The organism is Streptomyces sp. NPDC102278 (assembly GCF_044766345.1).
Taxonomy (GTDB): Bacteria; Actinomycetota; Actinomycetes; order Streptomycetales; family Streptomycetaceae; genus Streptomyces.
In genome coordinates, this window is record NZ_JBIWLV010000028.1 from 1 (window position 1) to 56683 (window position 56683).

The 56683-nt window shown below is 69.9% G+C and carries 48 protein-coding genes and 3 pseudogenes (1 of these 51 cut by a window edge); 28 read left to right on the forward strand and 23 right to left on the reverse strand.

Features of this window, described 5'->3' with window-relative positions; translation table 11 throughout:
- The first annotated feature begins 881 nt into the window (after positions 1–881).
- Both ACIRO3_RS35115 and ACIRO3_RS35120 read left to right on the forward strand, forming a co-directional pair.
- Positions 882–1175: a hypothetical protein gene (locus tag ACIRO3_RS35115; RefSeq protein WP_366001109.1), complete on the forward strand. Its 294-nt coding sequence runs from the start codon at positions 882–884 to the stop codon at positions 1173–1175.
- Between the two features lie 98 nt (positions 1176–1273).
- A complete protein-coding gene (locus ACIRO3_RS35120) occupies positions 1274–2206 on the forward strand; it encodes a Crystal protein ET79 (protein ID WP_404143611.1) in 933 nt (310 codons plus the stop codon).
- A gap of 146 nt (positions 2207–2352) precedes the next feature.
- On the opposite strand, the gene ACIRO3_RS35125 is transcribed toward ACIRO3_RS35120, so the two are convergent.
- Both ACIRO3_RS35125 and ACIRO3_RS35130 read right to left on the reverse strand, forming a co-directional pair.
- Positions 2353–5124, reverse strand: a complete 2772-nt coding sequence (locus ACIRO3_RS35125) for a LuxR C-terminal-related transcriptional regulator (RefSeq protein WP_404143613.1) — start codon at positions 5122–5124, stop codon at positions 2353–2355.
- Between the two features lie 335 nt (positions 5125–5459).
- The gene (locus ACIRO3_RS35130; protein ID WP_404143709.1) at positions 5460–6251 is read right to left on the reverse strand and encodes a DUF1648 domain-containing protein; all 792 of its coding nucleotides are present in this window, start codon (positions 6249–6251) and stop codon (positions 5460–5462) included.
- Between the two features lie 27 nt (positions 6252–6278).
- On the opposite strand from ACIRO3_RS35130, the gene ACIRO3_RS35135 reads away from it, so the two are divergent.
- The 3 genes from ACIRO3_RS35135 to ACIRO3_RS35145 all read left to right on the forward strand — a co-directional run bounded on the left by ACIRO3_RS35135 (position 6279) and on the right by ACIRO3_RS35145 (position 8608).
- Positions 6279–7895: a hypothetical protein gene (locus ACIRO3_RS35135; RefSeq protein WP_404143717.1), complete on the forward strand. Its 1617-nt coding sequence runs from the start codon at positions 6279–6281 to the stop codon at positions 7893–7895.
- Complete coding sequence (locus ACIRO3_RS35140) at positions 7796–8029, forward strand: hypothetical protein (RefSeq protein WP_361779514.1); 234 nt, start codon at positions 7796–7798, stop codon at positions 8027–8029. The genes ACIRO3_RS35135 and ACIRO3_RS35140 overlap by 100 nt, the downstream gene beginning before the upstream one ends.
- Positions 8030–8194: 165 nt before the next feature.
- A complete protein-coding gene (locus ACIRO3_RS35145) occupies positions 8195–8608 on the forward strand; it encodes a hypothetical protein (protein WP_404143615.1) in 414 nt (137 codons plus the stop codon).
- A gap of 176 nt (positions 8609–8784) precedes the next feature.
- Here ACIRO3_RS35145 and ACIRO3_RS35150 read toward each other — a convergent pair whose 3' ends face one another.
- The 4 genes from ACIRO3_RS35150 to ACIRO3_RS35165 all read right to left on the reverse strand — a co-directional run bounded on the left by ACIRO3_RS35150 (position 8785) and on the right by ACIRO3_RS35165 (position 18784).
- Positions 8785–10128, reverse strand: a complete 1344-nt coding sequence (locus tag ACIRO3_RS35150; protein ID WP_404143617.1) for a contact-dependent growth inhibition system immunity protein — start codon at positions 10126–10128, stop codon at positions 8785–8787.
- Positions 10125–14930 (reverse strand): ricin-type beta-trefoil lectin domain protein, encoded by a 4806-nt coding sequence (locus tag ACIRO3_RS35155; protein WP_404143711.1) that lies wholly within the window; start codon positions 14928–14930, stop codon positions 10125–10127. Before ACIRO3_RS35155 ends, ACIRO3_RS35150 begins: the two co-directional genes overlap by 4 nt.
- A 742-nt stretch (positions 14931–15672) precedes the next feature.
- A complete protein-coding gene (locus ACIRO3_RS35160; protein WP_404143619.1) occupies positions 15673–17355 on the reverse strand; it encodes a SpoIIE family protein phosphatase in 1683 nt (560 codons plus the stop codon).
- A 622-nt stretch (positions 17356–17977) separates the two neighbouring features.
- Entirely contained in the window at positions 17978–18784 is an 807-nt protein-coding gene (locus tag ACIRO3_RS35165; RefSeq protein ID WP_404143621.1) for a hypothetical protein, read from the reverse strand.
- A 402-nt stretch (positions 18785–19186) separates the two neighbouring features.
- On the opposite strand from ACIRO3_RS35165, the gene ACIRO3_RS35170 reads away from it, so the two are divergent.
- The gene (locus ACIRO3_RS35170; protein ID WP_404143623.1) at positions 19187–19576 is read left to right on the forward strand and encodes a hypothetical protein; all 390 of its coding nucleotides are present in this window, start codon (positions 19187–19189) and stop codon (positions 19574–19576) included.
- 368 nt (positions 19577–19944) lie between these two features.
- Positions 19945–20292, forward strand: a complete 348-nt coding sequence (locus tag ACIRO3_RS35175) for a hypothetical protein (protein WP_404143625.1) — start codon at positions 19945–19947, stop codon at positions 20290–20292.
- A gap of 144 nt (positions 20293–20436) precedes the next feature.
- On the opposite strand, the gene ACIRO3_RS35180 is transcribed toward ACIRO3_RS35175, so the two are convergent.
- Both ACIRO3_RS35180 and ACIRO3_RS35185 read right to left on the reverse strand, forming a co-directional pair.
- Complete coding sequence (locus ACIRO3_RS35180) at positions 20437–21255, reverse strand: DUF6042 family protein (protein ID WP_404143627.1); 819 nt, start codon at positions 21253–21255, stop codon at positions 20437–20439.
- An 8-nt stretch (positions 21256–21263) separates the two neighbouring features.
- Positions 21264–21605, reverse strand: a complete 342-nt coding sequence (locus tag ACIRO3_RS35185; RefSeq protein ID WP_404143629.1) for a hypothetical protein — start codon at positions 21603–21605, stop codon at positions 21264–21266.
- A gap of 1031 nt (positions 21606–22636) precedes the next feature.
- Here ACIRO3_RS35185 and ACIRO3_RS35190 point away from each other — a divergent pair.
- Together ACIRO3_RS35190 and ACIRO3_RS35195 are read left to right on the forward strand one after the other, a co-directional pair.
- The gene (locus tag ACIRO3_RS35190) at positions 22637–22819 is read left to right on the forward strand and encodes a hypothetical protein (protein WP_404143631.1); all 183 of its coding nucleotides are present in this window, start codon (positions 22637–22639) and stop codon (positions 22817–22819) included.
- A gap of 90 nt (positions 22820–22909) precedes the next feature.
- Positions 22910–24274 (forward strand): glutamate decarboxylase, encoded by a 1365-nt coding sequence (locus ACIRO3_RS35195; RefSeq protein ID WP_404143632.1) that lies wholly within the window; start codon positions 22910–22912, stop codon positions 24272–24274.
- A gap of 282 nt (positions 24275–24556) precedes the next feature.
- Here ACIRO3_RS35195 and ACIRO3_RS35200 read toward each other — a convergent pair.
- The 3 genes and pseudogenes from ACIRO3_RS35200 to ACIRO3_RS35210 all read right to left on the reverse strand — a co-directional run.
- Positions 24557–25208, reverse strand: a pseudogene (locus ACIRO3_RS35200) (HNH endonuclease).
- Positions 25209–25676: 468 nt separating this feature from the next.
- Positions 25677–26333, reverse strand: coding sequence for a class I SAM-dependent methyltransferase (locus tag ACIRO3_RS35205; RefSeq protein WP_404143634.1), 657 nt, complete (start codon positions 26331–26333; stop codon positions 25677–25679).
- 12 nt (positions 26334–26345) lie between these two features.
- Positions 26346–26587 (reverse strand): annotated as a pseudogene (locus ACIRO3_RS35210) (cation diffusion facilitator family transporter); the annotation flags it as partial.
- Between the two features lie 107 nt (positions 26588–26694).
- Here ACIRO3_RS35210 and ACIRO3_RS35215 point away from each other — a divergent pair.
- Positions 26695–26973: a GlsB/YeaQ/YmgE family stress response membrane protein gene (locus tag ACIRO3_RS35215; protein ID WP_030713656.1), complete on the forward strand. Its 279-nt coding sequence runs from the start codon at positions 26695–26697 to the stop codon at positions 26971–26973.
- Positions 26974–27127: 154 nt separating this feature from the next.
- Entirely contained in the window at positions 27128–28450 is a 1323-nt protein-coding gene (locus ACIRO3_RS35220; RefSeq protein WP_404143637.1) for a protein kinase, read from the forward strand.
- Between the two features lie 210 nt (positions 28451–28660).
- Here ACIRO3_RS35220 and ACIRO3_RS35225 read toward each other — a convergent pair whose 3' ends face one another.
- Complete coding sequence (locus ACIRO3_RS35225) at positions 28661–28936, reverse strand: STAS domain-containing protein (protein WP_404143639.1); 276 nt, start codon at positions 28934–28936, stop codon at positions 28661–28663.
- Positions 28937–29036: 100 nt separating this feature from the next.
- A protein-coding gene (locus ACIRO3_RS35230; protein WP_404143641.1) for an IS5 family transposase occupies positions 29037–29845 on the reverse strand; the annotation gives its coding sequence in 2 pieces (ribosomal slippage) (positions 29037–29506 and positions 29506–29845; 810 coding nt in all).
- A 396-nt stretch (positions 29846–30241) separates the two neighbouring features.
- Here ACIRO3_RS35230 and ACIRO3_RS35235 point away from each other — a divergent pair.
- Both ACIRO3_RS35235 and ACIRO3_RS35240 read left to right on the forward strand, forming a co-directional pair.
- Entirely contained in the window at positions 30242–30490 is a 249-nt protein-coding gene (locus tag ACIRO3_RS35235; protein ID WP_404143643.1) for an AAA family ATPase, read from the forward strand.
- Positions 30448–31014, forward strand: coding sequence for a restriction endonuclease (locus tag ACIRO3_RS35240; RefSeq protein ID WP_404143645.1), 567 nt, complete (start codon positions 30448–30450; stop codon positions 31012–31014). Before ACIRO3_RS35235 ends, ACIRO3_RS35240 begins: the two co-directional genes overlap by 43 nt.
- 1083 nt (positions 31015–32097) lie before the next feature.
- On the opposite strand, the gene ACIRO3_RS35245 is transcribed toward ACIRO3_RS35240, so the two are convergent.
- Entirely contained in the window at positions 32098–32319 is a 222-nt protein-coding gene (locus ACIRO3_RS35245; RefSeq protein WP_404143647.1) for a hypothetical protein, read from the reverse strand.
- 535 nt (positions 32320–32854) lie between these two features.
- Here ACIRO3_RS35245 and ACIRO3_RS35250 point away from each other — a divergent pair.
- The 3 genes from ACIRO3_RS35250 (at position 32855) to ACIRO3_RS35260 (ending at position 34615) form a co-directional block, all read left to right on the forward strand.
- Entirely contained in the window at positions 32855–32989 is a 135-nt protein-coding gene (locus ACIRO3_RS35250; protein ID WP_404143649.1) for a hypothetical protein, read from the forward strand.
- A 337-nt stretch (positions 32990–33326) separates the two neighbouring features.
- Positions 33327–33848 carry a SigE family RNA polymerase sigma factor gene (locus ACIRO3_RS35255; RefSeq protein ID WP_404143651.1) on the forward strand — a complete coding sequence of 174 codons (522 nt, stop codon included), beginning with the start codon at positions 33327–33329 and terminating at the stop codon, positions 33846–33848.
- A complete protein-coding gene (locus ACIRO3_RS35260; RefSeq protein WP_404143653.1) occupies positions 33845–34615 on the forward strand; it encodes a hypothetical protein in 771 nt (256 codons plus the stop codon). The genes ACIRO3_RS35255 and ACIRO3_RS35260 overlap by 4 nt, the downstream gene beginning before the upstream one ends.
- 48 nt (positions 34616–34663) lie before the next feature.
- Here the strand turns inward: ACIRO3_RS35260 and ACIRO3_RS35265 are convergent, their stop codons facing one another.
- Positions 34664–35977 carry a hypothetical protein gene (locus ACIRO3_RS35265; protein WP_404143655.1) on the reverse strand — a complete coding sequence of 438 codons (1314 nt, stop codon included), beginning with the start codon at positions 35975–35977 and terminating at the stop codon, positions 34664–34666.
- Between the two features lie 536 nt (positions 35978–36513).
- On the opposite strand from ACIRO3_RS35265, the gene ACIRO3_RS35270 reads away from it, so the two are divergent.
- A complete protein-coding gene (locus tag ACIRO3_RS35270) occupies positions 36514–36651 on the forward strand; it encodes a hypothetical protein (RefSeq protein WP_404143713.1) in 138 nt (45 codons plus the stop codon).
- Positions 36652–36961: 310 nt separating this feature from the next.
- Here the strand turns inward: ACIRO3_RS35270 and ACIRO3_RS35275 are convergent, their stop codons facing one another.
- On the reverse strand, positions 36962–39289 hold the full coding sequence (locus ACIRO3_RS35275; RefSeq protein WP_404143657.1) for a tetratricopeptide repeat protein: 2328 nt from the start codon (positions 39287–39289) through the stop codon (positions 36962–36964).
- A 188-nt stretch (positions 39290–39477) separates the two neighbouring features.
- Between ACIRO3_RS35275 and ACIRO3_RS35280 the strand changes: the two genes are divergently transcribed.
- On the forward strand, positions 39478–40869 hold the full coding sequence (locus tag ACIRO3_RS35280; RefSeq protein ID WP_404143659.1) for a hypothetical protein: 1392 nt from the start codon (positions 39478–39480) through the stop codon (positions 40867–40869).
- An 85-nt stretch (positions 40870–40954) separates the two neighbouring features.
- On the forward strand, positions 40955–41362 hold the full coding sequence (locus ACIRO3_RS35285) for a hypothetical protein (protein WP_404143661.1): 408 nt from the start codon (positions 40955–40957) through the stop codon (positions 41360–41362).
- 189 nt (positions 41363–41551) lie between these two features.
- On the opposite strand, the gene ACIRO3_RS35290 is transcribed toward ACIRO3_RS35285, so the two are convergent.
- Positions 41552–42088 carry a hypothetical protein gene (locus ACIRO3_RS35290; protein ID WP_404143663.1) on the reverse strand — a complete coding sequence of 179 codons (537 nt, stop codon included), beginning with the start codon at positions 42086–42088 and terminating at the stop codon, positions 41552–41554.
- A gap of 938 nt (positions 42089–43026) precedes the next feature.
- On the opposite strand from ACIRO3_RS35290, the gene ACIRO3_RS35295 reads away from it, so the two are divergent.
- The 3 genes from ACIRO3_RS35295 to ACIRO3_RS35305 all read left to right on the forward strand — a co-directional run bounded on the left by ACIRO3_RS35295 (position 43027) and on the right by ACIRO3_RS35305 (position 45161).
- The gene (locus ACIRO3_RS35295) at positions 43027–43926 is read left to right on the forward strand and encodes a hypothetical protein (RefSeq protein WP_404143665.1); all 900 of its coding nucleotides are present in this window, start codon (positions 43027–43029) and stop codon (positions 43924–43926) included.
- 65 nt (positions 43927–43991) lie between these two features.
- Positions 43992–44174, forward strand: a complete 183-nt coding sequence (locus ACIRO3_RS35300; RefSeq protein WP_404143667.1) for a hypothetical protein — start codon at positions 43992–43994, stop codon at positions 44172–44174.
- Positions 44175–44597: 423 nt separating this feature from the next.
- Entirely contained in the window at positions 44598–45161 is a 564-nt protein-coding gene (locus ACIRO3_RS35305; RefSeq protein WP_404143669.1) for a DNA-binding protein, read from the forward strand.
- A gap of 12 nt (positions 45162–45173) precedes the next feature.
- On the opposite strand, the gene ACIRO3_RS35310 is transcribed toward ACIRO3_RS35305, so the two are convergent.
- From ACIRO3_RS35310 to ACIRO3_RS35330, 5 genes are all read right to left on the reverse strand, one after another.
- Entirely contained in the window at positions 45174–46007 is an 834-nt protein-coding gene (locus ACIRO3_RS35310; RefSeq protein WP_404143671.1) for a sugar nucleotide-binding protein, read from the reverse strand.
- Positions 46008–46077: 70 nt separating this feature from the next.
- Positions 46078–46545 carry a GNAT family N-acetyltransferase gene (locus tag ACIRO3_RS35315; protein ID WP_404143673.1) on the reverse strand — a complete coding sequence of 156 codons (468 nt, stop codon included), beginning with the start codon at positions 46543–46545 and terminating at the stop codon, positions 46078–46080.
- Positions 46546–46609: 64 nt separating this feature from the next.
- On the reverse strand, positions 46610–47932 hold the full coding sequence (locus ACIRO3_RS35320; RefSeq protein ID WP_404143675.1) for a UDP-glucose dehydrogenase family protein: 1323 nt from the start codon (positions 47930–47932) through the stop codon (positions 46610–46612).
- Positions 47933–48029: 97 nt separating this feature from the next.
- A complete protein-coding gene (locus ACIRO3_RS35325; protein ID WP_404143677.1) occupies positions 48030–49262 on the reverse strand; it encodes a hypothetical protein in 1233 nt (410 codons plus the stop codon).
- A 59-nt stretch (positions 49263–49321) separates the two neighbouring features.
- The gene (locus ACIRO3_RS35330) at positions 49322–50620 is read right to left on the reverse strand and encodes an aminotransferase class III-fold pyridoxal phosphate-dependent enzyme (RefSeq protein WP_404143679.1); all 1299 of its coding nucleotides are present in this window, start codon (positions 50618–50620) and stop codon (positions 49322–49324) included.
- A gap of 212 nt (positions 50621–50832) precedes the next feature.
- Between ACIRO3_RS35330 and ACIRO3_RS35335 the strand changes: the two are divergent.
- From ACIRO3_RS35335 to ACIRO3_RS35350, 4 genes and pseudogenes are all read left to right on the forward strand, one after another.
- Positions 50833–51045: pseudogene (locus tag ACIRO3_RS35335) on the forward strand (helix-turn-helix domain-containing protein); the annotation flags it as partial.
- Between the two features lie 129 nt (positions 51046–51174).
- On the forward strand, positions 51175–52212 hold the full coding sequence (locus ACIRO3_RS35340) for an XRE family transcriptional regulator (RefSeq protein WP_404143715.1): 1038 nt from the start codon (positions 51175–51177) through the stop codon (positions 52210–52212).
- A 191-nt stretch (positions 52213–52403) separates the two neighbouring features.
- A complete protein-coding gene (locus tag ACIRO3_RS35345; protein WP_404143681.1) occupies positions 52404–53144 on the forward strand; it encodes a hypothetical protein in 741 nt (246 codons plus the stop codon).
- Between the two features lie 709 nt (positions 53145–53853).
- Complete coding sequence (locus ACIRO3_RS35350) at positions 53854–54435, forward strand: hypothetical protein (RefSeq protein ID WP_404143683.1); 582 nt, start codon at positions 53854–53856, stop codon at positions 54433–54435.
- A 398-nt stretch (positions 54436–54833) separates the two neighbouring features.
- Here ACIRO3_RS35350 and ACIRO3_RS35355 read toward each other — a convergent pair whose 3' ends face one another.
- On the reverse strand, positions 54834–55067 hold the full coding sequence (locus ACIRO3_RS35355; RefSeq protein ID WP_404143685.1) for a hypothetical protein: 234 nt from the start codon (positions 55065–55067) through the stop codon (positions 54834–54836).
- Here ACIRO3_RS35355 and ACIRO3_RS35360 point away from each other — a divergent pair.
- Together ACIRO3_RS35360 and ACIRO3_RS35365 are read left to right on the forward strand one after the other, a co-directional pair.
- Positions 55066–56307 (forward strand): helix-turn-helix domain-containing protein, encoded by a 1242-nt coding sequence (locus tag ACIRO3_RS35360; protein WP_404143687.1) that lies wholly within the window; start codon positions 55066–55068, stop codon positions 56305–56307. The two genes, ACIRO3_RS35355 and ACIRO3_RS35360, sit on opposite strands and share 2 nt — an antisense overlap.
- A gap of 79 nt (positions 56308–56386) precedes the next feature.
- A protein-coding gene (locus ACIRO3_RS35365) for a hypothetical protein (RefSeq protein WP_404143689.1) crosses the window boundary here: on the forward strand, positions 56387–56683 show its start. The gene runs 333 nt beyond the window's last position; 297 of the gene's 630 nt are visible here — the first part of the coding sequence; its start codon is at positions 56387–56389; the stop codon falls past the right edge of the window.

Genomic DNA, 56683 nt, shown 5'->3' on the forward strand with positions numbered 1-56683 from the left:
GACAGGACTTGAAGGCCCGGGGGGAAGTCCTCGACCGCGTAGGGCATGGAGTCATCCCCGGCCGTGTCCGCGGACTGGGTGGCGTAGGCGCTCGCGCCGACACCCATGAAGGCGAGCGCGGTGAGGGCGACGAGGGTTCTGCGGGCGGGATGGATCACACGTACTCCTTGAAACGGACGTGGGTGAAGGGGCGAGATGGGTGCGACCCGGCCCGCCCCCGGTCAGGGGACGAGCCGGGTCGCACCCACTGTAGAAGGGCTTGCCGTTGCTGACGATGACGGCTTCGAGTTCGCCGCGGACGCCGGCGATGGCGGCGGCGGTGATGTTGGTGCGGCCGCCCGAGACGTCACAGAAAGGCGTCCAGTTGCCGTCCTGCTTGCGGACGGTGTGGAACAGCCGCGCGTTGTTGCTCATCGCGACGACGTGGGTGTCACCGTTCATGCCCGTCGCCGCAGAAGCGCGGATCCCACCGATGGAGGAGGCCTTGCTCCCCACGTCCTGGAAGCCGGTCCAGAAACCGTCGTTGAGGCGGGTGGCCTGGTAGAGGCCCTGGGCGGCAGGGGAAGAGGGGTTCGTCAGGGTCAGGGGCAAGTCGGACTGAGGCCACCACTCCCCTCGCCACGGTCCTCACCCTGGCCGCGACCGTCACCGCGACCGTCACCGCGACCGTCAGCGCGACCTCAGCCGCGCTGCGGCGTTGAGGAGGTCCCCGCGGTCGAGGCCGGCGCCACCGGCTAAGTTCGCGGTTTTCCACGATGCCTGAGCATGGCGGCGCCGTGACAGTCTGGCGCCACGCCGAGCCCCACCGCATGGCTGCGTCGGCAGCCGACTCATCTCGGGGGAACGGTTGTTGGCGTCAGTGATACAGAAGGAGCATTGTCATGCGCAGGACAATTCGCACGGCTTCGTTGTGCGCCGTGCTCGCCGCCGCGGTCCTCGCCGGCGGGGGCGCCCAGGCGTACGCCGCCTCATCCTCCGCCGCCCAGGAACAGGCATCGGTGGCGCCCGCCGCTTCCACGGCGGCTTCGGCGTCCGGAATCTGGATATGGACCGGTGAATTCGCCTCGCACCTGGAGGCGGAATCCAACTACTGGGTGCTGTACGGCCTCGGGGCGGCCACCAAGATGCTGATCGAGTACAGCGGCCACAGCACGTGGGTCCTCTACGTCCAGTAACGCGCACGGCGCCGGTACGGCCTGTGGCACCCGTGTGTGAACCAGGCGAACAGGGCCCGTTCCCGTTCGCCGCTACCTCGAAGAGAGATGGCTGACCCATGCAGCTCAAGACCTCGACCACCCACCTCGGACGCACGGCCGCGGGTGCTCTCACCGCCGTGCTCATGGCGGCGGGCACGCTCGCCCTGGCCCCCGCCGCGCAGGCTTCGACGGCGCAGAGCGCACCGCAGGCGTCCGCGGAGCAGAGCCCGGTCACCGACAGCGGAACGAAGACCTTGCCGGGGACCACCGCAAAGCGTTCCACGAGCGTCACCCTGGTCAACAAGACCGGGCAGAACCTGATCAAGACGTGGGAGAAGCTCGATCACGGTTGCTGGACGACGGACATGCTGCCGCCCGACAACATCCCGAACGACAAGTCCCCGCGCTGGGCGAGCGAGTCCTGCGGCGCCGCCACCGGAACCGAGGGACGTGCCACGTACGCGCTCTCGAACGGCGAGGTCCAGCTGCACTGGAACAACCCCTACGTGGGCAGCAACAGTTACGAATGCCACGTCCCCTCCGGGTACAGCTGCTACAGGAGTGGCGGCGGGGGCAACAACGCCGATGTCACGTTCACGGTCCAACCCTCATGGGCGGCGAAGGCTCAGTCGCCGACGAGTGCGGTGCCCGGAGCCACCGCGGCCCGGAGCACGACCGTGACCCTGACCAACAACTCGGGCAAGCTGCTGGCCCGCGACGGTTCGCAGCTGAAGTGGGGGATCTGGTCGGACGGCATGCTGCCTCCCTCCATGGTCCAGCCCGGTATCACCGCGAAGTGGGCGAGCGAGTCGGAGGGCCTCATGACGGGCACGGAGGGCTCGGTCACCTACAGCATGACCGGTGAGAGCAACAAGGTGACGGTGTACTGGAACAACCCCTACGTGGGCAGCAACGGGTACAGCTGCTCCGTCCCGAGCGGATACACCTGCAGCCGGAGCGGAGGCGGTGGAGACAACGCCGCGGCCTCCTTCACCGTGTCGAAGTCCTGACGCTCCCCCGGCGGTGACGGGAGACCGTCACCGCCGGGCAGGACGCGTGTTACCCGGCCCCTGCCGAACCATGCCTTCCGGGTTCCGGCAGGGGCCGTCGAAGCGAACCCCGCCCCTTCGTCCGGTCTCCGGTCGGCTGTACGCTCCTACGTTCCGCCCTGGCTCCCCGGATCCCCCGCGCCGGTCCCCGGATCCCCCGCGCCGGTCCCCGGGTCCGCCGCCGGCCCCTCGCGTTCCATCGCGGAGGCCAGTTGGGCACGCCGGGCGATGCGCAGCTTCCGGTAGGCGTGGGTGAGGTGCGTCTCCACCGTGCGGCGGGTGAGGCACAGCGCCGCGGAGATCTGGACATTGGTCCGGCCCCCGGCCGCCAGCTCGGCCACCCGCCGTTCGGCGAGGGTCAATGTGTGGCCGCTGCTCCTCTTCCGCGCTCCGGCCGCGCGCAGCGCGTCGTCCACCATCACGAGGAGACGCGCGGCACCGCCCGGCTCCCCGCTCTCGGCGGCGGGCGCGGACAGCCGCAAGGCCACGGCGTGCGCCTCGCGCAGTGTCTCGCGACCCTTGCGCCGGTTGCCCGCTTCGATGTGGGCGGCTCCCAGATCGACCAGGGTCTCCACGAGTTCCACGGGTGCGGGACTCGCTCTGAGCAGCTCGGCGCCCTCGGTCAGCGAACACAGGGCCATCCTGCCGCCCACGGCAGCGGCGACCGCCCGCAGTGCCCGGCCGATGGTACGGGCGGTGCCCCAGGTCCGGGCGTGGCGCAGCTCTTCCTCGGCGAGTTCGCGGGCCGCCTCCCGCTGCCCGAGCCGCACCAGGGCGATCGCCGCTCCGGAACGCCACGGCGTGGCGACGGGGCTGACGAAGTCATGAGCGCGCTGACCCGCCCCGCAGGCCAGGTAGTCGTCGAGGGCCGCCTCCCAGTCGTGGTCCGCCGCGTGCAGCAGGGCCCGTGCGTAACGGACCTCGTCCCACTCCCAGGAACTGTCGTGCACGGGCGGCGGGCCGACCAGGTTCAGGGTCCTCCACGCCTCGCGGCGCCCGCCCGTCTCGTACCGTGCGATCGCCACCATGGCCGTCAGATGCGGCAGCCGGACCCCCTGCCCGGCGGTCGCCTCCACCAAGGGCCCGTTCTCGGCTATGACGCGGTCGAACGCTCCGGCCCAGAGGGCCGCTTCGGCTCGGACGCTGAGCAGGCACTGCGTGCCCGCGTTCGTGAGATCCGGGGGAACGGGCGTGGCCGGCAGGCACGAACCCGTCAACTCGACCGCCTCTTCCAGGCGGTCCGCCCACTGGAGCAGGGTGGCGGCGCTGCCGAGCCAGGCGGTGCGCAATTGGGGGTCCACGGGGAGGGCCAGCCTCGGGCGGACCCGGGCGACCGCATCGGCCGCCGAGCAGAGGCCCGCTCCGGCTTCGTACTCGGTGATCAGTCCGCATACGAGCGGCTCGACGGCGGGGGCCGCCGTCGGGGCGAGGGCACGCAGACCGGCGATGGCGGTGCGCCAGGCATCGTTGTCGTGCGAGGAGATGAGGGCACCGAGTGTCTGCACCATCTGGACCAGCTCGGCGTCGCCGGTGCGACCGACCTGGTGCAGGACCCGTAACGCGGAACCGGTGTCCCGCCTCGCGACGAGCGCCGCACTGAGCGCGGTCGCCGTCGTCGCCCGCTCCCGGAGGTCGGAATGCAGTTCGAGTCCGCTGCGCAGCCTGCGGATGGCGGCGGTCGCGTTGTGCGGAAGCTCCAGCGAGGCGAGACGTACCGAGAGGTCGGCGCGCCGCTCCGGATCGAGCGGACCGCTCAGCGCATGGCGCAGGTACTCGGCCGACTGGGCCACGTGCCCGGTGCGGACCGCGTCCTGCGCCGCTTCGTCCAGAGCACGGACCATCCACGTCTCGTCCGGCCGGTCCAGGCGCAGGAGCCCCGCCGCCACGGCCGCCGCGGGTGCGCCGCCCTCGTCCAGCAGTTCCGCGACCCGGATGCGGAGCGCGGTGATCTCTCCCGGCTCCGCCGCGGCGAGAACGGCCTCCCTCGCGAGGGGATGACTCAGCAACCCGCCGAGACGGCGCACCGACCGCTCGCACGACGAACGGTCGGACGCGCAGAGGTCAGAGAGCCTGCGCAGGAGCACGGGGTCGGTGTGGAACCCTCCCTCGGCCGCGACGGCGAGGGTCAGGCAGGCGTGGCGCGAACACGGATCGGCCTTCCGCCCCAGCCACTCGGCGATCGTGTCGCGGTACCGGCTGGGCGACGGGGCGGAGAGCGGGCGGGAGAGCCGACCCTCCGCGAGGTCGGAGACGAGCGCCCGCACCAGGGCCGCGTTCCCGCCACCCGCCTCGACGCAGGTCGCCGTGTCCTTGTGATCGAGGCCGGCTTCCCGGGCCATGAGGCGGACGGCGGACTCGCTGAGGGGGTGGAGGACGACGGACGTACCGGAGGAGGGTGGGAACGGCACCGCTGCCGACGGCGTGGCGCACTCGGTGACCACCAGCAGAACCGGGAGGTCGGCGATGCGGCGCGCGAGGTAGCCGATGCAGCGCCGGGAGACCTCGTCGGCGTGATGGAGGTCGTCCACCGCGACGAGTACGGGCTGCTCGGCCGCGGCTCGGCCCAGCCGTGTCACCAGCATGTGGCACAGCCGCTGTTCATCCGGTCCGCTCGGTTTCGTGAAGGGAAGTACCTCGTCGTCCGAGAGGAACTGCCGGACGAGCCCGAAGGGGAAGTCGGCCTCCTCGAGGACGCCGCGCGCACGCTTCACCTGCATGGCGCCGCCATGGGTCTGCCGCCGTATGACCTCCTCCAGCAGCGCGGTCCGCCCGCTACCGGCCACCGGTGCCGAGAGCCGGACCCAGCGGCCACTGCCCGCGCGCGCGGCCGCCGCCGCTGCCGAGACCGCGCCCAGCGCTCCATCTCGCTCCAAGAGCATGCGTCCCCACCCCTTTCGCCCCCTTCGTCCTGCCCTCCGGGGTTTCCGATCTTCACCCTTGGGCGACGCCAGTCGACTGATCACCCGGGAAACGGCGTGATCTCTGGTGTGAAAGAGCTTGATCTCGCCGGTTCCGTCACGCGACGGCGTCGTGTTGCCTCCCTGCGTGCGGTGCGCCGCAGCGCCGTCCATGGGAGTCCGTCTCCGGTAAGCGTGGGGGAGGTGATCGTGGTGGACAACGCGTCCACCGACGGCACCGCAACCGTCGCGAATGATGGTCAACCCCATCCCCGAAGCGATGCCAAACCATCACCGGGTGCGAAGCGGAAGGGCGTTCATGCCCGCCTCCGGGAGACAAGCCAGACCACAGCGCCTGCTGCTGCGCCGACTGCGATGGCTACAGGCAGTTGGTAGAGGGGCAGTTGTATGTTGTGTCCGTCGGAATCGCTGACGGCCCGCATGGCGGCAATCAAGGCGTAGGCGGTAGCGGCGGACAGGCCGGAGGCGAAGACGGCCGGTGACTTGCCCGTCGTCAGGGCAGACCTGGAGGAGAAGCCCGCGGCCATCGTGCCAACGGCTTCGATCACAAACAACAGCGCGTATTGGCCAAGTGTTGTGGTGGGTGAGCTGTAGCCGTCGGCGGCGCCGCCGAGGGTGAAGTGAGTGGCGACCTTGTCGGGGAACGAGTCTCGGAGCAGCAAGAACGCGATTGAGGTGGCCAATGCCCCGACGGGCCGCGGCAATGCACTCGGGATGCGTGCAGCCGTAGTCGGCGCACGAGGGACTGCCGTGCCGGACCCGCGACCGGATCGGCTTCGTGTGGCCCGTCCCGTAGGCCCCGGACCGGTCACCACAGTTGCTGGAGGGGATCGAATCCATACCCGGCTGATTCTGCCTGCTCCCTCGGCAGGTCCGCCACGGCGGGAATCGTTCCCCGGGTGGTTCACCTCATCGACGGCTGCCTTACCACCACCGGCCTGGTTGTCCACTGACCCACTCATCGTCTGGTTGTTCGGGCCTGCGCTTACAGCACACGCCTTCTGGCCAGGAGCCCTTATGGAATCGGACAATCTTCGGAAATTGAATACTCGTTGCCCACCCACGGTCACACTGCGTAAAGCAATCATCTGACTACAGGTTCCATGGGGGCCGCTGTGCGCAGGGACGACGTCGTAGCGATCATTTTGGACTCGAAGAACGAGGTGAACAAGGCGGTCGAGGCTCTGGGACACCGCGTCAACGACCTCGACCAGGAACTCCGGTCTGCGTTCACGTCCGAGTTCGCGGCTCTCCGCACGGGGGGTCTGGCCACGTTGCAGACGTTGCAGCAGGAGACGCGCAGCGGTGCCCATGCGGCGGCCAAACGGGCGGGCGACGTGGCGGGAACCGTCGGTGACCTCGGCAAGGCCGTGGACGGTCTGCGGGGTGAGCTCGACGGGCTGCGCGAGGAAGTCCGGGAGGCGTTGGCCCTGCTCCGTACCCCGGCCCTCGTCACAGAGGCGGCTGTACCGGCCCGGGTGACGAATGAGGCCGAGCTTTCGGCACAGGAGGTTCCGGGTGACGAGGAGCAGGCCGCACACGCAGAGGAGGCCGGGTACGGCAGCGGGCCGGCGGAGACCGACCCGGCGCTGGATACGGGGCCCGGTACGGTCGAGGGCGTTCTGGATCCGGATCTTGTATCCGACACCGGCGAGGGCACCCCGGCCGGCGGTACTACGACAAGCCCGGCGATGGAAACCGCTGGTGAGGATGCCGGCGAGGCGGAGGCACCTGCGGCCGCGCAATCGTTGTTGGAGAAAGAGTCGAAGACCGGCACCAGCGAAACCCGCGAGCCCTACCCGATCAGCAGCGCCGGACGTGTCTGGGCCATCATGCGTGCCGGAAGGATCGCCACGGCAACGTATGTATGCCACCGCGATGCCTGGGAATTCATCGCCGCCCAGGTAGGGACCCATCCACACTTCCGGGTTCCGGAACTCCACGAGCGTGACGGGCTGGTCTCCGCGGTCATCTCCGGCCGCTCGCTGGTAGCTGTGCTGCTGACCCTCTACCGCGTCACCGAAAGGCCTCTCGCCGGCGACGACGTGGATGAACTGGTTGCCTACGCTGACTGGGCCATGGCCTGCCAGCTCTACCAGGCGACTGCGCTTGCTCTCGCCGACACCGCAGCCGTCGAAGGGGAGCAGCTTGTGATCACCGTCGACAACCCGGGTCCCCGCTGTGCGCTAGCGCTGACGCCGGCCGCGTTTGTATTGGCCCGTGCTCCCAAAGCACGGGCCCGACAGCTCCCGCATCGCGGCACTCTGTCACTCCACCACTGCCGCGATGCCCGAATCGCTCCGGGACGGCGGCGTGGCCTGGCGGTGCGCCTCGATCGCGCGCCGGCAGCCGGCCGAGGAACGGGACACCGCGCGGGCGTAGCGGGGCCGGTCTTTCCGGGCGGGGCGCCAGGACGTGCAGAGAGCGCGTGCCGGCATCGGGTACGTGCTCGGCCGGCCGGGATCAGCATGTCGATCACAACACCCGTTCGTCGGAGGCACCGGCGACGCCAGTACGGGGCCCTCGGCGTATGGAAAGTGCTCGGCAGGTCCCCGGCGGGGCACCGAACTCTGTCGCCGCAGGCGGGGTGGCGCGGTGGTGACCGGTGGTCGCGGCCGGGCGTTGTCCCGGTATGGACATGGATGACGAGGACTTCCTCGGCGTGCTCGTGGACGCCGTCACCGACACCCGCCTCAAGCTCCTCACCGGCGACGAAGCCAGGGCGGTCATGATGCTGCTCGGCGCCCTCGAAGAAGAGACCAGCTCCGAGGAAGTCCGCCAGGCCGCGGGCGAGATGCGCTTTCGCCTCGCATCACGTCTCGCCCCGTCCGCCGATCACACTGGTTCGTCGAGTCCCGGGTTCTGACGGGGTTGCCCCGGTTCACGGAGTCGTCGGTCAGGGACGGCACGGAGATGCTGCTCAGTCCGTGCCCAAGGTGCCACCGAGGGAGACGCGATTGTTGAGCGCGTTCAAATAGGGTGCGCGGTCGCGGGGTCGGGCGTTCAAACGTGGGGGAGGGGGCCTGTGAACATGCCTGCTGGGACTTTGATGATGAGAGGGACAGGCCGACGGCGGCTCGTCGTCACACTGACGGCTGCCGCGGTACTCGTCGCAGGGTGCACGGCCTCGGTCGACCCTGACGAGCTGCCCGGCCTCTACCGCAACGAAAAGACGGGCGGGGAGATCCTGCTCGGATCCGATGGGAAGTTCTCCGCCACCGACGTATCGACCGACGGGACCTCCGACCCGGCCGACTTCCACGGCAGCCGGGAGTTCCTCGACAGCCAAGAGGCCGGCGACTTCGTCTACCTGACGGTCAAGGACGATGGACTCGGCATGACCGCCGGTATCCAGCTCTCTACGAAGAGCCAGGACACGGTCTACTTCGCATACGACCCGGACGGGCCGCCCTCCCTGGTACTCAAGAGGGTGGCCGCACCGTAGATCCGTCCGCGCCGGGTCCGGTGCCTGGTGACGGCACGCTCGACAAGGGCGACTGCCTGGGCGTCAGTCGGGAGCGCGGGCGCTGTCCGCGCTCCCGACTGACGCGAGCCCCATAAGGCGAGCGCCCCTCCGGAAGGAGGGGCGCTCTGAGTGGGTTACAGGTACAGGCAGGTGGATCAGGTGCGCTGTACCAGGTGGTCGATCGAGAAGAGGAGGTGGTCCTCGCCGTACTGGAATCGGCTGCCGAGGGTCTCGTACCGGGCGTACCGCTCCTCGGTGAGCGGCAGTTGCAGGACTTCCAGTGTCCGCAGGAACAGGCGGAACCCGAGGTCGGGGTCGACCTGGGTGACGACCTCTTCCAGTGCTGCCATCACCGCGGCGCCCTCCAGGGGACGGAATGCGGGGCTGATCGCCTTGCCCGCGCCCAGGGGTGCCATGTCCCGGATCTCGCGGAGGACCGCGTCACCGGTTTCGGTGTGGATGGCCGAGGCAACCGGGAGGTAGGCGGGAGCGACCGCGGACAGGTGCTCTTCGCACACTTCCACGACCTGCTCCAGCCACTCCCGGCCGCCGACCCCGAACTCGTCGATGTTGTAGCCCCGGTTCGTCGCCGCCAGCCACAGCACGGTGATGCTGTCGTCGGACAGCCCGGAGTCGAGCATCCGGCGCGTGTCCTCCCACAAGAGGGCCGCCTCGGAGCCCGGAGGCCGCTCGTACCCGTCGTACGTCACGGCGTTCTCGACGGCCGCGCGGGGAGTGCGGTGGTGCCACCCCGCCGTGAACAGCCCGGCGAGTCGGGAGAGTCCGAAATCCCCGGAGACGCCCTGCCGGGTGGTGCTGACCTGCGGCCAGACGATGTGCAGGCCGTCGTGGACGGCGCCCGCGGGGAAGCCGAACTGCCGGCCAAGTGCCAACAGGCGGCGGTACCGCTCATACGGGACGGGCACGGCGTGGGCTTTGAGCGCGCGGAGGAACAGCCGCGTGCCGAGGTCACCGTCGGCACCCGTCACCACCCGTTCCAGGGCGTCGACGAGGTCCGGCAGCGCCGAGGCGCCGGCAAGGGCCGGGGCCGTGGCACGGAGTTCCGCCACGACCGCCTGACACAGCCCCGCGTCCCGCACCGGCCGCACCGGTGGCGGAGTGTACGAGCGCTTGTTCTGCCGAAGCCGTGCCGTGGACACCTCCGAGATCCGCTCCAGCCATTCACGGCAGGTCATGCCGTGGTCGGCCGGGTCGAAGGCGTTGCCGGTGGAGGCCAACCACACCGTGCGGAGGGTTCGTTCCGGCAGCTCGGAAGCGAGCAGTCGGCGAGCGTCCTCACCCAGTTCGACGGCTTCCTCGCCCTCGGACCCGTCGGCGATCTCTTCCGCGCACGCCAGGGCGGCGGCCGGCCCGGCGTCGGAGCCGGGAAGGCCGAGGCGTTCGGTCAGAGCGGTCAAAGCTGTCAGAGCGGTCAGGGCTGTCAGGCCGAAGTCCTCTCCATAGCCGAGCTCGTAGTACGCCGGACGTTCCTGGATCATGGAGTTCCCGTCGGGAAGGCGGTCATGATGGCGAATCCACCACGCCCTTGGCCGCTGTGGCCCTTCACCTTCAACAGTTTCAGCGAGACGCTGTTACCGGCGTTGGTTATCGTGACGCCGTCCGGGTGGTACGCCTTCCCCAGGGACGGATAGGCATTCCACGTCCCTGTGATGTCCAGGACCACTTCGCCCTCCCTCGCTCCGGCGACCTTCTGCTCGAACCTCTTCCACTTGGCCTTGTCCAGGACCCTCTGGCCGCTCTTCACGGTGGTGAAGTAATCCGAGACGATGCGGTCGATGGCCTGCTGGGCGATTTCCGGGCTGGTGAACACCGAGTTCGGCACGCCCTTCCTCCTGGCCAGAGCGAACGCTTCGGCCGGAGTCGGGGCCACGTGCTCCGCGACCGCGTGCATCTCGCCCGAGTCCTTGTACTTCCTCAGACTCGGCAGGAGTTCGTCGCCGAGGTTGATGCAGTTGTGCACGAGCACGTCCGACGCCCGTGATCCTTCAGCGCGGACGTAGAAGGTGTGCAGGCCGCTGACCGTGAGGTCGTAGACCTGCTGGGATGCCGCGTCGCTCTCGCCACCCACGCCTGCCACCGTGATCAGCTCCCCGTTGGGGCGGAGCAGCCCGTCTCCCGTCCGCAGTTCCGAGGCGAGGATCCAACCGCGCTTCGCCGCGTAGATCTTGTGTCCGGGCGTGGTCTCCAGGCTGGTGCCGTCGGAAAGACTGATGGTGACCAGGCTGTCGGCCGCGTGCTGGAAGGTGTCGGTGACCGGCTCGGAGCGGACCGTCCCGGTGGCCGGGTCGCCGGCCAGCACCGCGTCGCCCACTCGAAGTGAGCTGATCGGACGACGCGACCCGTCTGCCATGAGCACACGCGTGGCGGCCGGGAAGCTGTTGACCTTGCACGAGGTGAGAGCCGCTTCGGCCATGTTGGCCTCGTACTCGATGGCTGCCAGAGCCTGCGGATTGATCCTCAGCCCCTTCAGCCCCCGCAGGGCGTCGGCGATGCCGATTCCGGTACGCATGGCGGCGTCGAGAGCGGTGATGCCCTCGGCGATGGGCCTGAGGATCTTCCCGGAGAACAGCAGGGCGACGTCCACGGCTGCCCAGGCACATCCGCCCAGGCTTCCGCTCTCACCGCCGGGCCACATCTGACCGCACTTGATCCAGTGCCCGAAGAGGATGTCGATCGGGTCGACGTTCGACTGGTACTCGCCGATCGTGATGGTGTGCGTGAACTCCTGGGTCAGCTCGTCCGTCGGGTACTCGCCCAGATACACCGTCTCGCTCGCGGGGCAGGTGGCCTTCGACGGGTCCAGGACGTCTGCGGTGCACAGGTACAGATCGATGTAGTCCTTGTAGCGGATCTTCACCGTCATCGTGCAGTCGCCCTTGTAGAAGAGCGCGTCGATCCAGCCTTCGCAGCCGGCCGTCTTCTTCAGGGTCTGGGGTTCGCCGATCTGCTCGGTGCGGTCCTTCAGGTAGAACATGTTGCCGATGGACCCACCGGCCAGGTCGGGGACCGTTCCGGTGTTGATCTGCTTCGCCTTCTCGGCCTTCTCGGCCCTGTCAGCGGCTTCCTGGGCCTCCTTGGCGTACTTGTCCGCGTCCTTCGCGGCCTGTTCGGCCTCGGTCGCGGCGATGGCGGCGCGGTCGGCGGCCGCCCGGGCGCTCTTCGCGTCCTCTTCGGCTCGGGTCGCCGCGGCGCGGGCCGCTGCCGCGTCGAGGGCCGCCTGGTCGGCGGAGTCCCGGGCTGCCTTGGCGTAGCCCTCGGAGCGTCCGGCTGCCTGGTCCGCGGCCACGGCGTCCGCCGCGGCCTGACTGGCGAATTCGGTGCTGCGAGCCAGCGACGCGGCGGCCAGCGATGCCGACTTCGCGGCGTCGGCCGAGTAGCCGAGAGCCTCCTTGGCGTAGGTACGGGCGTCCGAGGCGTGCTTGGCGGCATTCGCCGCGTGCGCGTACGCGGCCTTCGCGTCGCCCTGCGCCTGGTCGGCGATGACCTTGGCCGAGGCGGCCTCCTCCTGCGCGTTCTTGGCGTGGGCGTCGGCGATGGCCCTCTGCTGTTCGGCGATGGTCTTCGACGCCTGCCCGGTCAGAACGACCAGGCCGGCGGCCGAGTCGCTGGTGACGTAGGGCGAGCCGAGCTGGATGGCGTCGTTCGCGGGCTTGGCGACCTGTGCGGCTGCCTTGCCCGCGTCCACCGCGGCCTGGGCGGTCACGTAGGCGTAACCCGCCGCCTTGGCCGCTGCGGCCCGGGCCTTGCCGGCCTCCACACTCGCCAGGTCCGCCTGGGTCTTGGCCGTCTTGGCCTGCGCTTGCGCCTCGTTGGCCTGTGAGACGGCGGCCCGTGCGGAGAACGCGGCGCGCTCGGAAGCGGCGATCGCATCGGCGGTGGCGCTGGTCGCGGTCCTCACCGCGGCATCCGCCTTCAGCTTCTCGGCCTGGGCGGCGTCGGCGTCGGCGCGCGAACGCTTGGCCGCCGCCTCGGCGCGGGTGGCGGCCGCATCGGCCTCGGAGGCGGCCTTCGTCGCCGCGTCGGCCTCGCCCCGCGCCCTGCCGGCCGCCGTCTCCGCGTCGGTGGCGTACTTGTTCGCCTGATCGGCCGCCGCGCGTGCGGCGGTGGCCTCCGGGCCGGCCTCGACGGCAGCGGCGTAGGCGGCCTTGGCGTCCGCCTTGGCACGTGCGGCGTCGGCCTTCTGTTCCGCTTCCCAGGCGTCGTCGCGCTTGGCCTTGGCGGTGTCGCGGGCCTTGACGGCGCCGTTCTTGTGCTCGACCGCGGACGCCTCGGCGGCCTCGGCCTTGGTCTTGGCGTTCCTGGCCTTGGTCGCCTCCGCTTCCGCGTTCTTCTTGTGCTGGGCGGCTTCGCCCTGCTTGACGGCCGCGGTTTCCTTCTCCTTCTTCGCCGTGGCCTCCTCGGCCTCGGCCGCGAGCCGCTTGGCGTGGGCGTTGGCGGCCGCCGCCTTGGCGTCGGCCTCCGCCTTCAGCGCCTCACCGAGCTTCGCCTTGGCGGTATCGGCTTCCTTCTTGGCGTTGTCCCGGTGCGTCTTGGCGGAATCCGCGGCGGCCTTCGCCTGGAGCTCGGCCGTGTGTGCGGCCTCCCGGCGGAACTCCGCCTTCGACTGCGCGGCCTGGGCCAGAGCGCGCTGCGCGATGGTGTCGCTGTCCGCGCCGGAGGCACGGGTGGCCGCCTCCGCGGTCTCACCCGCCTTCACCATCGCGTCCAGTGCCGCCACCGAACCCTTGGTGACCTGGGCCTTCTGCTGACCGACCAGCAGACCGCGGCCCCGCGGCGCACCGGCCGAGTCCGCGACGGCGTAGGCGGCCTGCTCGGCGGTGTCACTGGCGGTGGAGGCCTTCTTCGCCGCGGCGGCCTGCGCCTTCAGGACGTCGAGCTGCTTCTTGGCGCCCGCCTGGGCGTCCGTGACGGCCTTCTTGGCCTTGTCGAACTCCGCCTTGGCCGGCACGGAGCCGGTGTTGCCGGACGGCTTCACGTCGAACTGCTGCGGACCCGCCGCGTTGCAGTCCCACAGCCGTGCGTCCTTGCTGTTGTCGTACGTCGGCAGGTCCACGCACTTGCCGGTGCCGACGTTCTTCAGCGCGGTGGTGGCGCGGAGGTTGAAATCCCACGTCTGCGCCGGCGAGCTGTTGCACGTCGCGATCTGGATCTTGGTGCCGTTGGCTGCCTTGTTCCCCGCCACTTCAAGACACTTGAAGGACTTGGTGTTCCGCACGTGCAGCCCGCGGTCGTCGCCGAAGAGCTGCCACGTCTGGGCCCCGGAGCCCGCGGTGCAGGTGTACACCTGCACGGGCGTGCCGTCGGCCGTGCCGCCGCCCTGTACGTCGAGGCACTTGCCGGCGGCGCCGTGCACCTTGATCGTCGTCGGACTGTCGCCGACCGCCCCGACACCGCCGGGGGACCAGAAGTCCTGGAAGCGGGCGGCGTGGTCGGCCACCCACGAGTGACCCAGCAGTTCACCCAGCGCCTTGGCGCCCGTGGTCAGGGACGTGGTGGCGTTCTTGTTCGCCGCCAGGATCTGGTTCCGCTGCGTCTGCTGGGAGGCGATCTCCTGCTGCCACTCGGCGCCGGCGGCGGTGGTGATCGCGCCCAGCACCTTGGCCGGGTCCATCGGATCACGCCAGGCACAGGAGGCGAACCGGGTCTTGAGGTCCTCGACCGCGATGCGGTACTCCGCCGTGCCCGCCTCCGGCGCAGTACGGGGGAACCCGCCGGAAGCGAGGAAGATACGGGCGTTGTCCGCGCCCGTGGGCTCCAGCGACCAGTCGGTGAGGTGCTCGTACGCGTCGCGTTCCGCGATCGCGCGGATCCAGGCGTCCCCGGTGACCTGCTGGGGGTCGGGGTCCTTGCCGTAGAGGGGTGCGCCCGAGGACTTCACGGCCGAGACGGCCGCCTCGGACGCCTGGGGCGTGGGGTCCTCGTAGAAGTCACTCTCGGACGCCCAGAACCGGTCGGAGGTCCACTTGCTGAGCCCGGTCTGGGCGTAGAAGTCCTGCTTGCCGTCGCCGGGAGAGCCCGGAGGCCAGTGGAAATCGGCTTCGTTGATGCCGCCCGGGGTGGTCAGCCCCTCCAGGGGCTTCTTCCACGTGTCCCGGAGGGAGTGGAGCGCCGTCAGGGCGCTGCTCGCCGCGTCCTGGTCCTTCTGGTACGCGGTCGCGAGCGGAGTCTCCTGCCAGTGCTTCCGGTCGGCCAGGACGTGGAGCTTGTCCTGCGGTTGGTTGAGGCCGTCCTGGGCGACCTGCGCCATGGCCGGACCGCCCAGGCGCAGGACATCGGCCATCAGGCACTGGTCCTGCCGCCACTGCTCGGCAACCGTGTCTTCGAGCCAGTCCTCGGAGCTGCCGGCCGCGGCGGCTCGCAGGGCGTTGGAGCGGTCGAGCAGCGCGGGCTGGACGGCCAGGCTGCTCAAGACGGCCAGGGTGAGGACTGATACGGCGGCCGGTGGCAGAAGTGCGGACCTTCTCGGTCTGCGGGAGAAAAGCCCTGGTCTTGCGCTCAAGAGACCATTCCTTCGTGGTGAACGAAGGCGGCTGGAGGTTCCCGTCCGAGGAGGCGAAGGCGGTGCAGCCCGAATTCGGCCCACTGCCCCGATGCCAGGACAGCGGGAAGCGGACGCTGCGGACCTATGCGGTGTTTCCGGTGAGCCGATGTCGTGGCATGCCGGAACCACCCTCCCCCGTGGGCGGCATTGTTCCCCCGACCGCCGGCTGGTGTGCGCGGCATGGCTGACTGGTCATGTCCGCCGGTCGCGCGGCGCTCACTATAGACACAGGTCGAGGCACGGGAGCAAGGAAGTTGGAGCCGCACTCCGATGCGACACGGGGGCCAAGTGCCGTTCGGAGCACCGGCGATGATTTCCGCCCCCACGCCTGGTCGGGGGTCTCGCCTTCGACCGCGGCGTCGCGTGCGACCAAGGCGGCAAGGAGCGCCTCACGGGAGAACAGCCTCGTGCGTCGGTCGGTTCGCTTTCCATCACGGGAGGGCGACCTGACGTGTTCAACCGGCTTGTCTTCTGTGGACGCTCAGAACTTCACTGGTGTTGCTGCCGGCACGCGGACGGCGAGGAGGGCGACGTCGTCGTCGTTGTCCGCGGGCCGGACTTCTTCGATGAGCCGTTTGCAGAGGAGGCCGAGACTGTGGTGGGCCGTAGCGGCGGCGTAGCGCCGGAGCCGGGCGAGGCCGGGGTCGGTGCCGTGTGCCCGGGACTCGATGAGTCCGTCGGTGTACAGGAGCAGGGTCGAGCCGGGCGGCAAAGGGACGCGTCCCCGTCCTCGGGTGACGTCGGTGCCGGTGCCGAGAAGCACACTGTCGGTGGTGGGCAGGTATTCGGCGCGGCCATCGTGGGTGATCAGCAGGGGCGGTGGATGGCCGGCGTTGGTCCACTCCCAGGTCCAGCCCGCTTGTGGGGCGCGGGCGAGGCGGCCCAGGACGAGGGTGGCCGTGGACAGGTCGGTGGCGCGCGCGATCACGCGGTCGAGCTGGCGGACCGCGCTGGGCGGGTGCGGCTCGGACCATGCCAGGGCGCGGAGCATGTTGCGCAGCTGCGCCATGCGGGCGGCTGCCTCCAGGTCGTGGCCGGCGACATCGCCGATGACCAGGCCGGTCACGTCGTCGGGGAGCGTGAACGCGTCGTACCAGTCGCCTCCGACCTGGGAGGCGTCGGGCGCGGGCAGGTAGCTGGCGTGAAGTTCGATCCCCGGCACCTCCGGCAGGCGCGGCAACAGGTGGCGTTGCATGGTTTCGGCAATCCGGCGCTGGCGCTGGTAGAGGCGTGAGTTGGAGATGGCCAGTCCGGCGCGGCGTGTGATGTCCTCCAGCAGCGACAGGTCGCGGGTCGTGAACGGCACCGGGTTGTCGCCGCGTCCCAGGGTGAGGGCACCGAGGACTTCGCGGGGGCCGCGGATCGGGGCGATGGCGGCCGAGTGTATGCGGGTGGCGTCGAACAGCTCGTGCTGGACAACGGCGATACCGGAGTCGGGTTCGCCTTGGTAGACCTCCGGCCCGGCCAGCGAGGCGCCGCTGCCGCGCAGGGCCCGTGACAGAGGCAACTGGGACTGCGCGGTGACGGCGGGGATCGGCCCCTCCAGCTCCGGGCGCCTGGAGAGGCGGCCGTCGTGGTGCTCGACCACGTGGGTGCGTCGGATGTCACCACCGTCGTCCATGAGGTCGACGATCATCCAGTCGGCGAGCCGGGGAAGCGCCAGGTGCGCCAGCCGGTCGACGGTCTCCTGCTCGTTCAGCGTCGAGGTCAGCGAGGTGGTGGTCTCGGCCAGGAGCGCGAGCCGGTCGAGTTCCGGCAGCGTGCCCTGGGCGGCGGCCGGCACCTCGACGGGGCCGGGGTGAAAGAGCACCAGGGTGCCGGAACTGTTCTCGGCGGGGTAGGGGGTGGCAGTCCAGCGGACCGGCAGCAGCAGGCCGTCTCCGCGCAGGAAGCACAGGCTCTCGCCGCTGCCCGCGGCGCGGGACAGGACCGCCTCCATGACCGGGCACAGCGCCCGCGGGCCCATGTTGCCGCCGGCGTCGCGGTGCAGCAGCTCGTGGTGATCGCGCCCCAGCGCGTCCTCGGCAGTCAGTCCCAGCAGCTTCAGGCCGCAGTCGTTGACCGAGACGATCCGTCCGGTCTCGTCCACCACGTAGCCGCCGAGCTCACCGACAGCGGGAGCCACGTCCGGCGGCATGGCCGTCGCCGGGTCCTGCCTTCCCATAGGGTTGCACCCTTCGCGCGTCAGTCCGGTTCCACAAGCCGTCCCAGTAGATCACGCGGTCTTGGGCCGGGGCCGCCCCGCATCTGGAGTGGACGATCTGATATCCGGGCAGGGCCGCGCTGTGGACGCCGGCGGCAAGGCCCCTCTGAGCGGGTCGCTGCGCAGCAGCTGGCAGCCGGGCAGAGCCGCCGCGGCCTGCCGGCCTGGGCGGCCACGGGTTGCGCCTGCACCGGCGACCTCGCCGCCCGCGAGGCCGGACTCCCGCAACCAGCCGCCGTGGTCACCTTCTCCCCGTGGGCCGACCTCACCCTCACCGGGGAGAGCGCTGGGCTACACCGGGGAAAGCTGCGTGCACCCGACCCACCTCGATGTACTGACCCAAATATTCCGGCCGACGGACGACGAGCTCGACGCGGCGCGTGCCGTGGTGGCCGCCGCCGAGAACGCCGGCGGCCGCATCATCCGGATAGGCGATCAGATGGTCGGGCTGCCCGCTCGCTGCTCGTCCGCAAGGACGCCGCATCGACCGTGGGGCAGACGCGTGACCGCCGGGAAGTGGTCGGCCTCGGCTACCACGACCTCCGCGAAGGCCTGGTCATGGAACACCGACCCGGCCGCACCATCACCGAGACCGACAACATTCTGACGACCATGCTCGGCGGCAACGACGCCCCGATCCACACCGACACCCACTACAGCAGCCTCGCTCGCCGGCCGCGCCGTTCGTCTTGAGGAACCAACCGCTGCCGTTGTAGATCAGTGTCTTGGTTCCATCGGGGCCGGTCGCCTGCCCGCCCCGCTCCGGGTGCACAGGGGCGGGCCGCTTGGTGACCTTGCCGTCGGCTGTGAGCTCCCAGAGGAGTTCGCTTCGGCCGCCGAAGAAACTTCCCTGCTCCAGCGTCGCTTCCTCGGTGAGCTGGTCGGGGGACGTCGGGTCGGCGGAGTACACCTTCTCGTCATTGGCCAGGGCGAAGATTTTCTTGCCGTCCGGGCTGAAGCGGGGCCGGCGGTAGGCGCGCTTACCGCCGTTGAAGGTGGGCTTGCCGCCGATCTTCATGCCTGGCGTCTCGTCGTACGTCGAGTACACCGACGAGCCGGTGAACTTGCCCACGAAGAGGTCGCCGTCCTTGACCCAGGCGTGCCGCTTCCAGTCCGGCGAGAAGCTGTAACGCTTCCACGGGTTCTTCTCGGAGTACTGCGGCGGCGCCGTACTGAAGGCCTCCTTGCCCGTCGACGGATCGTAGAAGGCCAGCTGGGTGAGGTTGCCGCTGGTGAGCGAAGCCAGTCCCTTGGCGACTGGCGCGTTCAGCTTCTTCTCTCCGCTCGGCGCCGAAGGCGCTTGGGTGGGAGACTGCGCCGATGGTCCGGCTTGGGGCTTGTCCGCTGATCCTGCGCAGGCGGCAGCACCCGTGGCGAGCAGAGACAGCACGGCGGCGTTCCGTAGACCCGTTCGCGACGGTACGCCCGGACCATTCGCTGAGAACAACACCGGTTACCACCTTCATTTCGGGACCACGTTTCGCGGCTTCAGTCCTCATCGGGGCCTTGAGGTTGTCGGTTTCTTCTTCGTCCGCGGAGCGGCGTGATGTCGACGGGGCGGACTGATTCAGGGCGCAGCGCGTGATTGTGGTGCCATGCCAGAGGGGCGCGGGGACGCTTGCGGTGTCTGGCGGTGTGGTCACGGGCCCGGGGGGTAGCTCGGCGGGGCCGTCGTTGACGGGCGCGTTGCAAGCCAGAGCAGACAAGGTCCAGATGTGGGCCGGGCGGGACGGTGGCTGCGGGCCACCGGATTTCCAGGCGATCAGGCCGTCATGCCAACTAGGATTGACCCATGACCAGTCGACGTCAGCTGATACTTCGCCTGTCAGGGCCCCTGCCCCTGCTGTTGGCGTCCACGCTCTCCCTGGCGGCCTGCAGCTCGACGCCCTCCAAGGCCACGGTGGCGGCGCGCGAGTTTGCCAAGTCCGCCTGCGCCTCCCTGCAGCAGCTGACCGACCAACTCGCCCGCCCCCGGCCGTCAAATCTGACCGACCCCTACTACCAGACCGCCCAGCAGTACCTGAACACGGCGACCAACCGGGCCGCCGACGCGGCTCAACAGGACCACGGCTACCGGGAGTTCGCCGACACCCTGCACCGGGCGGCCGAGACCTGGCAGGTCACCTTCACGCTGGACAAGGCCGAGCCGCTGATCCGGCAGGCGCGGAAGGAGAAGTGCTGACGCTCTCGACGTGAACCTGGTCGGGTGCAGGTCTTCCGGGTGCCCCTGTTCGTCCTGGCTGACCTGCCGTTTGAATCGGTCACGCGGACCCCGTGACCGGTGACCGTGACCGATGACCGGTCACGGTCACCGGGCAAGCCGAAGGCTTCCCTGGGCAAGCCCACCGCCGAGCAGGCTTGCCCACCCTCCTGCCCGGGTCGGTCCGAGGCTCCCGCCGTGTCGGTGGCCTTGGGCATACTGCCGGCCATGACGCCGCCGCTGCCTGTCCGCCTGCACCTCATGATCACCTTCATGGTGTCGTTGTCGGCCCGCACGGACGGATCTGGCGCCGCTACGGCCGCAAGAGCCGCGAGACCCTCACGGACGCCTTGGCCAACCCTGACGAGTACAGCGCCTACTCCGAGCGCGAGGACCGGCGCCGGTCGGCCGAGGAAGCGGAGCGCTGGCGGGAGGAGCAGGAGCACCAGGAGGAGCGCCGGCGCAGGGAGGCTGCGGCGTGGCGCTGCCCGGAGTGCGGCGGCAAGGTCTACCCCGACGGCGAATGGGGCACGGCAGCCGCATCCGGCAGTCCGTGCGACATCTGCCAACACCGGGCCGACCAGGACGCTGAACAGGCTCGCGAACGGGCCAAGAAGCAGGCCGCTGTCGACGAAGCCGCGACGCTGGACGGGCCGTTCGGATGGATCCGCGCCCTGCGCTCCGGAGGGTCGCACTAGAGTCGGATCCAGTCCGCGCCGACATGGGTGCGCAGGTCAGGACCGGTACCCAGAGCGCTCTGGGGCAGTACGACCGGACCGACCTCGGCCCCGGCGCACCGGCGAGGGTGTACCGGGGCGTCCGGGCCCGCCCCAGCGACGGAGTCAGCCTCGCCTGGCGATGATGCGGTTGTCGTTGAAGTGCTGCCAGTCCGCCACGAGGTGGAACCGTTCGTGGTTCTTCAGATCATCGAGGTTCACCTGCGAGCGGGGGGCGCCGCGTTCGAGTCGGGCTTCGTTCTCCTGGATCATCCGTCCGAGCGTGTAGCGGACGTCGTCCTCACTGACCTTCGACGCCCCGGCCAGCCGGTCGACAGACGTGAAGACCTCGTCCGGCTGGCCCAGGTCATCCGTGAGGTGGTTGAGCAGAGCGCTCTCTGCCGGACCGCGTTCCCAGATGCGACGCGTGTTGGCGATCCCGTCCCGCTCGGCGTTCGTCAGGTCGAGGAGCGCCTCGGGGCCCGGGAGGGGGTCCTGCATGGACCACACGCCGTCCTGCACTGTGGCGATGCCCAGCGCGAGCATGGTGTCCGCGAGCTCACGGATGGTCGTTGGAACCTCCACACCAGCGGCGCGGAGCAGTCCCTCGCACCTGGCTTGATGTTCTGCGGCATCTGCGCAGAACTGCTCCTTCTCCTCGTCGGTCTCCAGGTACTCCAGTTCGTCGTCGTCCATCCAAACGACGGGGGAATCGAGAGTGCCTCCGCGCCGGCCGAAGAAGGTGCCGGGCTCGCCGTTGAAGAGCTGCTGGACAACCTCGTCCAGGCTCCCGCGCAGTCCGCGGACTGCGGCTGTGCCGAAGAGCATGCAGAGCGTCATCGCCTGGTGCTGGGGCAGGTAGCTTGGCCATCCACTGGAGAACCAGCCGTTGTGCATGAGGTAGCCGTCGCCGCTGTCGTGATTCGTGTCCTGGTCGACAGACATGGATCTCCTTACGAAAGCTGCTGGGAAGGTGGCGAGTACGGCGGGAGGTTCTTGATTCGCTCGGTCAGGAGATGGGCGAGCGGGCCGTCCTCGTGGTCGTCGAGGTCAAGGAGCCCGGCGTCCGCAAGGCGATGGAGCCCGGCACGGAGCTCGGCCTTGCTGTTCGCCTCGCCGAAGGCCCCGTATCGAAGCTGCGTAATGAAGTCGTCGACACTGACGTCGTCTTCGAGATCTGGGAGCCACTGGCTGACCTTCGCGTACAAGCCGAGGTCGTGCAGAGACAGGCCCGCCTCGAGGGCTTCAGGCTCGACGATCACGGGCTGCGTGCGTGGGCTGCGTCTCTTCAGCATGCAGGCATCCTGGCGGTTGCAAGGGCACCGAGGGCGCGATCCGCGTGAATCGCACCCTCAGGTTCCGAATGGCCCTCGGCCTTGGAAGAGGCAAGCTTCCGATTCTGAGCGGCGGAATTCTGCGTACAGCCCGGTGTCCTGCGCAGCGGCATCGTCGCTGTGACGCCCCTCGTCTAAAACGGCGCGCGGCCTCTGCGCGAGCGCCGGCCCTTCCAGGTCACGCGGGTCATCCCAGGATCGTCCGCAATCTCATGGTGCACGAGCCCGCGCTGCGGGACGGGCTCAAGTCCGAGCAGGACGGACGCTCCGACGGCGGCGAAAAGGTTTTCGCCTACCTCGAAACGCCACGGAATCAGCCGGGAAGAAGCCGTCACCCCCCCGCAAGGACCGGGAAGAGCGCGCCGGGGACAAGCAGCAACTGGTCCTCGCGTTCTTCCCCGACGAGGACCTCGCCGACGAGGCGGCGAAGGTGTTCAGGAACTGGGACAACGCCACCGACTACATGAAGGTCGACGGTGTCGGCGTGCTCGTCAAGGACGGCAACGGTGGGGTCAAGGAACACAAGCTCGGGAAGCGGGCCGGGAAGAGGGGCATGGGCGTCGGCGTCGCCCTGGGCGTGGTCGCCGCGATCCCGACAGGCGGCCTCTCCCTGGCCGGATCTGCCAGGCCAGGAGCAGCGTCACCGCGGCGATGCCGCCGACGAGCCCGAGGGCCGTTTCCGTGGTGAACGCCGAATCGAGCGGCAACAGGTAGTAGGCGGCGAGCAGGATGGCCGTGGTCAGGAGCGACCGCAGGACGGCGCGCCGCGACTCCCGGCGGCTCCTGCTCGCTGTCTTGTCCACGGCCCCTCCGACGCACCCGCTCCCGCCGCCGCCGGGCTGCCGTTCCCGCTCGTGGACCAGCCTCCCCACTGCCCCGGGCGGGGTACGGCAAGCGCACCATGCGGTTCACCGGGATGGCGGCCCGCGCGTAGAGGTCACGAGAGCGGAGGATGGGGCGGTGACCGCTTCTGGCTCCCGTCGTGAAACGACGTGGACGCCGTCATCTGCCTGCTCTCACACCTGTTCAGAAACCTCATCGCCGTCACCGGCGACGGATCGATCACCGAGATCTACCTCGCCCTGATCGCCACCACCCCACTGACCGGCCGAGCCCTGCTGTGGGTCCTCGCCCCCACCGCCCTCACCACCGCGGACAAACCGAAAACACCGTGACCACCCGAACCGTGACGCTACCGCCGTCCGCGCCGCGGCCACGCGGTGTGTCCCTCATCCGCGGCAGACTCCGGACTGTTGAATCAGGGCATGACGAAGCGCGATGATTCGGCTCTTTTCGGTAACCGGTTTCTGACGGTGCCCGCTCCCTCGGAGACCTTCCCCGAGGAAGGCATGGCCGCCACCGACGCGATGCGGCTGGTGGATGTGGATCTCGCCATGGAGGGCGACCCGCAGCGCAACCTCGCCACGTTCGTCACCACGTGGATGGAGCCGGAGGCCCAACGGCTGATCGCCGAGAACCTCCACCGCAACTTCATCGACCACGCGGAATACCCGATCTCCGCCGAGATCGAGCAGCGCTGCGTACGCATGCTCGCCGACCTCTTCCACGCACCGGGCAGGACGACCGGATGCCGGACCCAGGGCTCATCCGAAGCGATCATGCTCGGGGCGCTGTCGCTGAAGTGGAAGTGGCGCGAGCGCCGCCAGGCGGCGGGCCTGTCGACCGACCGGCCCAACCTGATCTTCGGGGGCGACGTCCACGTCGTGTGGGAGAAGTTCTGCCGCTACTTCGACGTCGAGCCGCGGATCGTGCCGCTCGCGGAGGGCAAGTACACGATCGGCCCGGAGGACGTGGAGCCCCACCTCGACGAGAACACGATCGGCGTCGTCGCCGTCCTCGGCACCACCTTCACCGGCCACATGGACGATGTCGTCGGGATCGACAAGCTCCTGCGGGACGTGCGCAAGAAGCGGGACCTCGACATTCCGATCCATGTCGACGGCGCCAGCGGCGCCTTCGTGTGGCCCTTCCTCTACCCGGAGTCGAAGTGGGACTTCCGGCTTGAGCAGGTCCGTTCGATCAACGTTTCGGGCCACAAGTACGGACTGGTCTACCCCGGCATCGGATGGCTGGTCTTCCGCGAGGAGGCCGACCTCGCCAAGGACCTCGTGTTCTACGAGAACTACCTGGGCAAGACCGACGCGACGTTCACCCTGAACTTCTCCACCGGCGCGTCGATGGTCCTCGCGCAGTACTACAACTTCGTGCGCCTCGGCCGCCAGGGCTACACCTACATCATGAAAATCATGCAGGAGAACGCCCGGGTGCTGGCGGACAACCTGGAGAGCAGCGGCCGCTTCGAGGTGATCGGGAGAGATCTCGAGCAGCTGCCGCTGGTCGCTTTCCGTCTGACCGGCAAGCACGCCTACGACGAGTCCGACATCGCCTGGCAGCTCTCCGCCGAACGGGGCTGGATGGTGCCCGCCTACACGCTCCCGCCCAACGCGGAGAACGTGAAGATCCTGCGCGCCCTGGTCAAGGAGACCCTGAGCCGTGAGCAGATCGACCGCCTGACCCAGGACATCGCCGACGCATGCCGCACGCTGGACGAGAAGGGCGCGGCCCACGTGATCGAGCGGGCTCAGGTCAAACGCGGCACCGGCTACTGACGCACTGGGGCCGGCGGCGGTGCCACGGCAGGAGCGCGCGGTGACCGCTTCCTGTCCCCCGGGACGGCTCCTCCGCCTTTCGACAGCGAGATCGCCGAGATCAGGGAGAGCGGCGGCATGCCCTCCGGCGTGGCCCTGCGCGACACCCTCACCGACAAGGTCCGCGGCCTTGGACGTCACTGACCCAGCCGCAGCCCGACCGGGCACCGCTCAGGGTGCAGGCCCTGTTCGCGCGGCGAAGCCACCGCATCGCCCGCGGGAACAGGGCCTGTCCGCGTGGGCCTACGGGGCGGGGGTGTAGGCAACGGTGTTGCCGCCGCAGGTGGCCGCGATGTCGTACAGGCCGTCCTGTTCGTTCTGGTCGACGGCGAGCTGCCGGCGGAGCTGGGTCGCGGTCCACTCCGAGGCGTACCGGCACAGCGCCTCGGACGCCGGCGGCAGCCACTCGAAGGGGTCCTGCTCGGCCTTCTGCCAGTTCGAGCGCGCGGTCACCGCGACGAGGCTGCTCGTCTGCCGCTGGTCGTTCGCGTGCGCCTCATGCCGCGCGGGCGTCCAAGCGGAGGCGCCCGAGTCCCAGGCCTCGGCCAGGGGCACCATGTGGTCGATGTCCAGCGGTGGAGGTGACGGTCTGCTCGTCCTGGTACGACCACCAGATGCCCCCCGTCAGCATGCACCACGGGCCGACCACCGGCAGTTCGACGGCTTCGGCGATCAGGACCTCCCTACGGATGTCGCAGCCGTCGGTGCGGTTCTCTCCGGCGTTCCAGTGCTTGAACGCGTCACGGTCGTAGCCGTCCCGGGACTCGTCCGCGATCCGCAGCGCGGAGACCGCGACCCCGATCGGCAGGACCTTTGGCACGGCGGCCGCGGCCTGGGCGGTGGTGGGTAGGGACAAGGGCAGCACGGTCAGGGCCAGGGCGGCGGCCGCGAGCATTACGGATCACGGGCAGCGAGGAGGAACTCGGCGAGCACGGGAGAAGATGGCCCCGGGCTGGTCGGCCGACCAGCTGCGCGGCGTTCTCGGCGACGACATCCTTGCCGAGCTGATGGCGGGCGCGAACTGGCCGTAGTTGGCCCGCCAGATCGTCGGTCTCCAGCAGGCCGGAGTCGACCTCGGCACGTTTCTGCCGCAGATGGGCCGCATGACCGCCGCGGTCCACCAGGCTGTCGTGGCGAACGCGGCCCGGGCGAAGGCGGAAAGCACCGACCGGTGGGCCCGACCTCCTGACGGTGTTCTCGGCGCCAACCGCTGTCCTTCGAGGCTCGACGCCCAGGCGCGCGGTCCAGGTCGCGGGACGCTCTGGTGGCCTGCGGCGTGGTGGCCGCCGCGACCCTGGTCGTCATCGGCGGCCCACCGCAGACTACGCAGACCGAGGGCGGCTGCCAGGTACGCGAGCGCGGCTCAGGTCCGCGCGATCAGGGCGTAGCGCTCGTCGGTCACCGCCTGGCCCCACAGGGCGGCGTCGGCGCTGAGGGGTTCGATGCGCAGGTCGGCGACGAGCGGGCGTACCGCGTCGGCCAACTCCTCGGCGGTGATGCCGCCGTACCAGGGCAGGGCCTCGGCCCCGGCGACGTAGGGCACGTCCTTCTGCCCGGCCTCGCGCCAGCGGCCCTCGACGAGGATCAGGGCGCCTCCGGGGCGCAGGCGCCCGGTCCACTCGCGCAGGGCGGCATCCGGGTCGGGCAGGGTCCACACCAGGTGGCGGCACAGCAGGACGTCGAACTCCTCCTGCCCGGTGGGTGGCGCGGCGGCATCCCCGACCAGGAAACGGCCCGCAAGACCAGCGGCCGTCAGCTTGGCCCGGGCGGCCTCGACCATCCGCGGCGCCAAGTCCACCCCGGTCACCCGGTGCCCGGCCGCCGCGAGCAGCTCGGAGAGCGACCCGGTGCCGCAGCCGACATCCAGCACGTCGACCGGGGCGGTGGGCAGCCAGGAGGTCAGCAGGTTCGCCCACGCGGCGCGGGTGTCAGCGGCCTTGAGGCCATGGTCGGGCTCGTCGTCGAAGCCAGGGGCGGCGGCGTCCCAGTAGGCGGTGATGGCAGCGGCGGGGTTCGTCATCCGGTGATCCTTTCAGCCGCCACTGACAACGCTCACGGGGCGATCAACGTGGTGGGCCAGGACCTGGTGCGTGTCATGGCCGGCGAGAGGGAGGTGCTCGAGGTGGACGGTCGCGGCCGTAGCCGCAGGACCGCGTGGATCAGGGAGTGTTCGGCGGCGACGGCCACCTTGTGGGCCTCGACCAGGCTCAGGCGCGCGTCGACGACGATGTCGGACTCGGCACGCGGGGCGTGGCCGATCCACCGCATCCGCACCGGCTGCTGCGGCCGCGGAGGAACCCATGGGTTCCGACGTTTGGAAGTCTCCAAGCGGTGCAGACGCTCGTTGACATCGTTCTTATTCTGCGAGGTAGGAGAAGCGCATGGGCATCATTGCCTGGATCTTGATCGGCCTGCTCGCGGGCTTCATCGCGAAGGCGCTGATGCCGGGCAGGGACCCGGGCGGCGTGATCATCACGATGCTGATCGGCATCGCCGGGGGTCTCCTCGGCGGCTGGCTCGGCAAGGTCATCTTCGGCGTCGACTCCATCGATGGCTTCTTCGACCTGTCCACCTGGATCGCCGCGATCATCGGCTCCGTCATCCTTCTCGTGATCTACCGACTGGTCACCGGCAACAAGCGCAATCACCGCCACGCTTGAGCGGTCCGGTCCTGCTGCCAGACGCAACCGGCTCCCCCTCCTTTCGAAGGGGAGCCGGTTTGCTGTCGGGAGCCCAAGGCTCCCAGAGCGCGGTGCGTAGGGCCACTTGCGAGGGGTAGGGGCGCGCCACTGTCAGCGAGTAGAGGAGGACCCCATGTCAGCCCGGTCCGTCCCAGATGACGGAGTACCACCTGAACGCGACACCGTCCTGGGCGGCCGCTACCGGCTCCAGGGACCCATAGGTTCGGGAGGTACGGCGGATGTGTTCCGAGGCGTCGACGAGGTGCTGGGCCGTGAGGTGGCCGTCAAGGTGTTCCGTGCGGGCGCGGATACGGTCACGGCCGATCGCTTCTGCGACGAGGCCCGCACACTGGCCCGCCTGTCCCATCCCGCTCTCGTCACCGTCTACGACGCCGGCCGACACGGCCAAGGCGCTTTCATGGTCACAGAGTTGATCCACGGCGTCACCTTGCGCACCCGAATGGACGCGGGCCCCCTGGGCCCTGTCCAGGTCATGCGGATCGGCGCCGACATTTCCTCAGCCCTCGACCACGTTCACGCCCGCGGCGTCATCCATCACGACGTGAAACCCTCCAACATCCTCCTGGGTGAGGAGGGCTCGCCCCGCCTGGCCGACTTCGGGCTCTCTCGGACCGTGCAGGATCACTCTCACAGCGCGCCCGACACCCTCGTCGGCACCCTCGCCTACATGGCTCCGGAACAGTTCCTGGGCCAAGGCGCGAGTATGGCCAGCGACATCTACGCCCTGGGAGTCACCCTCCTGGAGGCTCTGACCGGCCGGCGCGAGTACGAGGGAACTCCCATGGAGATCGGCACCGCCCACCTCCTGCGCCGGCCCCACATACCCGACGGACTACCGGGAGACCTCGCCCGACTGCTCGAGAAGATGACCGACCAGGCCCCGACGGCACGCCCCGACGCCGCCGCCGTCCGCCAGTGCCTGCAGGACATGGCGAAAGCACCGCGACCCCGCACCCCAGCCGGCGCCGACGCCGGCACACACCGTTCCCTGTCCCTTGCCCCTGCCGCTGACGCCCCACGAACGCCCGAACCCATGAAGGATGGGGCTGCCCGAGGGCGCCGTCCGCTCTGGTGGGGCCTCGTGGCGGCGAGCGTCGCGGGCACCTGCGCGCTGGTGATGGGCGGCATCCCAGCGGGCACGAATCCACCCGTCACCGCTCCCACGCGTGAGCAGCCCTCGGCACCAAAGAGCACCGAGGTGGCAGCCCCTGCAGGATCCCACCCAACAGTGCCAACGCCGTCGCACCCCGACGCCTCGACGCTCAGCGCGCAGCCGCCGGCCGCAGCACCTTCCACTCCCCGAGAACTCCAAGAGCCCATCGGTCACTCTTCTTCCGCGCGTCCGGTCGCAGAACGCCCGTTGAAGGTTCGCGGGACGGCTAAGACGAAGGAGATCCCCGGGAAGGCCAAGGGAAAGAAGGACAAGGGGCGATGATCGACCGCCGCTCCGGAAGCGCACCAATACCCAGGAAGTGCCTGTTGCGGTCCTGCTCCCCGAGAAGCCGATGAGTTCCTCTCAGTTGTACAGCGGGGCCCCAGCAGTCGGCTCGTCGAGCGCATACGCCCCCGAGCTCTACACCCGACGTGGCAGACATGGCGTACATGGCGGGCAGCAGCGGTCCAGGCTTCTGTCCGCGTCCGGGCTTCAGATCAAGGTGAGGGCTCGTCTGGTCAGGGAAGGGGAAGGGCCCGGGCGCTGGGCAGGCCCGTCGGCGATGGTCAGCACCGCGTCCATACCGGTGAGCCGCAGGAGCTGGGTGACCCGGCCAGGGAGGGGGCCGGCCAGGATCAGGCGTCCCGTGCGGTGAAGGAAGACGAGGAGATTGAGCAGGAAGGAGTCGGCGAAACTCACGTGCGACATGTCAAGGATGACCCGCCGGACGGACGGATCCACCGCGGCGGCCTGCGTGGCCGCAGCCAACGGAGCGGCACATGATCACCCGCGCCCCGTTCTCGTCAGGTAGTACCTCTACGTGGTCGCCTTGAATAGTCGTCTCCTCCACATAGAGCTCGTAACACGATCATGGGTGGGCCTTCTTGAGGCGTCGCCAGCAGATGAGGCTGCAGGCGAGGGAGACGAAGGCGTCGTGGAGTTCGGTGCGGCGTTCCCAGCGGACGGCGATGCGTTTGAACTGGTGGAGCAGGGCGAAGGTCTGCTCGACGACGTAGCGGAGCTTGCCTGTGCCCTTGATGTTCGGGCAGCCCTTGCGGGAGATCACGGGCAGAATCCGGCGCTGACGCAGCTCTTCGCGGTTGGGGTTGGAGTCGTAGCCCTTGTCACCGAGGAGGGCTTCGGGGCGTCGGCGGGGGCGGCCGGGCCTGCCCGCGACGGGCGGAATGCCGTCGACCAGGGCGAGGGTCTGGGTGACGTCGTTGACGTTGGCCGCGGTGGTGATGACCTTGAGCGGGGTGCCGCGTCCGTCGCAGATCAGATGGTGTTTGCTGCCTGTCTTGCGCCGGTCGACCGGCGACGGGCCGGTGTCGACACCCCATTTTTCGCCCGGATGTGGGAGCCGTCCACGCAGGCACGTGACCAGTCGATCCGGCCGGCTGCGTTCAGCTCGGCGAGAAGCACGCGGTGCAGTTGGTCGAAGACCCCGGCCTTCTGCCATCGGTCCAGACGGCGCCAGCAGGGCAGCCCCGAGCCGAACCCAAGTTCCAGTGGCAGGTGTTGCCAGGCTATGTCGTTGTAGAGGACGTAGAGGATGCCCTGGAGGCAGAGCCGGTCCGCCACGGGCCGTGGCCCGGGGGACCGCGCGGGCCACGGCGGCAGCAGCGGCTCGATCACCGCCCACAAGTCGTCGTTCACGATCCACGGCCGAGTACTCACACCATCACGAACGGCCGAATCATCAGACTGGTCACGCCCGACCAGGAACTCTCAAGAAGATCGTGTTACGAGCTCTTAGGTACTGGTTGCAAGTCCGGCAGGGTGGGGGAGATCCACTGAGCATATGTGGGGTCATCCCGAGTAGGGGGTGGCCGTTTTCAAAGAGCCTGATCAGGGCGGCCGAACAGTCACCGGCGCGCCACTTGCGCTGCGCTCGGGGCGCGCGACGGCGAAGTGCGCCGTGCTGTGGGCAGAAAGCTGGGGCGGGTGTCAGTGGCCGCGCGCATACTGGCGAATCAAGCCAATGCCGTGCGGCTGTGGCGGCCTCCTGCTGATGGGAGGTGCGGCGCTGTCGGCTGATTGTTCGCGGCAGCGAAGCCCTGAGGGGGGAAGCCGATGCTGCTGCACGCGGTAGAGATCGACACGTTCCGCAACTTCACCAACAAGCAGACCATGATGGTCGATGCGGGTGTGACCTGCTTGATCGGTAAGAACGAGTCGGGCAAGACCACGATCGTCGGATGGATTCTCGCGCGACTGGGGAGCTGTAGAGCGCATAAACATCCGGAGCGGGGAGGGGGCAGACCGTGGGAGCTGGAACGGTGCTGCTGGTCGTCTTTGCGGTCTTGGTCGCCGGGGGTATGACGGGGAAGCTGTTGCGCGCCGGGCGCCGGGAGGCCGAGGCGGAGAAGCTCCGGCTCGCGGAGCAGGCGCGCATCCACGCGGTGCGGTCGATGGAGGCGATCTGGTTGTTGGGAGACCGGGAGTTCGAGGAGTTTGTCGCGGAGTTGTGTCGCAGGGACCGGTGCACCGAGGTCCGTCGGGTAGGTGGTGCGAACGATCTGGGCGCCGATGTGATTGGCCGGCTGCCCGACGGGAGGAAGATCGTGGTGCAGTGCAAGCGGTATGCCAAGCACCGCACGGTCGGCAGCCCGGACCTTCAGAAGTTCAACGGCACCGTCCGCGACGAGCACGGAGCGGATGTCCCGCTCTTCGTCGCGTCATGCAAGTTCACCAAGCAGGCCCGCGCCTTCGCCCCCCGCCACGGCCTGGTGCTCGTCGACGTCGACCTGCTCGGCTTCTGGAACAGTGGCACGACCCTGACCTCCCTGCTCGACCTTGACATCGGCCGGTCCCGTACCAACCGGAAGCTAGCGCCGGACAGCTGAGTCCTCAGGCCGCTCAGCGGCTGCTGTCGATGACCGTCCAGCAGTGGCCGCAGCGGGGTGCCGTGGCGGGACGAAGGGTCGGCAGGAGCCGGGTGGGTGTTCAACGCCTCATTCACCTGGTGGGCCGCTGTCGGGGCGGGTCCCTGCGGCCACGTCGTGCGAGCATAACGCCCAGGTTGGGAGCGTCCGGACTTGGAGGAGGGCCCGTCGAGTTGGGCCGCATCACCTCTGCCCTCGAGCGTGAGGCCGAAAAGAGGGTCGGACGGTGAGCTGGGCGAGGTTGGGTCGGCCCAGGAAGACGGGCGACTGCTTTGTCTCTTGCTGGGCTTCGATCTGGGCGATCTTGTCTTCGGCGGCGGCGAGGCTGGTGGACAGTCCTTCGACTTCGCCAAACCACCTCTCTCGTTCGGCTTTGGCGATTATGTCCTTGCGTGGGCAGTTCCCACCGCGCGTGGCTGGAGCCGACCCGCATCAGCTACCTTGCCAGCAACCTGACCCTCGCCGATCTCAGCACCCGTGTCCCGCTGGGGAAGTCCAAACTCTCCGAGCTGATGCGCGGTATCGGCCTCTACCCCCGATGGGAACTCATCGCCGGGATCACCGTCATCCTGAACATGCCGGTCTGGCCCCTGCAACGGCTGTGGCGGCAGGCCGCACGTCATGGTGCTGCGCCGCCCTTTACGGGTTCACGCCCGAGGAGACCTCCGCCCTGCTCGGCCTCCCCAAGCCGATGGTCCAGTCCTCCGAGCGATACGCCGAACGGTTTCTGGAAAGCGTCTTCAACCCGGCACCCGAGACCGAAGGGCCCACCGAATGACACCTGTACAAGAGCTGCTCTCCCGAGCGCTGCTCGTCCGTGACCGCACCGTGCCCCGGGACATCGTCCAGCCCCCCGCCTTCCCCCACGACACCGGCACCGGCCCGCACGCCACACCAGTGCCTGTCACACCGGCGAACCCTCACCCCGGCAGCGGCTTCGGCTCCGCGGCCGAGGACCTGCGAATCCTGTGCGAGACGCTCGTCAACCACACCCCCGCCGACGCCGGCTTCGTCACCGACCAGGTACCCGAACCCAGCAGCGCCCTAGCCCTGGCCTGCGTTCTGCAGCTGACCGAGAGCGACGACGGCGCCGGGTTCTGGTGGCAGTACGCGGCCGGCGCCGGACAGCCCGCCGCCGCCTACTGCCTCTACCTCCACCACTTGGCGCTCGGCGAGGATGACGCTGCCCGCTGGTGGCACCGCCAGACCGACGACGTCCAACCCACGCCGCAGCACCCCGGACGACCGCATCACCAGCGCTTCCACTACTACAGTCCTGCGGGTCCTGCACCACCTGGCCCGCCAGATCGCCCGTCCCGGCTCAGCCACGGTCACCGGGCTCATGGATTACATGCCCACCGCCGTCGCCACCGGCTACCTCCGCGCCCCCGACATGGAACTCCCGATGCTCGGACCCGACTTCGCCGTCCGCATCCGCGACCTGCTTGCCGAGGTTTGCGACCGGCCCGGCCCCCAGCACCCTGCCCGAACGCCTCGCCGGCCCGGGCCGCGCGGGCCGCGCGGGCCGGGGCCCGTTCGGCAGCAGAGGGTGGCACCGGGCGTGTGGGGAGGCCGCCACCGGCTGACCGCGACACCGCCCGGGCGGTTCAGCCGCCCGGGCGCGCGTGGCCGAGGCCCGGCCGGAGCGGACGCAGCCGGAGGTGCTGCTGTCCCTCGCAAGCCCGGACGACATCCTCCGCAGGGCGCGGGTGAGGTTGTCCGGGGCGACACGGTGCCCACCTGCACGACGGCTGAAACGCGAGTCCCGCTCGGCAGCGTGCCAACGCGGATGTCAGTCCGCGTGAAACCGACTCTGCCTCCATATCGGAGCTACTGGAAGCCTGCATCCGGCGGAGGCTGGAACCTCGTCAACGCCAACTCGGGCAAGTACCTGGAGATCACCGCAGGGGCGCTCGGCGCCCTGGGGGTCTCGTAGCTCATGGCGCCGACCGTAATGATGTACGCCGACGAGCACCAGGCCGTCACCGACGAGCGTCGACACCGGACTGCCGGATCGTCCCGCCGCACCAGCCGCCGCAGACGCACCGGCGGGGTCGGTGACGTACCTCCCCCGACAACGGGGCCCTCACCGCTCAGTGGGACTGCAACGGTTCCCCCGCGCAGAATGGACCTGACGCCATCTCTTCGCACATGTTCCCGACCGGGACCACCGGGCAGACCGTTCTCTCCGGCAGCCGTGAGGAATTCGCCCGGCGAGCCCCCAACGAAACGGTCCCGTCGTTCGTGACATCACATGAGGGGGTCGAAGCCGAATGGCGAAGAAGTGGTCACTACTGCTCACCGAGCTGGTCCAGGTCCGTGGCTCCGCCTTGAACCGCTACGGCTTCCTGCTGTGCGGGGACCGAGCGGAGGCCGCCGACCTCGTCCAGGAAGCCCTGGTCAGGGTCTTCGCGCAGCCTCGTGCATCCTGGGACATGGGAGACGCCGAGGCCTACGTGCGGCGCACCATGCTGAACTACTTCATCGACCAGCACCGTCGGCGCGCCCGGTTCGCGACAGCGACGCCGCAGCTGATCCAGTCGACGGTGGCGGCGGAACACAGCGAGGGCGTGGGGCTGCGGATCGACCTCCTTGCCGCCCTGACGCGGCTGTCGCCGAGGCAACGTGCATGTGTGGTCCTGCGCTACTACGAAGACTGCACCGTGCCCGCCATCGCGAGCCAGCTGAGCTGCAGCGAAGGCACGGTCAAAAGCCACCTCAGCGACGCGCTGGCCCGGCTGGGCGCAGCCCTCGGCACGTCGCGTACTGAGGTTGAGGGAGACACGAGGCCATGATGGGACCGGAAGATCTTCGCGCGCAGTTGTCCGTAACGGCGGAACTCGCCGGAACTCCGAATATCGACACCGACCGAGTGGTGGGCAGAGTGCGCCGGCGTCGGACGGCTCGCTTCACGGTCCAGGGATGCGCGGTTCTGGCGTTGGCGGCCGCGGGCACTTTCGGTGTCCTGCAGTGGAACGGGGGTCCTTCGCGGGCCGTCGACGCCGCCGGATCCGGAGCGGGCACCGGCGCCGTGAGCGCTTCCCCCTCGGCGGGCACGTCCGGCGCTCCGGCACCGGGCCCGTACGTGTGCGGTCAGAGCCCCGATCTTTCCGGAGCGGCCTCGACGCGCGACGGTCTGACTTTGGAGCTCGACTCCGTCCGGCGGACGAGCGATCAGGCCGGCCCCGAGATCGTGGTGTCACTTCGTTCCGACACGCCACGCACCGTCGTCTCCACCCCGTCGGCGAGTATCGAGGTGCTCTACCTCAAGGACGGCGTCATTCGAGGTGGGGGCCCGATGCTTAACCCGCCCGGTGACCTCTCGCCGCAGGGCACCGACATGATCGGGCGTCCCGTCGACCTGGAGCCGGGACACCCGGACGTCCAACAACTGGGCGAACGCAACGCGCTCTGCCCATCGTCGTCGTGGTCTGAGGTGTGGAGCGATCCAGCGGACTACGAGGTCGTCGTCGTGCTGCGGCAGCCGATCGAGACCCCTGCCGCACAGCCTGCGCCGGATACCACACCACTGCTCGTGGTGCGCGCTCCGCTCGCCCGCTGAGGCGGCTCCCCCGAGCCGGGAAGGGCTCGGGGGAGCCGCGGTCCACCGCTACGGCGCCAGCTGCAAGCCCCACGTGTTGTATATGTCGATCACTTCGGTCCACCGGATGGTGCTGCCGCCGCCCCAGCTGTTGATGCAACGGGCCTGGCGGGTGCTGCCGGTGATGCCGAAGACGAGCCCACCGCTGTCACCGCCCCTGATGGCCGTGCTGCCGTTCACCTGCGTCCCCTCGACACCCCGGTGATCGACCCCGTTGCTTCCCGTCCAGGACTTGTCCTGGTTGACGACCTTTATGTCGCACACGACGCCCGAGGTATAGCCGTCCTGGCACACATAGTCGCCTTTGTGCGAGTACGCGGAGCCGGTCAGCGCAAAGGTGAAGGAGTCGTTGACGGGGCCGCCCCACTCCCGCCCGGCGGTGACGTCCGTATTGGTGGTGTCGACGGCAATGGCGTCCCAGAGGTTGGCCCTCGCGGTGACCTGGCCGATGTAGTTGCGGCCGCCACCCTGCCAGCCCGTGTACACACTGTTGCCGTCGGAGAAGCAGTGCGCCGCAGTGATCAAGTACGAACGGTTGTCGGACTTGCGTCGCGTGGGCACGCCGGAGGTACAGCTGTAGCCACTGGTTTGGCTGGTGTTGGTGAGTGCGGCGCCCGCAATCCAGGCAGGGGTGTCCCTCAGTCGGGACATGTCGGAGCCGCCGACAGCGGGTTCGACCACCATTTCCACCGCACCGAACATCGTGGCGCGCGTCGCGTTCGGTTGAGCCGCGAGCTTTCTCCGTGCGCTCGCGACATCCTTCACTCCCAGGTGCAGCGCACTGCCGTCCGGCGGCACCGTCACGCTTTCGATGCCGGCGTCGAGCTGCCCCCTCGCCTGGAGCAGGCGATCACGTGCCGTGTGCATCGCCTGGCGCGTGTTCTTCCCTTGCCTGATCCGGGCGAGCCCCGTGTCGATCTCCGGGTCCACCTTCTTGGCCGCTGCCAGGAACTTCCGCTCTTGCCCCGGATCGGTCAGGTAGATGGTGACCGTTTGCGTGTTGGCGTCAAGCTCGATGCCGGAAAAGATGCCGGCCTCCCCGGACCGGCCTGCGGAGTCGGCGGCGTGGGCCAGCTCGCGCAGCGGGCCAGCAGCTTCGCCTGGTCCGCCGGCGCCATCGCGGCGATCTCGGGATCGGTCAGTACGGGGTGTGCCAGCGGAGCCGAGGATGCCGGGAGCGCCCCGGCGACCAGCGCAAGCGCGGCCGTACCCAACCCGATTGCCATCTTCAGAGATGTGCTCACGAACTCCCCTATTGATCGTGAAGCATGGCGACGCGTGGCCATGCGGAAAGTCCCGCGGCGGACCTGTGGTGCGGCACATCTAGTGCAACCACTCGGCTCGCCGCCAACTGACCTTCAACCTAGCCAATCTGACGTCCAATCAAGAGGCAAATTCGAACCTATGCTTGAGTGTTGCGATATGAGAGGAAACAACAGCTAAGCGTGACTTCTTCGATCCTTCAGAATCGGGTGACGGACGCATCACGCCGCTTTAGTGCCCGGGACCGTGATGCGGGCCCTCGTGGCCGCCGGAGACCTCGGCCACGATCTGCACATCGCACACGCCCCCAGCACCGCCAACACCTGGGCGCAGTGCCTCCTCGTCCTGATCACCACCGACATCCATGCAACTCCGCCTGGCAGAAGACGCGCTCGCGGCAGTTCCGCACCGGCCTCTAGCTAGCTCAATGGATCCACACCTACACCCAGGTCAAAGAGCAGCTGCCCTACCGGCACGAGCACGCCATCCCCGGCTTCGTCCGCCGCCACACGGGCAACCTCACCCACCGCGACATCCACCTCTGGCGGCTGCTGGCAACCACCGTCATCGCAGCCGAAATCGCGCTACCCGCCGCGCTGCTCTTCCCAAGGACGACGCCGTACGCAGCCGCCGCCGGCATCGCGATGCATATCGCCTTCACCTGCCTCAAGCCCCGGCAGCTCATCACTTTCTCCGGCCTCACCACCGGCACCTACTTTGCCTTCACAGCCTGAGAATCGCCCCGCGGAGGCGCCACTGGAAGGCGAGCAGAGCTCTGTTGGCTTTGTCGCCGATCTCGCCCAGAATGCGGGCACCGACATGGGGGGCCGATCCCCGGAAAGCTCAGCATGATCGCCGCGTCCGGGTGCGTCCGAAACGCCTCCTCCGTGGCCAGCGCCAGGTCGTCGACCGCCTCGCAGGCCGCATCCATCCACCGCAGCAGGCCCTCCAAACAGGCCGACGGCGTCGGGCACGCACTTCACGGTTGATGCGCAGAGCGACTGTTCCCGTGCGTTACGCAGGAGGCGGCAACAGCGAAAGCTGTTACGGCACTTCAGGCTGGGAGGGGTGCGCGAGTCGGTGGAGGTGGTCTGCGGCTTCGTGTTGGCGGGGGTTGTCCAGTCGGACGAGGCCGTGGTGTGCGGCGGTCAGCGTTTCGTGGGCCGCTTCGGGGCGGTCGAGGTGGCGCAGGACGACGCCCAGGTCGAGACGGGCCGGTTCGCTCCAGGCCGGCATGCGGGCCGCTTCGAAGTGGGTGAGGGCGTAGCGCAGGTGGGTTTCGGCCTCGTTCCATCGGCCCAGGGCGGCGAGGTCGTTGCCGATGTGCTGCCGGGTCACCGCGAGGTAGAGGCCGATGAGTTCGGGTGGCTGCCCGGGGACGCCGGCCCGGCAGACGGCTTCGCTGCGCCGGTGGATGACCAGGGCCTCTCCGGCGCGGCCGGCCTCGCGCAGGTGGTGGCCGAGGGTGTTGAGGGCGGTGAGTTCGGCGAGGCGTCCCTCCTCGCCGGTTCGGCGGAGGTGGTCGGCGGCCTGCCGGAGCCGGGCGATGGACTCGTCGGTGCGGCCGAGCCGGTGGAGCGCTCCGGCCGCGTAGCCCAGGGCCCAGCCGGTTTGGAGCTGGTCGGCGGCCTCGCGGGCTACGGCCAGGGCGGCTTCCGCGCTGCTCAGGGCTGCGGGGTGGTCGTAGAGGCACATGCTGTAGGCCCAGGCGAGGTGGTTGAGGTGCACGGCCTCGTCGCGCCCGCCGCCCAGGGCGCGGGCGGCGGAGACGGCCCATCCGAAGACCTGCGCCCACAGTTCCCAGTGCGGGGTGCGGTCGGAGAACCAGTGCATCGCGTCGGCGGTGTCGACGACCTGCCGGTGCAGTCCGGCGGCGTGGGCCCGGCCCAGGGCGGCGAACCACTGGGCCCGTTCGGCCTCCAGCCAGCTCCGTGCCCGCTCCCGGTCGACAGGCGCCGTCGCGGGGTCCGGGTCCGGGTCGGGTTGCGCGCCGGGGCGGGGTCCGGTGTCGAAGCACCGCGCGGCGGCGGCGGCCCGGCGCAGGGTCCACCGGTCCGACCGGAGCCGGGCGGCGGTGATGTGCGCGGGATCGTCCTCTTCGGCCAGCCGCTCGGCCGCGAACAGGCGCAGGAGGTCGTGGAAGCGGTAGCGGTCCGCGGTGGGATGGGGCTGGAGCAGTCCGGCGGCCGTCAAACGCTCTGCGCACCGCTCGGCCTGACGGACCGGCAGATCTGCGAGCAGGGCCGCGATCTCAGGGCTGAAGTGGACCCCTTCGGCGAGCGAGGCGCGGCGGAAGATGATCTGCTCGGCCGGGCTCAACTGCCGGTAGGAGAGGGCGAAGGCGGCCCGGATCCGCAGCGAGCCGGCCTCCAGGCGGTCGAGTCGGGTGTCGTGGCCGGTGAGCCGGGTGACGAGCTTGGCGATGGTCTCGCCCGGCCGGGCGGCCAGCCGCTGGGCGGCGATGCGGATGGCCAGCGGCAGCCCGCCGCACAGCTCCGCGAGATCCCGGGCGGCCTGGCTCTCCCGGCGGACCCGGTCGGGCCCGATGACGCGGGTGAGCAGGTCGACGGCTTCCTCGCGGCGCAGTAGGGCGAGTTCGGGCCGGTGTACGGATTCCAGGCCGGCCAGGGCGTTGCGGCTGGTCACCAGGGTGAGCGAGGGACCGTGGCCGGGCAGCAGCGGCCGGACCTGGTCCTCGTCGGCCGCGTTGTCCAGCAGGAGGAGGACCCGGCGGTCGCGTAGTAGGGAGCGCAGCAGGCCGCAGCGGTCGGCGGTGGCAGAGGGGACGGCGCCGGCGCCGAGGGCGCGCAGCAGTCGAGCGAGCGCGTCGCGCGGCGGGGTGGGCCGCGGGTCCATGCCACGCAGGTCCACGGCGAACTGCCCGTGGGGGAAGCGGGGCGCGAGGGCGTGGGCCGCGTGGACGGCGAAGGCGGTCTTGCCCAGGCCGGGCTGCCCGCAGACCACCGCGACGGTCGGGCCGACTGGGCCGGCCGGGTCGGCCGGGTCGAGGCGCTCGGTCAGGGCGCGGAGCCGGTCCAGGGCGGGGCCGCGTGCGGTGAAGTCGCCGATATCGCGCGGCAGTGCGAGCGTGTGGTGCCCGGCGGGCGATGTCTCCGGCGCGTCTGCCGGGAGCGCGGTACGGGGGCGGCCGAGGCTGGCGGCCTCTTCCAGTTCCCGGCCGCCGGCTGCGTCCAGTTCCAGCGCCTCGGCGAGGGCCCGTACGGTACGGCGCTGCGGCCCGCGAGCGCGCCCGCGCTCCAGGTTCGACAGCGCCCGCACACTGATCCCTGCCCGCTGCGCCAGCAGCTCCTGGCTGACCCCCGCCCGGGTGCGCAGCGCGCGCAGCCGCGCCCCGAACTCTGTGTCGCCCACAGCTGTGTTCTCCCCCTGAGCGGTGTGGTCCGGCCGGGACGGCGCCCCCTGCCGGTAGAAGTATGCAGGGGCCACTTCTACCGGTGCGACTTCCTGGTGCCCGCGTGCGCCTCGGGGTTGGCTTGAGGCGTCCGGGGGTGCGGGCTCCACCCGGCCCTCTCGTCGCACTCTTCTGAGAGAGATCACCCATGAGTCGGAACAAGAAGACGGGCGGGCGTGCCGCGCGCACGACGGCTGTCGTGGCCTCGCTGGCCTGCGCCGGAAGTCTGATGGCCGTGGTGTACACGTCCAATGCCCAGGCCACGCCGGCCGACGGCACGTCTGCCGGGGCGAACCGGCCGTCGCCCGAGGCCCTGCTGCGGGAGGAGATCTCCAAGGCGGCTAACGCGCTGTACGACACCGCCCACCGGGACCCGCGCACCGGATACGCCGGTATCGTGGTCGCGGCGCAGGACGGCGGCTACACGCTGAACTGGAAGGGCGTGGTTCCGCAGTCGGTCACCCGGCTGATCGAAGCCCAGCGCGCGAGCGGGCTCACGGTGTCCGTGAAAGCTTCCCGGTACACCTCCAGGGAACTGAACGACCGGGCACGCGCGATCGCCGCCTCCAAGGCCACGATCGGCGGTGCGGCGATCACCAGCGTCGGCCCGAACGGTGACGGCAACTCGCTGAACATCACGGTGGCCCCCCGTACCGCTCCCGGCGCCGCCGCGAGTCTGACCGCGGAAAGCCTTCGGTCCGTATCCGCCCACCTGCCGGAATCCCTCACCGGAGGAATTCCGGTACATCTCACGGAGAGAGCGGCGGCCGTTTCCATTGCCTCTCCGCCCGGTCGCGGTAACAGTGCATTGCAGCGGAATGCCGATGCTCCCCCTTGGATTGGGGGATCCGTCATCCGGATCGGGAACGGAACATGCACCAGCGGTTTCAATGTGTACGACCCCAACACCCAAAAGAATTACATGCTCACAGCGGCACACTGCGGAAAAGTGAAGGATATCGTCCGCAACGGCGAATCATCCGCAACCCTGGGCACGCTGGTCGACGAGGAAGAATGGCTGGACTCCGCTCTCGTGGAATATGGGGCGGGAGGTATTACCCACGCCGCGCTTGGGCGTATCTATTCCGGCTACGGCGTAGCCCGCGCCGGCTTCGAATGGAGGGGGGTGGCCGCCGCCCGCCGCTCCTTCATCGGCGAGGAGAACATCTGCACTAGCGGGGCACTCATGGGGGAGGTCTGCGGCGGAAGAATCGTGAACAAGGACGTGCTGATAACTCCCGGCGGAGCGCCGACGGCCAGCGTCGACGAGGTCTGGCAGATCGCCAAGGTGGCCATGGCGGGATCTGGTGACAGTGGAGGCCCCGCATACGTGCGGACACTTTCCGGAGACGTTTCTCCCCGCGGCGTGCTATCCGCGACGGCGCCTGATGGAGGGCGTCACTCCTGCCACAATCCACTCAACTTCGGCACTCGCCCGTCGTGCAACTCCACCGTGTACATCACGAAGATCCTGGATTCCATGGACGAACACGTCAGGAATTTGAACTCTGTGAACGCGCTGCAGATCAAAACCCATTAGCAACCGTGAATCCGAGGCGCCCCAGGATCCTCCGGTCCAGCGGATCACGTTACGACGCACATGAATTGAAAGAGATGTGACAAACATGAAGAAAATAATGGCGGGCGTGGCCGTCGCCATTTTCGTCGCGGGAGCCGCACTGGCGGGATCTCCGGCCCAGGCTGCGAAGCCCGGTGAATGCATCGCAGGGGGCGGACAAAATCACCTCTGCAAGTACATGCCCCTTATGAGAGATCTGCCGGGTGGCGGAAGGGAAACGTTCATCGTCGGCACCGATGAGGCGATATGGACGCGATGGGTAGACGGCGGCAGCAACGCATGGAGCGACTGGCATTCCTTCGGAGGTGTTTCGAGGAGCGAGGTGTTCATCGAAAGCCACTGGGAAGGAAATAAATTCGTCAGCGTCATCACCCACCTCGGAACGGACGGAAATCCGTATTCGAGGAAGCGACCGGATCTCGGGCAGTCCTGGACCGGCTGGTACCGAAGCTGACACCACGTGCGAGGCACTCCGTGACGCCGCGGCCGGACGGCTCTCCAGAGCCGGTCCGGCCCTGGAGCGCCGACCGCACAGCAGATCACCCGTCCGCGAAACGATCGCGTGCCGAGGCGGACGCCGCGGTGAAGCGTCGGCTGAGCTCTTCGATCGGCTCGGACAGAGGGTGTCAGAAGCCGTAGCCGGCTACCGATATGTGCTGTGGCAGAGCTGGGTGGTAGCCGGACTCGTGACCCCGTGCGAGGAACGGCAGAGCTCGGCCATGGAGACACGACCCGCCCCCGGCGCCGCACACGGGCGCGAGCGCTGGGGAACCACCGGCTTCGACGAACCCACGCTGCGCGGCTTGGCCTTCGGCTTCGGCTTCGGCTTCGGGGCGTGGCCCTTCGGGTTGGACCGCTTCGCCTTCACTGGCAGCCGCTCCGGCTTCCGTACCGTAAGCACCCCCGAGCCCGATCCGTCGGCCTTCGCCGTGCGGGGCTCCTGCCGGCGGGTGCGCGGTGCCGACGGGCTGTCCTCGGGCACGACCACCACGGCAGGAGCGGGCGGCCGGCTGGTGGGCAGCGGCGTCAGCGGCAGCGCCTCTCCCGCCTCTCGCGCGGGGGCCGGGACCGAAAGTTTCGTTCGGTCCAGCGGGGACTTGTTGTCGACGGGGGTGACGGAGACGCACCCCGGCGTGGCCAGGAGGACGGCGAGGAGCAGGGGGAGAGTCCGGCGCTTCACATGATCACTGTCGCGCACACCGGACGTGGCACTGCCGACGGCACGCCCGGCCCTGCCGCCCACGACGGACGCCAACAGCTTCACACCGTCAACGACTCCGTGATCTGACTGCCCGCTCAGGCGGTGGCTCGGGTGGGCAGGGCGATGACGGCGGCGGCGGACGCCCGGTCGAGGGCGGTGGAGAACGTCTTCGCGACGATGGTGGCCTCCTTGCTCATGGCCTCGATCTCCGCGACGGCCAGAGCGTCGGCCGCGGTACGGGCCAGGAGGTCGAGCGCTTCGTCGTTGCCTTCGACCAGGCGCTGGATCTGCTTAGGTCTGGTGACACAGTGAGGCGATGGCGGGGCTTGTGACGCCGTGGGCCGCGCGACACAGCTCTCTCATGTCCCCGCCTCCCGCTCCGGGTGTGGGTCGGGCCGGGCGGTGCGGCATTTGGGCAGGGTGGTTCGGCCGCGCCTTCGCCTTGGCTTGGGGCTTGCCTGCGGGGCGCGGGGCCCGCTTCGTTGCGGTGGCACGGCGGGGTCCGGTGGTCCTGCGGGGCGCGGACACGGTGTGCCGGACCTGGCCGGGTGCGTTCGCGGTCCGCTGCGGCGGGGCCGGGTCCGTGGTCCTGCGCGGGAGCGGGCGCGGCCGGGGCGGCGGGCGTGGGCTCGGGCAGGAGGGCGAGCGGCAGTGCCGCTCCGGCCACGGGCCGGGCGGGCAGGTGGCCGGCCGGGTGCTTGTGATCCGCCGGTGCGTGGGTTCCAGGAGGCGGGGTCGACGATGACGCATCCGGGGGCCGTGAGCAGGACGGCGAGGGGCAGGGGCAGGGACCAGCGGCGCATGCCGCCACCGTGCCGCACGCAGGCGGCCCCGCTCGCCAGACGGCCCCGCCCGCCCCTCGGATGGGTGACATCTCGGGCACTGCCGGGCCGGGCCGGCAGTGCGGGAGTCGTCCAGTGCGGTGGACCCTGGAGGGCGAGGAGGGAGGCCAGGTGATGTTGCACCCGCCGGTGGAGCCGATGTTGGCGCAGGCCGCCGAGGTGATGCCGCCGGTGCGTCCGCTTGGTTCGGGGGTGGCGTATGAGCAGAAGTTTGACGGTTACCGGGCGCTGGTGTTCACCCCGGCCGGGCCGGGTGGGCGGGTGCTGCTCCAGACCCGGCGCGGCGCCAACGCCGGAGCCGACTGGATCGGCATCGAAGGCCCGCTCGGCAGCCAGATCATCGTCTCCGGCCAGCGCGGCGTCGAGTGCGAGACCGGCTACCCCGCGTGCCACCACGACGGGTGGGGGGTCACCTACAGCCCGACCGGAGAAGCCGAAGACCACGAGGAGATCTACTCCGGTCCAGCCGCCGCCGACCTGGACACCGACACCGCCGCAGCCATCACCGCGATCTGGGGCGCACTCCGGGACGTGTACGCCTCCAACGGCCTGGCGACCGTCCACACCTACATGGACCTCAGCGAACACGTGGATGCCCCGACGGACATCGACCGAGGCGCGGAGCTCGTGGCAGAAGCCGCCCGCGATCACCGACGCGAAGCGCCCGCGCAGGCCGCCTTCACCGACGCCGTCTGCGACGTCATGCACGCCGCGACCGCCGACCAACACGACGCCGCCGACATCCTCCACCGCGCCCTGACCTACGCCCGCACCACCGAGCGACCCGCCCCCGTCGACGGACCGGACGACACGGCATTCGCCGGTGCGATCGCCGACCTGCTCGCCGCGTCCGCACACCACATCCCGAACGGATGCGCGTGGCACACGGCCTGCGACGCGCTCACGCAGTTCACCGACGAGGCCGCGCCCCACCCGCTCACCATCCCCCAGCAGCACAGCACCAGCAGCGCCTGACCCACCTCGCCCGGCCGGAGACCCCTCCGGCCGGGCAGCACCCGCGACGACCAAGGAACGCTGCCATGACCTGGATCTTCCCGCGCTGCGGACGATGCGGCACCGGCCACTACACCCAGCTCGACCGCACGGTCCGGCTCCACTGCACCAACCCCCACTGCGACCACTGGATCCTTCCGCGCGAACTGGTCGACATCGACGCGTGGAAGTTGCACGACGGCCACGTCGTCGTCCGCATCACCGACTGACCCGCGCCCGCCCGGTCGGAGCCGCGAGCCCCAGCCGGGCGACCCGCGCCCGAAACGAAGGCGCGATGCGACGGCCGCCCGGGGGCCGAACGCCGGGCGCGCACGCCGCAGTCAGTGGCAGGCCGCCGAGCGGCACTTGCCCCGTCGGACATCTCCCGGCGCGCACGCCGGTGGCCCACTCCGATCCCCTGGCAGCGCGGGAACGCGGCGGCCGGCCCAGGGGCCGCAGACGAGCGCGCACGCCGCCGTCGGCGGAGGTCTCCGGGCGACGGCTGGTCCGCCAGCCACCTCCCGGTGCGCAAACCGCAGTGCCCGCGGCGCGCCCTCCTCCCAACCCCAACACCCGAAGGGTTCGGCGTACGGCACGCTGACCCCGTCCCACAGAAAGCGAGCGACACGATGATCCCCCACGGACGCCCCACCATGACCGAGGACGACATCGCCACCGCCAGCGGCCTGCCCGTGTACACCTGGCGGCGCCGCCACGGCGCCGACTTCCGCGCCCGCGTCCCCGTCCTCAACCCCGGTGAGAGGCTGCGCCTCTACGACGCCGCGCAGGCCACCGCCTACATCAAGGGCGCACGCATCCCCGCGAGCCAGGCCGGTGGCGCGGCCCACCCCGACGACCTCCTCAGCGACAAGGAGGCCGGGGCCGTTCTCGGTATCGACGCCACCACCGTCCGCGCGTACGCCACCACCGGCTACCTCCCCGCAGGCACCGAGCGCCACGGCCGAACGTGGTGGACGCGCCGAAGCATCGCCGCCCGCCGCGATTCCGCAGACCAGCGTCACCACAACCCCGGCCGACAGCCCGGCGATCCCCGCAACAGAGCCCCACGCCACCGGCACGATCCCCGCGTCACGGAAGTCGCCGCCCTTCTCCTCCTGGGACAGGTGAACACCGCCGAGATTGCCGAGCGCTACCAGGTCGGCCAGCGGACGGCGCAGAGGCTGCTCGCTGCGGCCCGAGCGCGCCCCGAGAGCTGACGGCCCGTGGGGTCAGATGGCGAACCCGGGCCGCAGGAACTGCCGGGCCCCGCGCAGCATGGTGCGCAGACCTCGCTCGGTGGCCCGGCTGTCGAGGCGTACGTCGAGGGCGCCGGGAAGCCTGCTTTCGGCCCGCAGACCGGTGGGGAGCTGTGAGGCGTCGAGCCCGTCCCGCTCGGCGATAAGGATGCCCAGCTCGTGGCGGCTCACTGCGTCGGGGCCTGCGAGATGGTGGATTCCGGTCGCGTCGGCGTCGGCCAGCTCCAGGAGGGCGGCGGCCAGGTCCGTGACGTGGACGGGGCAGCGGATGTCGTCGGTGAACAGGACGCCGTCGCGGATGCCGTCGGCGAGTTCGTGCACGATCCTCTCGTGCACCGACTGCCCGTGGCCGATGATCAGTGATGTCCGGGCGACCGTGGCCTTCGGGTGCACGGCGAGGACGCCGGTCTCGGCCGCGGCCTTGGCCGCGCCGTAGGCGGTGAGGGGGTCGGGGAGGCTGGACTCGTCGTAGTGGACGTGTGCCCCGGAGAAGATTGCGTCACTGGATACGTGGACTATGCGGGTTCCGTACTTCGCCGCGGCCATCGCGAGCCGGATGGGGCCCTCTGCCGTGGTCGGCCAGTGGGCCGATCCGCTCGATGCGTTGAGGACGAGTTGCGGGCGGACCTCGGACAGGACGACGTCCAGGCTTCCGGCGTCCCGCAGATCGAGGTGGCGCCACGCGGTGGGGGAGGCGGAACCGGGCTTGGTCGCGTACGTCGCGACGGTCGTATGCCCCGCTGCTCTCGCCTGCCGGACCAGCTCGGTCCCGAGGAAGCCGCTGCCGCCGACGATCAGAACTGTCATCGCGCCACCGTAGACCGCCTCCACAACGATGAAGGCGGTCACCCGGGACTTCGGGTGACCGCCTTCATCGTCAGCGTGCGGGTGGAGGCTGCCATAGGTATAGGACATCCGGCTCGCGTTCATCGTTGCGCAACCCGTCCGTCCGCTCGACCGCGATGAAGCCGTGCCGCTCGTAGAACCGGTGCGCTGAGGTGTTCACCTGGAACGTCCACAAGGTCAGCCCGTCCGGCTGCTGCTCCTTGGCCAGGTTCATGAACTGGTCACCGAGTCCCCGTCCGCGCCACGGGGGGTCGAGGTAGAGCTGTTTCAGGTCCTCCCCGTTGAGGACCATGACCCCCACCACGTTTCCTGCGCTGACCGCGACCCAGGTCTCGTACCGCGGCACGAGCACGCGCGCGAACCAGTCGTGTACGTCGGCGTCGTCGTGCGCGCAGCGCACGGTCGGCAACGCTGCGGCGAAGGAACGCAGCCACACGTCGGCCGCGGCGCGGGCGTCGGCGTCGCCGGCGCGGCGGAGAACAACGTCGTTGCCGGGCATCGTGCGGTACCTCCGGCGATCCAGGGGCTGATGACGTGGTACGAGGCTTTCGCGCGGCGCGGTGCTACTTGCCGGGGCGTCCGAGCTGGTGGACGGTCCAGCCGGCCGTGCGCCAGGGCTCTGGGTCCAGGGTGGTGCGGCAGTCGACGAGCAGGGGACGGGCCGCGCGGCCGGCCAGGTCCTGGGGGTCTGCCTGGCCGTATTCGGGCCATTCGGTGGCCAGGACGACGAGGTCGGCTCCGTCGACGGATGCGGGCAGGTCGTCGGTGTAGTCCAGTTCCGGGTTGCGGGTCATGGCGGTGGCCACGGCCTGCGGGTCGTGAACGGTGACCGTGGCGCCGGCCTGCTGGAGGGCATGGGCCAGCGCGAGTGCGGGGCTTTCGCGGACGTCGTTGGTGCCGGGCTTGAACGCGGCGCCCCACACGGTGATCTTTGCGTTCTTGACGGAGCGGTCGCCGAGGGCGTTGCGGATGAGGTCCATGGCGACGTCGGTGCGGGACTCGTTGATCTCCTCGGCGGCGCGCAGCAAGGTGGCGGCCCGGTCGGCGCCGAGCTGGCGGGCGGAGGCGGTGAAGGCGCGGACGTCCTTGGGCAGGCAGCCGCCGCCGTAGCCGATGCCCGGCCGCATCCCGCCGCTGCCGATCCGTGGGTCGATGCCGAGGATCTCCACGATCTGGGAGACGTCGCCGCCCGCCGCGTCGCACATGTCGGCGACGGCGTTGATGTAGCTGATCTTCAGGCCGAGGAAGGTGTTCGCGGCGCCCTTGGCGAGTTCCGCGGTCTGCGGGTCGGTGACGAACAGCGGGACCCCGGCGTCGAGGATCGGGGCGTAGACGGCGCGGATCGCCTTCTCGGCTTCGGCGGTGGTGAGGCCGGCGATGAGCCGGTCGGGCCGCAGCGTGTCCTCGACCGCGTGGCCCTCGCGGAGGAACTCCGGGTTCCAAACCACCTCCACCGCGGTGCCGGCCGGGGCGAGGCGCTGGGTGAGGGCGGTGACCTGGACTGTGGTCCCGACGGTGACTGTGCTCTTCCCGACGATCGTGCACGGCCGGGCCAGGTGCGGGGCGAGCTGGCGGATCGCGCCGAAGACCTGTCCGGTGTCGTAGGAGCGGCCGTCCGCGTCGATCGGCGTGCCGACACCGATGAAGTGCAGCTCGGCGAACTCGGCCGCCTCGCGGATGTCGGTGGTGAAGCGCAGGCGTCCGCTCGCGGTGTGGGCGGCGAGCAGCTCGGGGAGGCCGGTCTCGTAGATGGGGCACTGGCCGGAGTTGAGGCGGTCGACCTTGGCTTGGTCGACGTCCACGCCGATGACTTCGTGACCCAGTTCGGCCATCGCCGCGGCGTGCGGGATGCCGAGGTGTCCGCAGCCAATTACTGAAACGCGCATTCCTTGACTCTCATCCTGGGAGGGGCACCGCGTGGCGGGGCCGGGGAACGAGCCCAGAGGCTAGCGCCGTTCCCCGGCCCTCTCTTTCACGCGCTGGTCACGTGGGGTTCAGCATCTGCTCCAGGCCGCTGATCGCGTCGGCGGCCGTCCGCCGTACGACGACGTCGCCGGTCTGCGGGGCTTCCAGCGGGTAGGCGAACCAGGAACCGTCCGGACGGGGGAATCCCTCCGGGTCGACGAGGAACACCTTCAGGCCGGCCGCGCGGGCCCGCTTGGCCACCCACCGCCGGTCGGCGTGCAGCCCGATCACGACCAGGGCCTTCGCGTCGGGGTGGAAGGTGACCGGCGGGATCCGCTGGTCGTAGCGGCGCATGAATTGCTCCTCGAACCCGGCGCGGGCGCCGAGCGCGTCGAAGTTGTTCGTGATGAACGGGCCGACCATGTGCCCGGCCTCTTCCATACGCTTGAGCGCGCGCATGGCCGGGGTGACCTCAGCGTTGAAGCACGCCCGGTACATCTCCGACAGCTCACACACCTTGTCCTCGGTGTCGAGGAACATCTCCGCGAGCAGCGGGTCCCGCCCCGGGGCGAGCACGAACGTGAAGCCCTTGCCGAGCTGCTCGTCCTCGATCTCGTTGACGTGGTACATCGCGTGGAGCCGGTGCAGCGGCGGGATCCCGGCCTCGTAGGAGACGCCGCAGCCGACCTCGACCTGGAACGGCAGGAAGTCCGTGAGCTGCGCCAGGTCCTCGGCGTAGACAGGCTTCCCGGGGGTGTCCTTGACCCGGACTCCGTGGGTCAGTACCTCCCACGGGCGGCGTCGGACCGCCCGCGGGGGGAAACAGTTGGCGGATGTGAAGACGGTGTCGATGACCTCGTAGTCGGCAGGAAGCCTGCGGCCCGCCCGCAGGTCCTCGGGGTGCTCCTCGACGCGGAGCATGTGGACGCGCAGGTCACCCAGCTCGAACCGGCCCGCCCCGATGTGCTTCCAGCCGCCCTCGGACAGCATCGCGTGGTTCTGCTCCCACGCCTCCTCGATCTCGGACCGTGGCGCGGCCACCGAGTGGTACAGGTACATCTGCGTCATGGCGATGGCCGGCGCGGCCGTGGTGTCCACGAGCCCGTACTGGTGCCAGTAGTGGACGATGCGGCGACGCGCGTCGCCCTCGCCCGTCCAGCCGGAGTTCTCGGCGGTCTCCTCCTGCTGGTTGCGCCGCCAGATGCCCTCCTCCTCGAAGCGGGGCCGATCGGCGCTCACGCCGTAGAAGTCGTTCCACCTACGGATCTGGGCCTTGTCGAGCTGGTCGATGACCGTGACGGGAAACTGCATGTCGTGTCCTCGATCTCTGAGTTGAAACGGTCCGTCCCCATGAGCGGGGTGCGGGTGGGCTAGCTGAGGGCGGCGACCGCGTCGGTGAGCGCGGTGGTCAGGAAGTCGACGTCGTCGTCGCTGGAGTTCAGAGGGGGCGCGACGACCATGCCCTCGCTGCGCGGGTCACCGGCTCCGGTGAACGGGTAGAAGAAGACGCCGCGCCGCTCGCACTCCTCCATCAGCGACCAGAGCAGGCCAGGAGCGACCTCCACCCCGTACAGGTGGCCGACGCCCCGGACCTCCCGCACCGGCGCCCGGCCGGTCAGGGACCGCAGCGACGTGCCCAGACGCTTTCCACGCGCGGTGAAGGCGCCGAAGTCCATGGCCTCCAGCTCGTCCAGGACCCCCAGGCAGGCCGCCGCCTGGAGCGGGTGGGTGGCCATGGTCCCCATCGCGGGCAGCGGGTCCACGCCCTTGCGCCGCAGCAGCGGCGCGATCTCCGGCGACACCAGCACCGCGCCCACACCGGTGTAGCCGGCGCCCAAGCCCTTGGACAGGATGACCAGGTCGGGCTCGCACCCGTCCCAGTGCTGGCTCGCCAGCGGTGTACCGGTGCGCCACAGCCCGGTCAGGACCTCGTCGTGGATGACCAGGACGCTGCGCTCCCGGCAGATCTCGGACACCCGCCGTAGGTAGCCGTCCGGGGGCACGAAGGCGCCGCCCGTGGTCCCGTTGATGGGCTCGATCAGGACCGCGGCGACATTCTCCGCGCCCCTGCTGTCGATCGCCCGCGCCACTTCCTCGGCGCACGAGACGCCGCACCCGTGCTCGTCGTGGGCTTGGCCGTGTGTTGGCGGGTAGGGCGCAGAGAAGGCGGGGCCAAGGCCGTAGCGGTCTTCGGGACGGGGGTTGCGGATCTGGTTGCCCGCGACTCCGAGGGTGAACATGCTGTTCCCGTGGTACGACAGGCTGGACGTCAGGATGTCCCCGCGCCGCTTCCGGTCACGGACCCGCACGATGTTCCGTGCCAGGCCCACCGCGACCTCCACGCCGAGAGTGCCGCACGTGGTCAGCGCGACGGAGTCCTCCTGCCGGCCCACCGCTCGGCACAGGCGGTCCATCAGTTCCATCTGGATGTGGGGCTGGACGACGGCAGCGCCGCCGAACGAGTAGCGCGAGAACTGCTTCTCGATGCGGGCGAAGACCGCGGGGCTGCCCTGTCCGACGTTCGCGCACAGGAGGCCACTCGATCCGTCGAGGATGCGGCGCCCGTCGGCACGGTGCAGCCAGGGCCCGTTCGATCCCACGGCCTCGAAGTCCGGCAGGGGCCTGGAAGACGTCAGCAGACGGTCGCGCTGCGGCGCGTACTGATCCACGGAGAAGTCCCTTCTGAGGAGTGCTCACAGGGGCGGGGAGTGCACGGCGTTGGTGAACCGCCGCAACTCCAAGACCACCGCACCAGGACGCGGTACAACAGTCAGTAGCCATAGGGCTGCAAGGAGTTTGCATCTCGTGCAAGTACGGACGGCCGCGTCCGAGCCCCCGCTCACCGGGGACCACGCAGCCTCGGCTACACCGGGACGGGATTATGGACGCAGTTCGAAAGTCACAGGCGACACCCCGGGCGGCAACACCCGGCGAGGTGGTCCGCAGAGCACGCAGAACCCAGGGCATGACCCTGGCCACGCTCGGATCGATGACCGGCTACTCGGCCGCCCAGGTATCCCGCTTGGAGCGCGGAAAATCGAACATGGCAGACCTGTCCGTGCTCCAGAGATTCGCCCAGGCACTCGGCATCCCACCCCAGGACCTCGGCCTCGCCCCGACTACGGGCGCCCTTCCGGACCCGCTCAGTCAGCGAACCGGGCCGTACCCCAGCCTGCCCGCCCCTACCCTGAGAACCCCAGGGCACGACGACGGAGAGGACCCGGTGCGCACGCGAAGGCAACTGCTCGCGAACTTGGCGATCACCGCGGCGGCCGCCATGGGAGCCCCCCTCGCCGGCGCCACCCCGGCCAAAACCGACGAGGCGCAACTCGGCGAGACGCTCGTCGCGGGGCTGCGCGACGCGATGCTGGGACTCGGCAGCGCGGCCCCTGACACGCCCCCTGAGCGCCTCTCGGTGGAACTGCACCGCGCCTCGGCGGACTTCAACGACTGCGCGTACTCCAGCCTCGCCCTACGGCTCCCACGCCTGATCTCCGCCGGGCACCAGTCCACCGGCGGCAACTTCCCCGTGCTGGCGCAGGCCTACCTCCTGGCGACGCGCATCCTCATCAAGCTCGACGAGCCACAACTCGGCTGGATGGCAGCCGACCGCGCCCGGCAGTTCGCCTCGGCCGCCGGGGCACCCGTCGCGGCAGCGGAGGCGGCCCGCCAGCAGGCCGTCCTCGCCCGAAAAGCGGGATGGCACGACCAGGCCCTCACCCTCGCCCTGAACGCCGCCGACGACCCAGCCCTGCGCGAGCTCGGAAACGCCGGGATCGCCCAGCGCGGCCTGCTCGTCCAGTGCGCCGCCTACACCGTCGCCCACCAACGCGACCAAGCCGGAATGCGCGAGCTGACCAGCGAGGCCACCGCCATCGCCAAGAGCCTCGGCACCGTCACCCACCTTCGGGACACCAACGGTGGGTTCAGCTGGGCCACCGTGCAGCTCCACCTGATCTCGGCGGAGAACACCGCCGGAGATCCCTCGGCCGCCATCGCCGCAGCAGACGCTCTTGCCCCCCAGGCGCTTCCCACCACGGAGCGGCGCGCGCTCTACTTCACCGACCGCGCTAAGGCCTTCGCGCAATGGGGCCGACGAGACGAATGCATCCGCGCCCTCCTCCAGGCCGAGTACTGGGCCCCGCAGGAAACCCACGCCCGCCCAGCCGTGAAGTCCCTCGTCTCCGGCCTGCTGCTCTCAGGGCGCACCACACCTGAACTCCGAGGCATCGCCGCCCGCACCGGAGTCCTGCACAGCTAGCTGAACTCTGAATTCGCCCTCGCACTCCTCACCGCCGAGACGGGGCCGGTCACCGGGAGACGGCATCACGAGTGCCCACCGACCTGCCGATGCCGAGACACGGCACCCGCCGCGACCTCTGAATGGCCAGGACCGCACCCCCGTGTGCCGAAGCTCCCCCGGCCGGGTTCGTGAAGCGGGACACTGGCGTCATGTGGATGGGGTTCGACAAGAAGGAAGCCAAGGCCACGGTGGAAGGCGCGATTCCGTGGCTCGCGCCCACGGGCAAGCTCACCGTGGAGGCGTTGCGGAAGCTGGACCGGCCGCTGCTCGCATGGGCCCCGGAGGGGGAGGCGTACCGGTTCGAGTCGGCCGCCTACTACTCCGAGTACGCGGATGAGCCGGGCGGGCTGTCCCCGCTGGAGAAGAAGGTCGCGGCCCTGCCCCCGCGGCCGGAGTGGACGATGGAGCGGATCTGGACACCCGACGAGGAGTCCAGCGAAGAACAGCACACCGCGTACCACAAGGCCAGCGTCACGATCGGAGGCCGTCTCCTCCACCCGCGGGATCTGGACTCCTACGCCGCCTTCGCGTACGAGTACGCCGGCCTCGACGACGAAGACGCGGACGACGACCTGGACGACGAGGACGGCCAGGGCCAGCCGCGCGTCACCGGGGACCTGGAGGCGGCTCTAGCCTGGGCGGCCGCCGGCGTCTGCGTCCTGCAGCAGTCCCTGCCCCACCCCTTCCGCGACGTCCTGCGCTACGCCGACACCGACAACCGCCCCGCCCACCGGGTGCTCTTCGCCTACGCCCAGCTCCTGCGGATCAAGGACCCGGCCAAGGCCGCACCCTGGTTCACCGCGCTGGTCTACCTCAACCCAACGGACAACCTCGGCGCACGCTTCTGTGCCCCGGGCGGCCCCTCAGACCGATTACCTGAACCCGTCTGAGACAGTCTCGCCGGGCGGACTACCGGTATGTGCGGTAGCAGAGCTGGCTGATAGCCGGACTCGTGACCCCACGCGAGGAGCGGCAGAGCTCGGCCATGGAGACATGACCCGGTACCGGGGCCGCGTTCGGGCGGGAGCGCTGGGGAACCACCGGCCTTGACGTACCTGCTCTGCGCTTCTTGGCCTTGTCCTTCGGCTTTGGGGTGTGGTGCTGCGGGCTGGACCGCTTCGCCTTCACCGGCAGCCGCTCCGGCTTCCGTCCTGTCCGCATTCCCGAGCCCGCTCCTTCGGCCTTCGGTGCGTGGTGCTGCTTCTGGTGGGGGCGTGCGGCCGACGTGCTGTCCGCGGGTAGGGGTGCGATCGCCACGGCAGGGGCGGGTGGCCAGCTGTCGGGAAGCGGCGTCAGCGGCAGCGCCACACCCGCCTCCCGCCCGGACGCTGGGGCCGGGACAGAGACCGGCGTGCGGTTCCGCGGGGGTTTGTTGTCGGTGGTGGGGGTGACGGAGACGCACCCCGCCGTGGCCAACAGGATGGCAATCAGCAAGGGCAGGGTCCGGTGGCGCATCCGACTACTTTGGCGCACCCGGGCCACCGGGCTCCCCCGGCACGCCCTGCGAAGCGCGGCCACCACAGCGATCGACCGCGGCACTCCTGCGCGGATCTGCCGGTTCGCCTGCGCCGCTTGCTGCGCCTCGCCAGAATCAGCGCCATGCTCGACTGGATCCCCGCATGGGGAAGTGCCGCACTGATCTCGGTGGCGACGACCATCTTCACCGGCCGCTACATCCTGCCGCTGCTGGAGGTCCGCAACCGGCGCTTCCAAACGAAGATGCAGGCACAAGAGAAGATCACCACCAACGCCCTGTCCATCCTGACCGCCGTGATCAAGCTGCGGGAGGTTCAGGTTCCCGACGGCGTCACCGACACGCTACGGGCCGCCCTCACCGAGGAGCGCGACAGGTGGCATCGGCAAGTGGACGAGGCGACCCGTCACCTCACCGACCACGCGCAGGAGTTCGTCTTCACCTTCCGCGGTCCCATCGGAGTCCTGGGGATGCGCTACTGCGGGACGGCCCGCATGGTCTGGATCTCTGACCGGACCGAGGAGACGAAGCTGCGCCACCTCCTGGAGATCACGGAGCACTTCCACACCCTGTTCTTCGGCAGCCGCTGGCGCCTGCGTTCACGCGTACGGGCGATGGGCGAGCTGCAACGCCTGATGAGCGTGATCGAGGAAGAAGGCCGGCCGCCAGTGCCCCAGAGCCGCACGGCACCGGCCGTCGAGGGGTGACCTGTACCCCGACGGATCGATCTTCAGAAGAGAAGCGACAGTCGCCACGGCCTGTGATGGCTACGCTGCTCCGGCCGCTGAACGCGCAACGCAGAAGCCCGGTACGGGCGACAGGGGAAGGGAACACTCAATGGATTCGAGCTGGAACACCGTGAGCCCAGTCGAGCATGAGGCACCCCGGCGGGCCGCCTGATGAGGGCCCTCGGCGTCGGTGGCGCCGTCGCGTCCGTGTCGGCAGCATTCTGGGCTGGACTTCTCGTCGGGCTCGACACCGCCGCCCCTGTGCGCGAATCGGCGACGGTCGCCATGTGGGCGTCGGCCGCCGTCGCGGCCGGGTTGCTCGGCGGCATCCCCTATGTGCGATGGTCGGCGGCCCGAGAAGCGGCCCGAATCCGAGGCTAGGCCGGCGGATCCGGGGCCGGGAGTTCGGTGCGCAGCGCTCCGTGCCAGCGGATCCACAGCGCGGGGTGCCCGCGCGATGCCTCGTGCAAATTCTCCGGCCCGCCACTGGCAGGGGGTGGAGACTGCTTGCGGACGTAGTGGCCGTCCCTGTTGGGCAGTTGGCGTATCCGCAGGTCGCCCGTGGGGAGTACCGTCCGGGTGAGGAGTCCAGAACGGAGAGGTGCCGTCATGACCCATTCCCCTGACACCGGCATCGGGGCGCGCGTGCGTGTGGCCCGGATCGCGGCAGGCCTGACGCAGGCGGAGATGGCCGGTCTGGTGGGCCGCTCGGAGCGCTGGGCCGAGGACGTCGAGGCCGGCCGACTCCCACTGGACCGGTACTCCCTGATCACGGCCGTGGCCACGGTATGCGAGGTCGACGTCGTCTGGCTGCTGGGACAGCCCTACCGGCTGCGCCGCGAGCAGGGCTCGGCGGTCCCGCACGTGCCCGCGCTCCGTGCCGCGCTGCGCCGCTCCTCGCTGATCCTCTCCGGCCACCCGGGTCTCGTGCCGTCCGGGCCGACCGCCGACGTCCAGCGAGTCCGGGACCAGGCCGCGGCGACCAACCGGCACCGCCAGGGCGCGAACCTTCCCGCGGTCGCCGGACTCCTTCCCGCCCTGCTGGAGGACCTCAACACCACGATCCTGATGCACGAGCGCGGCACCGCCGAGTGGGACGAAGCCCTGCGCCTCTTGGTCGACGCCGCCCGCAACGCCCGCCAGACCCTCAACCAGACCGGCTTGCCCGATCTGGCGTGGGTGGCGGCGGAAGTCGCGGCCGGGGCCGCGACCCAGCTCGACGACCCGATCGTGAAGGCCGCCGTGGCCTGGGACCGGTGCGGCGCTCTGCTCCATCAGGGCTCGGCCCGGGAGACGCAGGCGGTCGCCGACGCCGCCCTGCGCGACCTGGAGCCGATCTCCGCGACGGGGGACACCGACGCCCTCGTGCTGGAAGGCGCTCTGGTGCTCCGTCAGGTCGTGGCCTGCGCCCGCGCCGGCGACGCCGACGGAGCCTGGAGCCAGGCCACCCGCGCGCTGGAGGTCTCCGAGCGCCTCCCGGAAGGACATCACGATCTGCGGTGGCAGACCGTGTTCTCCCGGGCGAACGTCCTGGTCCACACGACCGAGGCCGGCGTCGAAGTGGACGCCCCTGACACCGGGCTCTCATTCGTCGACGACATCGACGTGGCGGCGATGCCGAGCCGGGAACGCATCACCCACTACCGGATCGACGAGGCGCGGGCGATGCACCGCATGGGCCGCTCCGGCGAAGCCGTGGTCACCCTGCGGACGGCGGCGCAGCGCGCCCCGCACTACGTGCACGCCCACCCGATGGCCCGTGAGCTCGTCGGCGACATGGTCCGACGGGGCGTTCCGTCGCAGGCCGCCGCCTTGTCCGGGCTGGTGCGCGGGATGGAACTCGTGTCCTGACATCGGGGCGCATATGCCAGTTGGGCAGCCTACAGAATTCCTGTGGGTCGCCCTTCCTGTTGAGCGGGACCCTCGTGTCGTGACCATCACCTACGGTTCCCAACCGGGCACGGGGGGCGACATGGGCGACATCCTGCACGTCCTGCACGGCCGCGACACCATCGAGAGCGCCGCCGCCTATCACCGGCTCGGCTGGCCCGTCGCGATCGGCCACCGCCAGCGCACCGGCTCCGGCTGCACCTGCCAGGACAGCCCCACGGCGACACCCTGTGTCACCCCGGGCGCCCACCCGCTCGCCGGGGCCGTGGAGCCGCTGGAGAGGGGTGACCTCACCGCGGCGTTCGAGTCCGCACCCGGCGCCGGAGTCATCGTCCCG

Coding starts and splice junctions, on each gene's coding strand:
- ACIRO3_RS35145 (WP_404143615.1), top strand. CDS start 8,195: ATGCCTGCTGGGACTTTGATGATGAGAGGGACAGGCCGACGGCGGCTC.
- ACIRO3_RS35300 (WP_404143667.1), top strand. CDS start 43,992: ATGACCTGGATCTTCCCGCGCTGCGGACGATGCGGCACCGGCCACTAC.
- ACIRO3_RS35265 (WP_404143655.1), bottom strand. CDS start 35,977: ATGTGCCGCACCACAGGTCCGCCGCGGGACTTTCCGCATGGCCACGCG.
- ACIRO3_RS35260 (WP_404143653.1), top strand. CDS start 33,845: ATGATGGGACCGGAAGATCTTCGCGCGCAGTTGTCCGTAACGGCGGAA.
- ACIRO3_RS35255 (WP_404143651.1), top strand. CDS start 33,327: ATGGCGAAGAAGTGGTCACTACTGCTCACCGAGCTGGTCCAGGTCCGT.
- ACIRO3_RS35220 (WP_404143637.1), top strand. CDS start 27,128: ATGTCAGCCCGGTCCGTCCCAGATGACGGAGTACCACCTGAACGCGAC.
- ACIRO3_RS35180 (WP_404143627.1), bottom strand. CDS start 21,255: ATGTCTGTCGACCAGGACACGAATCACGACAGCGGCGACGGCTACCTC.
- ACIRO3_RS35195 (WP_404143632.1), top strand. CDS start 22,910: ATGACGAAGCGCGATGATTCGGCTCTTTTCGGTAACCGGTTTCTGACG.
- ACIRO3_RS35345 (WP_404143681.1), top strand. CDS start 52,404: ATGTGGATGGGGTTCGACAAGAAGGAAGCCAAGGCCACGGTGGAAGGC.
- ACIRO3_RS35350 (WP_404143683.1), top strand. CDS start 53,854: ATGCTCGACTGGATCCCCGCATGGGGAAGTGCCGCACTGATCTCGGTG.
- ACIRO3_RS35170 (WP_404143623.1), top strand. CDS start 19,187: ATGACCAGTCGACGTCAGCTGATACTTCGCCTGTCAGGGCCCCTGCCC.
- ACIRO3_RS35320 (WP_404143675.1), bottom strand. CDS start 47,932: ATGCGCGTTTCAGTAATTGGCTGCGGACACCTCGGCATCCCGCACGCC.
- ACIRO3_RS35185 (WP_404143629.1), bottom strand. CDS start 21,605: ATGCTGAAGAGACGCAGCCCACGCACGCAGCCCGTGATCGTCGAGCCT.
- ACIRO3_RS35325 (WP_404143677.1), bottom strand. CDS start 49,262: ATGCAGTTTCCCGTCACGGTCATCGACCAGCTCGACAAGGCCCAGATC.
- ACIRO3_RS35315 (WP_404143673.1), bottom strand. CDS start 46,545: ATGCCCGGCAACGACGTTGTTCTCCGCCGCGCCGGCGACGCCGACGCC.
- ACIRO3_RS35355 (WP_404143685.1), bottom strand. CDS start 55,067: ATGACGGCACCTCTCCGTTCTGGACTCCTCACCCGGACGGTACTCCCC.
- ACIRO3_RS35125 (WP_404143613.1), bottom strand. CDS start 5,124: ATGCTCTTGGAGCGAGATGGAGCGCTGGGCGCGGTCTCGGCAGCGGCG.
- ACIRO3_RS35140 (WP_361779514.1), top strand. CDS start 7,796: ATGGACATGGATGACGAGGACTTCCTCGGCGTGCTCGTGGACGCCGTC.
- ACIRO3_RS35150 (WP_404143617.1), bottom strand. CDS start 10,128: ATGATCCAGGAACGTCCGGCGTACTACGAGCTCGGCTATGGAGAGGAC.
- ACIRO3_RS35310 (WP_404143671.1), bottom strand. CDS start 46,007: ATGACAGTTCTGATCGTCGGCGGCAGCGGCTTCCTCGGGACCGAGCTG.
- ACIRO3_RS35235 (WP_404143643.1), top strand. CDS start 30,242: ATGCTGCTGCACGCGGTAGAGATCGACACGTTCCGCAACTTCACCAAC.
- ACIRO3_RS35155 (WP_404143711.1), bottom strand. CDS start 14,930: ATGGCCGATGTCCTGCGCCTGGGCGGTCCGGCCATGGCGCAGGTCGCC.
- ACIRO3_RS35280 (WP_404143659.1), top strand. CDS start 39,478: ATGAGTCGGAACAAGAAGACGGGCGGGCGTGCCGCGCGCACGACGGCT.
- ACIRO3_RS35285 (WP_404143661.1), top strand. CDS start 40,955: ATGAAGAAAATAATGGCGGGCGTGGCCGTCGCCATTTTCGTCGCGGGA.
- ACIRO3_RS35215 (WP_030713656.1), top strand. CDS start 26,695: ATGGGCATCATTGCCTGGATCTTGATCGGCCTGCTCGCGGGCTTCATC.
- ACIRO3_RS35160 (WP_404143619.1), bottom strand. CDS start 17,355: ATGGGAAGGCAGGACCCGGCGACGGCCATGCCGCCGGACGTGGCTCCC.
- ACIRO3_RS35115 (WP_366001109.1), top strand. CDS start 882: ATGCGCAGGACAATTCGCACGGCTTCGTTGTGCGCCGTGCTCGCCGCC.
- ACIRO3_RS35305 (WP_404143669.1), top strand. CDS start 44,598: ATGACCGAGGACGACATCGCCACCGCCAGCGGCCTGCCCGTGTACACC.
- ACIRO3_RS35130 (WP_404143709.1), bottom strand. CDS start 6,251: ATGATTGCTTTACGCAGTGTGACCGTGGGTGGGCAACGAGTATTCAAT.
- ACIRO3_RS35120 (WP_404143611.1), top strand. CDS start 1,274: ATGCAGCTCAAGACCTCGACCACCCACCTCGGACGCACGGCCGCGGGT.
- ACIRO3_RS35205 (WP_404143634.1), bottom strand. CDS start 26,333: ATGACGAACCCCGCCGCTGCCATCACCGCCTACTGGGACGCCGCCGCC.
- ACIRO3_RS35360 (WP_404143687.1), top strand. CDS start 55,066: ATGACCCATTCCCCTGACACCGGCATCGGGGCGCGCGTGCGTGTGGCC.